At 73.4% G+C, this 57,671-nt stretch carries 48 protein-coding genes (1 of these 48 running past the window's edge); 36 read left to right on the forward strand and 12 right to left on the reverse strand.

The window, feature by feature from the left end; genetic code table 11:
- Positions 1–56 precede the first annotated feature (56 nt).
- Positions 57–950 (forward strand): AAC(3) family N-acetyltransferase, encoded by an 894-nt coding sequence (locus tag ABZY91_RS15785; protein ID WP_355402804.1) that lies wholly within the window; start codon positions 57–59, stop codon positions 948–950.
- A 183-nt stretch (positions 951–1,133) separates the two neighbouring features.
- Here the strand turns inward: ABZY91_RS15785 and aspS are convergent, their stop codons facing one another.
- Positions 1,134–2,411, reverse strand: coding sequence for an aspartate--tRNA(Asn) ligase (aspS, locus tag ABZY91_RS15790; RefSeq protein WP_355402805.1), 1,278 nt, complete (start codon positions 2,409–2,411; stop codon positions 1,134–1,136).
- Positions 2,412–3,042: 631 nt separating this feature from the next.
- Here aspS and ABZY91_RS15795 point away from each other — a divergent pair.
- The 3 genes from ABZY91_RS15795 to ABZY91_RS15805 all read left to right on the forward strand — a co-directional run bounded on the left by ABZY91_RS15795 (position 3,043) and on the right by ABZY91_RS15805 (position 9,531).
- Positions 3,043–4,434 carry a TIR-like protein FxsC gene (locus ABZY91_RS15795; protein ID WP_329952951.1) on the forward strand — a complete coding sequence of 464 codons (1,392 nt, stop codon included), beginning with the start codon at positions 3,043–3,045 and terminating at the stop codon, positions 4,432–4,434.
- Between the two features lie 134 nt (positions 4,435–4,568).
- Entirely contained in the window at positions 4,569–8,423 is a 3,855-nt protein-coding gene (gene fxsT, locus ABZY91_RS15800; protein WP_329953013.1) for an FxSxx-COOH system tetratricopeptide repeat protein, read from the forward strand.
- 133 nt (positions 8,424–8,556) lie between these two features.
- A complete protein-coding gene (locus ABZY91_RS15805) occupies positions 8,557–9,531 on the forward strand; it encodes a D-glycerate dehydrogenase (protein WP_355402807.1) in 975 nt (324 codons plus the stop codon).
- Positions 9,532–9,537: 6 nt separating this feature from the next.
- Here ABZY91_RS15805 and ABZY91_RS15810 read toward each other — a convergent pair whose 3' ends face one another.
- The 3 genes from ABZY91_RS15810 to ABZY91_RS15820 all read right to left on the reverse strand — a co-directional run bounded on the left by ABZY91_RS15810 (position 9,538) and on the right by ABZY91_RS15820 (position 12,500).
- On the reverse strand, positions 9,538–10,407 hold the full coding sequence (locus tag ABZY91_RS15810; RefSeq protein WP_355402852.1) for an alpha/beta hydrolase: 870 nt from the start codon (positions 10,405–10,407) through the stop codon (positions 9,538–9,540).
- A gap of 148 nt (positions 10,408–10,555) precedes the next feature.
- Positions 10,556–11,500 (reverse strand): DUF4231 domain-containing protein, encoded by a 945-nt coding sequence (locus ABZY91_RS15815; RefSeq protein WP_329883265.1) that lies wholly within the window; start codon positions 11,498–11,500, stop codon positions 10,556–10,558.
- 235 nt (positions 11,501–11,735) lie between these two features.
- Positions 11,736–12,500 carry an SIS domain-containing protein gene (locus ABZY91_RS15820; RefSeq protein WP_329952954.1) on the reverse strand — a complete coding sequence of 255 codons (765 nt, stop codon included), beginning with the start codon at positions 12,498–12,500 and terminating at the stop codon, positions 11,736–11,738.
- 220 nt (positions 12,501–12,720) lie between these two features.
- On the opposite strand from ABZY91_RS15820, the gene ABZY91_RS15825 reads away from it, so the two are divergent.
- Positions 12,721–13,413 carry a metal-dependent transcriptional regulator gene (locus ABZY91_RS15825; protein ID WP_329883267.1) on the forward strand — a complete coding sequence of 231 codons (693 nt, stop codon included), beginning with the start codon at positions 12,721–12,723 and terminating at the stop codon, positions 13,411–13,413.
- A gap of 499 nt (positions 13,414–13,912) precedes the next feature.
- Here the strand turns inward: ABZY91_RS15825 and ABZY91_RS15830 are convergent, their stop codons facing one another.
- Positions 13,913–14,620: a bifunctional DNA primase/polymerase gene (locus tag ABZY91_RS15830; protein ID WP_329883268.1), complete on the reverse strand. Its 708-nt coding sequence runs from the start codon at positions 14,618–14,620 to the stop codon at positions 13,913–13,915.
- 317 nt (positions 14,621–14,937) lie between these two features.
- Here ABZY91_RS15830 and ABZY91_RS15835 point away from each other — a divergent pair, with 317 nt between their 5' ends.
- Positions 14,938–16,314 (forward strand): transcriptional regulator, encoded by a 1,377-nt coding sequence (locus ABZY91_RS15835; RefSeq protein ID WP_329952955.1) that lies wholly within the window; start codon positions 14,938–14,940, stop codon positions 16,312–16,314.
- 174 nt (positions 16,315–16,488) lie between these two features.
- Complete coding sequence (locus ABZY91_RS15840; protein WP_355402810.1) at positions 16,489–17,667, forward strand: hypothetical protein; 1,179 nt, start codon at positions 16,489–16,491, stop codon at positions 17,665–17,667.
- 101 nt (positions 17,668–17,768) lie between these two features.
- Here ABZY91_RS15840 and ABZY91_RS15845 read toward each other — a convergent pair whose 3' ends face one another.
- Positions 17,769–19,070, reverse strand: a complete 1,302-nt coding sequence (locus ABZY91_RS15845; RefSeq protein WP_355402812.1) for an ABC transporter substrate-binding protein — start codon at positions 19,068–19,070, stop codon at positions 17,769–17,771.
- Positions 19,071–19,243: 173 nt separating this feature from the next.
- On the opposite strand from ABZY91_RS15845, the gene ABZY91_RS15850 reads away from it, so the two are divergent.
- Together ABZY91_RS15850 and purU are read left to right on the forward strand one after the other, a co-directional pair.
- Positions 19,244–19,759 carry a hypothetical protein gene (locus ABZY91_RS15850; RefSeq protein WP_329883271.1) on the forward strand — a complete coding sequence of 172 codons (516 nt, stop codon included), beginning with the start codon at positions 19,244–19,246 and terminating at the stop codon, positions 19,757–19,759.
- A 157-nt stretch (positions 19,760–19,916) separates the two neighbouring features.
- Positions 19,917–20,783, forward strand: a complete 867-nt coding sequence (gene purU / locus ABZY91_RS15855) for a formyltetrahydrofolate deformylase (RefSeq protein WP_355402814.1) — start codon at positions 19,917–19,919, stop codon at positions 20,781–20,783.
- A gap of 52 nt (positions 20,784–20,835) precedes the next feature.
- Here purU and ABZY91_RS15860 read toward each other — a convergent pair whose 3' ends face one another.
- Positions 20,836–22,038, reverse strand: a complete 1,203-nt coding sequence (locus ABZY91_RS15860) for a zf-HC2 domain-containing protein (protein WP_355402816.1) — start codon at positions 22,036–22,038, stop codon at positions 20,836–20,838.
- On the reverse strand, positions 22,035–22,676 hold the full coding sequence (locus ABZY91_RS15865; RefSeq protein WP_329952959.1) for a sigma-70 family RNA polymerase sigma factor: 642 nt from the start codon (positions 22,674–22,676) through the stop codon (positions 22,035–22,037). The genes ABZY91_RS15860 and ABZY91_RS15865 overlap by 4 nt, the downstream gene beginning before the upstream one ends.
- A gap of 586 nt (positions 22,677–23,262) precedes the next feature.
- Here ABZY91_RS15865 and ABZY91_RS15870 point away from each other — a divergent pair.
- From ABZY91_RS15870 to ABZY91_RS15895, 6 genes are all read left to right on the forward strand, one after another.
- Positions 23,263–23,763 (forward strand): ATP-binding protein, encoded by a 501-nt coding sequence (locus ABZY91_RS15870; protein ID WP_355402818.1) that lies wholly within the window; start codon positions 23,263–23,265, stop codon positions 23,761–23,763.
- A gap of 674 nt (positions 23,764–24,437) precedes the next feature.
- The gene (locus tag ABZY91_RS15875; protein WP_355402854.1) at positions 24,438–25,712 is read left to right on the forward strand and encodes an MFS transporter; all 1,275 of its coding nucleotides are present in this window, start codon (positions 24,438–24,440) and stop codon (positions 25,710–25,712) included.
- Positions 25,713–25,861: 149 nt separating this feature from the next.
- A complete protein-coding gene (locus tag ABZY91_RS15880) occupies positions 25,862–26,389 on the forward strand; it encodes a GNAT family N-acetyltransferase (RefSeq protein ID WP_355402820.1) in 528 nt (175 codons plus the stop codon).
- Between the two features lie 119 nt (positions 26,390–26,508).
- Positions 26,509–26,874, forward strand: a complete 366-nt coding sequence (locus ABZY91_RS15885) for a DUF4229 domain-containing protein (RefSeq protein ID WP_329883277.1) — start codon at positions 26,509–26,511, stop codon at positions 26,872–26,874.
- 14 nt (positions 26,875–26,888) lie between these two features.
- A complete protein-coding gene (locus ABZY91_RS15890) occupies positions 26,889–28,064 on the forward strand; it encodes a LacI family DNA-binding transcriptional regulator (RefSeq protein WP_355402822.1) in 1,176 nt (391 codons plus the stop codon).
- Positions 28,065–28,177: 113 nt separating this feature from the next.
- Positions 28,178–31,543 (forward strand): SdrD B-like domain-containing protein, encoded by a 3,366-nt coding sequence (locus tag ABZY91_RS15895; protein WP_355402824.1) that lies wholly within the window; start codon positions 28,178–28,180, stop codon positions 31,541–31,543.
- Positions 31,544–31,623: 80 nt separating this feature from the next.
- Here the strand turns inward: ABZY91_RS15895 and ABZY91_RS15900 are convergent, their stop codons facing one another.
- Entirely contained in the window at positions 31,624–32,868 is a 1,245-nt protein-coding gene (locus ABZY91_RS15900; RefSeq protein ID WP_329952963.1) for an MFS transporter, read from the reverse strand.
- A 443-nt stretch (positions 32,869–33,311) separates the two neighbouring features.
- Between ABZY91_RS15900 and ABZY91_RS15905 the strand changes: the two genes are divergently transcribed.
- The gene (locus ABZY91_RS15905; RefSeq protein ID WP_329883281.1) at positions 33,312–34,658 is read left to right on the forward strand and encodes a dicarboxylate/amino acid:cation symporter; all 1,347 of its coding nucleotides are present in this window, start codon (positions 33,312–33,314) and stop codon (positions 34,656–34,658) included.
- 211 nt (positions 34,659–34,869) lie between these two features.
- Here ABZY91_RS15905 and ABZY91_RS15910 read toward each other — a convergent pair whose 3' ends face one another.
- Complete coding sequence (locus tag ABZY91_RS15910) at positions 34,870–35,073, reverse strand: cold-shock protein (protein WP_329883282.1); 204 nt, start codon at positions 35,071–35,073, stop codon at positions 34,870–34,872.
- A 447-nt stretch (positions 35,074–35,520) separates the two neighbouring features.
- On the opposite strand from ABZY91_RS15910, the gene ABZY91_RS15915 reads away from it, so the two are divergent.
- The 7 genes from ABZY91_RS15915 (at position 35,521) to ABZY91_RS15945 (ending at position 43,482) form a co-directional block, all read left to right on the forward strand.
- Positions 35,521–36,420: a menaquinone biosynthesis protein gene (locus ABZY91_RS15915; RefSeq protein WP_329883283.1), complete on the forward strand. Its 900-nt coding sequence runs from the start codon at positions 35,521–35,523 to the stop codon at positions 36,418–36,420.
- A 134-nt stretch (positions 36,421–36,554) separates the two neighbouring features.
- Positions 36,555–38,258, forward strand: coding sequence for a serine/threonine-protein kinase (locus tag ABZY91_RS15920; protein ID WP_355402827.1), 1,704 nt, complete (start codon positions 36,555–36,557; stop codon positions 38,256–38,258).
- A 162-nt stretch (positions 38,259–38,420) separates the two neighbouring features.
- The gene (gene mqnC / locus ABZY91_RS15925; RefSeq protein WP_355402829.1) at positions 38,421–39,644 is read left to right on the forward strand and encodes a cyclic dehypoxanthinyl futalosine synthase; all 1,224 of its coding nucleotides are present in this window, start codon (positions 38,421–38,423) and stop codon (positions 39,642–39,644) included.
- Between the two features lie 23 nt (positions 39,645–39,667).
- Positions 39,668–40,288 carry a hypothetical protein gene (locus tag ABZY91_RS15930; RefSeq protein ID WP_355402856.1) on the forward strand — a complete coding sequence of 207 codons (621 nt, stop codon included), beginning with the start codon at positions 39,668–39,670 and terminating at the stop codon, positions 40,286–40,288.
- 378 nt (positions 40,289–40,666) lie between these two features.
- Positions 40,667–41,188 (forward strand): hypothetical protein, encoded by a 522-nt coding sequence (locus ABZY91_RS15935; RefSeq protein ID WP_355402831.1) that lies wholly within the window; start codon positions 40,667–40,669, stop codon positions 41,186–41,188.
- Positions 41,189–41,345: 157 nt separating this feature from the next.
- Positions 41,346–42,038, forward strand: a complete 693-nt coding sequence (locus ABZY91_RS15940; RefSeq protein ID WP_329952967.1) for a demethylmenaquinone methyltransferase — start codon at positions 41,346–41,348, stop codon at positions 42,036–42,038.
- Between the two features lie 160 nt (positions 42,039–42,198).
- Positions 42,199–43,482 (forward strand): geranylgeranyl reductase family protein, encoded by a 1,284-nt coding sequence (locus tag ABZY91_RS15945; protein ID WP_355402858.1) that lies wholly within the window; start codon positions 42,199–42,201, stop codon positions 43,480–43,482.
- 110 nt (positions 43,483–43,592) lie between these two features.
- Here ABZY91_RS15945 and ABZY91_RS15950 read toward each other — a convergent pair whose 3' ends face one another.
- Together ABZY91_RS15950 and ABZY91_RS15955 are read right to left on the reverse strand one after the other, a co-directional pair.
- Positions 43,593–43,994, reverse strand: coding sequence for a MazG-like family protein (locus ABZY91_RS15950; RefSeq protein WP_329883288.1), 402 nt, complete (start codon positions 43,992–43,994; stop codon positions 43,593–43,595).
- A gap of 122 nt (positions 43,995–44,116) precedes the next feature.
- Positions 44,117–44,827: a peptidylprolyl isomerase gene (locus ABZY91_RS15955; protein ID WP_355402833.1), complete on the reverse strand. Its 711-nt coding sequence runs from the start codon at positions 44,825–44,827 to the stop codon at positions 44,117–44,119.
- Positions 44,828–45,042: 215 nt separating this feature from the next.
- Between ABZY91_RS15955 and ABZY91_RS15960 the strand changes: the two genes are divergently transcribed.
- The 13 genes from ABZY91_RS15960 to nuoL all read left to right on the forward strand — a co-directional run.
- Positions 45,043–46,044 carry a DMT family transporter gene (locus tag ABZY91_RS15960; RefSeq protein WP_355402835.1) on the forward strand — a complete coding sequence of 334 codons (1,002 nt, stop codon included), beginning with the start codon at positions 45,043–45,045 and terminating at the stop codon, positions 46,042–46,044.
- Positions 46,045–46,652: 608 nt separating this feature from the next.
- Entirely contained in the window at positions 46,653–47,012 is a 360-nt protein-coding gene (locus tag ABZY91_RS15965; protein WP_014137597.1) for an NADH-quinone oxidoreductase subunit A, read from the forward strand.
- A 108-nt stretch (positions 47,013–47,120) separates the two neighbouring features.
- The gene (locus tag ABZY91_RS15970) at positions 47,121–47,675 is read left to right on the forward strand and encodes an NADH-quinone oxidoreductase subunit B (RefSeq protein WP_266271098.1); all 555 of its coding nucleotides are present in this window, start codon (positions 47,121–47,123) and stop codon (positions 47,673–47,675) included.
- Positions 47,672–48,385, forward strand: coding sequence for an NADH-quinone oxidoreductase subunit C (locus tag ABZY91_RS15975; RefSeq protein ID WP_329952970.1), 714 nt, complete (start codon positions 47,672–47,674; stop codon positions 48,383–48,385). Before ABZY91_RS15970 ends, ABZY91_RS15975 begins: the two co-directional genes overlap by 4 nt.
- Positions 48,385–49,737 (forward strand): NADH-quinone oxidoreductase subunit D, encoded by a 1,353-nt coding sequence (locus ABZY91_RS15980; protein ID WP_355402838.1) that lies wholly within the window; start codon positions 48,385–48,387, stop codon positions 49,735–49,737. Before ABZY91_RS15975 ends, ABZY91_RS15980 begins: the two co-directional genes overlap by 1 nt.
- Positions 49,734–50,474 carry an NADH-quinone oxidoreductase subunit NuoE gene (gene nuoE, locus ABZY91_RS15985; RefSeq protein ID WP_329883293.1) on the forward strand — a complete coding sequence of 247 codons (741 nt, stop codon included), beginning with the start codon at positions 49,734–49,736 and terminating at the stop codon, positions 50,472–50,474. Before ABZY91_RS15980 ends, nuoE begins: the two co-directional genes overlap by 4 nt.
- A complete protein-coding gene (nuoF, locus tag ABZY91_RS15990; protein WP_329883294.1) occupies positions 50,474–51,835 on the forward strand; it encodes an NADH-quinone oxidoreductase subunit NuoF in 1,362 nt (453 codons plus the stop codon). The genes nuoE and nuoF overlap by 1 nt, the downstream gene beginning before the upstream one ends.
- Positions 51,832–54,309 carry an NADH-quinone oxidoreductase subunit G gene (locus ABZY91_RS15995; RefSeq protein WP_355402841.1) on the forward strand — a complete coding sequence of 826 codons (2,478 nt, stop codon included), beginning with the start codon at positions 51,832–51,834 and terminating at the stop codon, positions 54,307–54,309. The genes nuoF and ABZY91_RS15995 overlap by 4 nt, the downstream gene beginning before the upstream one ends.
- A complete protein-coding gene (nuoH, locus tag ABZY91_RS16000; RefSeq protein ID WP_329883296.1) occupies positions 54,306–55,724 on the forward strand; it encodes an NADH-quinone oxidoreductase subunit NuoH in 1,419 nt (472 codons plus the stop codon). The genes ABZY91_RS15995 and nuoH overlap by 4 nt, the downstream gene beginning before the upstream one ends.
- Positions 55,725–55,730: 6 nt before the next feature.
- Positions 55,731–56,342 carry an NADH-quinone oxidoreductase subunit NuoI gene (nuoI, locus tag ABZY91_RS16005; RefSeq protein WP_329883297.1) on the forward strand — a complete coding sequence of 204 codons (612 nt, stop codon included), beginning with the start codon at positions 55,731–55,733 and terminating at the stop codon, positions 56,340–56,342.
- On the forward strand, positions 56,339–57,277 hold the full coding sequence (locus tag ABZY91_RS16010; protein ID WP_329952973.1) for an NADH-quinone oxidoreductase subunit J: 939 nt from the start codon (positions 56,339–56,341) through the stop codon (positions 57,275–57,277). The genes nuoI and ABZY91_RS16010 overlap by 4 nt, the downstream gene beginning before the upstream one ends.
- Entirely contained in the window at positions 57,274–57,573 is a 300-nt protein-coding gene (gene nuoK / locus ABZY91_RS16015; RefSeq protein WP_329883299.1) for an NADH-quinone oxidoreductase subunit NuoK, read from the forward strand. The genes ABZY91_RS16010 and nuoK overlap by 4 nt, the downstream gene beginning before the upstream one ends.
- 14 nt (positions 57,574–57,587) lie before the next feature.
- Positions 57,588–57,671: the start of an NADH-quinone oxidoreductase subunit L gene (nuoL, locus tag ABZY91_RS16020; RefSeq protein WP_329883300.1), read on the forward strand. The gene runs 1,812 nt beyond the window's last position; the window shows 84 of its 1,896 coding nt (coding positions 1–84); the start codon lies at positions 57,588–57,590; its stop codon lies beyond the right edge, outside the window.

The following is a 57,671-nucleotide window of genomic DNA, read 5'->3' on the forward strand; positions in this document are numbered from 1 at the left end:
TTGTCCTCCACGACCTCACGCAACTTGGTCCGTGGCCGTCACCCCCGGGACATGCCATGACCACCGAGACCCGCGTCGCCGTCGCCCCCGCGACCGTGACCGCCCCCGCGACCGCCCCACCCCCGCACGCCGTGACCGCCGGTCGCGCGGCGCCGACCGACGCGCCGCCGCCGACCCGCGACCGGCTCGCCCGCCGGTTCGCCGCGCTCGGGGTCCGGCCGGGCGGCGTCCTGCTCGTACAGGCCTCGCTGCGGGCCCTCGGCCCGGTCGACGGCGGCGCCGCGACCGTCACCGACGCCCTGCTGGACGCCCTCGGCGGACCGTCGCACGGCACCCTCGTCGCCTACACCGCGACCCCGGAGAACTCCTCGACCTCCCGCCTGCACCTGGCCGCCGTGGCCGGACTCACCGAGGCCGAGGCCGCCGCGCACCGGGCCCGGATGCCGCGCTTCGACCCGGCCACCACGCCCTGCTCGCCGACCGTGGGCGCGCTCTCCGAGGAGATCCGGACCCGGCCGGGCGCCCGCCGCAGCGCCCACCCGCAGACCTCCTTCGCCGCGCTGGGCGCCCGGGCCGAGGAGATCGTCCGCCGCCACGACCTCACCTCCCACCTCGGGCCGGACTCCCCGCTCGGCCGGCTGTACGAGCTGGACGCCCGGGTGCTGATGATCGGTGTCCCGATGTCCCGCTTCACCGCCTTCCACCTGGCCGATCTGCGGATGCCCGGCGTCCGGCTGCGCGAGTACCGCTGTTCCGGCCCCGACGGCTGGGTCACCTTCACCGCGCCCGACCTGGACGACCTCCACTTCGCGGAGCTGGGGGCCGAAGTGCTCTCCCGTGCGACGGGGCTGACGGAGCGCCGGATCGGCGGGGCGGACTGCCGGCTGGTCCCGGTGCGCGAGGCCGTCGACCTCGCGGTCGAAGCGCTCCGGGAACTCCGCGGCCGGTAGGCGGGGTGGCACCCGCCGGGGATTCCCGGGCAGCCACCGAGCGCGCCACCGGAAGGCGCCACCGGGCGCGCTACCGGGCGCGCCACCGGAAAGGCCACCGACCGCGCCCGGAGCGCCCGGAGCCCGGAGCGCCCGGAGCCCGGAGCGCCCGGAGCGCCCGGGAGCGGACAGGCCGGCGAGGTGTCAGGGCGACAGGCGGTGCAGGTCGCGCGGGAAGAGGGTGCTGTACCGGATGTTGTCGGACCGGGTGAGCCGGGCGGTCCACCGTTCGAGGCCGAGGGCGAACCCCCCGTGCGGCGGCATCCCGTGGGCGAAGGCGCTGAGGTAGCCCGCGTACGGCTCCGGGGACTCGCCGCGCGCCGCGAGGGCGGCGAGGTAGTCCTCGTGCCGGTGCAGGCGCTGCCCGCCGGTGACGAGCTCCAGGCCCCGGAACACCAGGTCGAAGCTGTTGGAGTACGCGGGCCGTCCCGGCTCCGGGTGGGTGTAGAACGGGCGCTTGCGCATCGGGTAGCCCACCACGAACAGGAACTCGCTGCCGTGCTCGCGCAGCGCCCACGCGCCGAGCTCGCGCTCGTGGGCGGGGGAGAGGTCCGGCTCGTCGGCGCCCAGCATGCGCATGGCCTCCGCGAAGTGGATCTGCGGGATCTCCGCCGGGACCTCCGGGAGGTCCACCGCCAGTGCGCCGACCGCCCCGGCGGCACGCGAGGCCACGGCGGCGACCATCCCGGCGACGGCCTCGCGGACGACGGCCATCACCTCGCGGTGGTCGGCGATGAAGCCCAGCTCGGCGTCCAGGCTGGTGTACTGGGCCAGGTGGCGGGCGGTGTCGTGCGGTTCGGCCCGGAAGACGGGACCGGTCTCGTAGACCCGTTCGAAGACCCCGACCATGGTCTGTTTGAAGAACTGCGGGGACTGCGCGAGGTAGGCCCGCTCGCCGAACCAGTCCAGGGCGAAGACGTTCGCCCCGGACTCGGTGGCCGAGGCGACCACCTTCGGGGTCTGGATCTCGGTGAAGCCGAGGCCGTCCAGCGTCGACCGGAAGCCGGCCACCGAGGCGGCCGAGATCCGGTGGACGGCGCTGAGCCGCGGGTGCCGCAGGGCCACCGGCGCGTGGTCCAGGACGACCGGCAGCGTGGCCGGCACCGTCGGCCGGAACAGGCTGAACGGCGGGGGTTCGGCGAGGCCGGACAGGACCTCGATCTCCGGCGAGGTGAGTTCGACCCCGGCGGGCGCCTGGGAGTTGGCGGTGACCGTCCCCCGAATGCGCAGGACGGTCTCCTCCGGGTAGTCGGCGCCGTTCCCGGCGGTCACGACCTGGGCGAGACCGGAGCGGTCCCGGAGGACGAGGAAGGTGACGGACTTGAGTCCGCGGCGGCGGTGCAGCCAGCCGCTGACTTCGACGGATTCGCCTACGTGGCCGGGTAGTTCCGCAGCCAGGACGCGGGTCGTCGGGTGGATCATCGCAGCCCTCCAGGGGCGTTGCCGTGATCCCTTCGGAGTGCGGGCGAGAAGGGGCAACTCGCGGTGCCACCGCACTTTCGCCGGCACCCCGGAGGGCGCTGGCCTCGTTCTGGCCCGGTGACGGGGGCCGGCCGACGGGGCATTTCCTCCCCGCACTCAGGAGTGTCTTCCCTCCGGGGCGTGAGGCCGCCTTCCCAGCTGCCGGCGGCTCTCTCGGCCCACGGTGACCCGGGGGTACTCGTCTCCGTCCACGTGTTCCGTCGAGGGTAGGTCGGGTCGGCCGCCCCCGGCAACGCGTTTCCCCGGCACGGCGTTTCCCCGGCGCCGACGGCCTCCCGGGCACCGCGGCGCGCCTCCGGGCACCGCGGCGCGTCGCCGGGGTCGTAGGGGGTGGGCGGGGTCGCCGGGGTTCGCCGGAGGTGGTCGGGGGTTGTTCGGCGTCAACGGACGCCGCCGAAGTGCTCCGGCCGCCCGCGCGTGCGAGCGACCGTGCGCCCCCGGTCGTTTCGGTCATGTCAATCCGGGTGGCCCTTCGTGCTATTCCCATGCCCCCCGGGTCGTTCCTACACTGAAGCCCCGCGAACGGGGACGCGAGGGGGAGCGGTTGCCGGGGGGCCAGGGGGAGGCGCGTGTGAACGACCATGGCTGGGACGAGGACGCGGCCCGGCCGTACTTCTTCCTCAGTTACGCGCACACCCCGAAGGCGGGCGCGCGCGGCGCCGGCGACCCCAACCACTGGGTCCGCCAGCTCTACCGGGACCTCTGCGAGGCGGTGCTCCAGCTCACGGCCGTGCCCGCCGGCGTGCCGGTCGGCTTCATGGACGAGTCCATGCACCAGGGCGAGCTGTGGGCCGAACGGCTCTCCGAGGAGCTGGCCGCCTGCCGGGTGTTCGTGCCGCTCTACTCGCCGCGCTACTTCAACAGCATCCCGTGCGGCCAGGAGTGGCACTCCTTCACCCGCCGCCCGGTCTACCCGGCGACCATCGACGCCGAGCGGACCAGCGGCATCGTCCCGGTCCTCTGGGCTCCGATGAGCCGCTACAAGCTGCCCAAGGTGGCCGGCGAACTCCAGTTCAACCACGCCAGCTTCGGCCCCGACTACGCCACCGAGGGCCTGTACGCCCTGATGAAGCTCAGCTACTTCCGTTCCGCGTACGAGCTGGCCGTGCACCGGCTGGCCGCGCGGATCGTCGAGGTGGCGGAGGAGACGGTCATCCCGGTCGGGCGACCGCTCGACTTCAACGCCCAGCCAAGCGCCTTCGACGTCGCCGCGCCGACCAAACGCCTGCGGATCTCCGTCCTCTCGTACCACCGGAGCGAGGTGCCGGCCGACCGCAACCCGGACTACTACGGCACCCGCCGCACCGACTGGCACCCCTACCGGCCGGTCGCCAACCGCCCGCTCGCCGAGCACGCGGTGCGCCTGGCCCGGCAGCTGGGGTTCCAGCCGACCGTGCACGAGTTCGACGAGGAGGCCGAGGCACTGCTCGGGGGCGGCGAGCCCACCGCCCCCGGACTGCTGCTGCTCGACCGCTGGGCCCTCTGCGACGAGCAGCGCCGCGAGCTGGTCCGGCGGTTCGACCGGTCGGACTCGGCCTGGGTGAGCGTGCTGGAACCCTGGAACGCGGACGACCCCGACTGCGTCGAACACCACCGCGACATGGCGGACCTCGCCGACCAGGTCCTGCGGTTGACCCACCGGGCGGCGCGCCCCAGCTTCCTCGGCGTGCTCGGCGGTACTCCCGGGCTGGCCAGCCTGGAGGAGTTCGACGACGCGCTGCCCAGAGCCGCGATGAAGGCCAAGTACGCCTTCGAGGGCCGGACGAGGACCGAACCGGACGAGCCGCCTACCCCCCGCCCGAGCCTGCGCGGCGCGTTCCGGCCGCAGGGCGGACGGGCCGGCCCGGACCGGTACGGCGGGGACCCCTTCGGACCGGACGAGCCCTTCGGTGACGACGACCACCCAGCACGCCAGAGAGGCGACCGCCCGGACGACGGGACGCCCGGGGGAGGAACCACATGAGCGAGGACCGCACCAGGAACCTCCGCATCGGAGGGCTCACCGCCGAGGCGCTCGCCGCCCAGCGCGAGGCGGAGCGCGACCGGCACGGCCGGATCATCACGTTCTACTCGTACAAGGGCGGCACCGGCCGCACCATGGCGCTCGCCAACACCGCCTGGATCCTGGCCGCCAACGGCTTCCGCGTGCTCACCGTGGACTGGGACCTGGAGGCGCCGGGCCTGGCCAAGTTCTTCCACCCCTTCCTCGACCAGGCCGCCCTCGCCGGCACCACCGGGATGATGGACCTGATCGCCGAGTACCGGGAGGAGGCGCTGCGCCCCGTCGAGCACGCCGAGGGCTGGCACCTGGACTTCGCCCGGGTGCACCCGCACGCGCTCTCGCTCTCCTGGCCGCTCTTCCCGCCCGGCGGCAGCCTGGACTTCCTCTCCGCCGGCCAGTTCAACCGGGACTACTCCGAGGCCGTCACCCACCTCGACTGGGACATCTTCTACGACCGTTTCGACGGCGGGCAGTTCTTCGACGCCCTGCGCGCCGACATGAGCAAGCACTACGACTACGTGCTGATCGACTCCCGGACCGGCCTCTCCGACATCGCCGAGATCTGCACCGTCCAGATGCCCGACGACCTGGTGGTCTGCTTCACCCTCAGCGACCAGTCCATCGACGGCGCCTCGCGGATCGCCCAGCACATCCACGACCGCTACCGCGAGCGCGGCATCCGCATCCTGCCGGTGCCGATGCGGATCGACGAGGGCGAGAAGGAGAAGGCCGACGCCGGCCGGGCGCTCGCCCGGATCCGCTTCGACGGCCTCCCCGCCGGCCTCGACGGCGACGAACTCGCCCACTACTGGGGCTCGGTGGAGATCCCGTACCGGCCGTTCTACGCCTACGAGGAGATCCTCGCCACCTTCGGCGACCAGGGCGGCGCCCAGACCTCCATGCTGGCCGCCTGTGAGCGGCTCACCTCGGCGATCACCGAGAGCCGGGTCCGCTCGCTGCCGGCCGTCGACGAGGAGATCCGCCTCCGGTACGTGGACGCCTTCACCCGGCGCCGCCCGTCCGTCCCGGCCGACCTCTACCTCTCGTACGTCCCCGAGGACCGGATGTGGGCGGACTGGATCGAGTCGGTGCTCACCCGGGCCGGCTTCCGGGTGCTGCCCCGCGACCTCAGCGCCGGCGCCGAACCGCGCCAGGACACCGAGCGCGGCATCGACGCCGCCCACCGGACGGTCGCCGTCCTCTCGCCCGCCTACCTGCGCTCGCCGCAGGCCCGCGCGCTCTGGGAGTCGGTGGTCAGCTCCGACCCGTCCGGCACCCGCCGTCAGCTGGTCCCGGTCCGGGTCGGCGACGTCCGGCTCACCGCGCCGTTCTCCAACCGCAACCCCGTCGACCTCGTCGGGCGCGACGAGGCGCAGTCCGTACAGACCCTGCTCCGCGCGCTCGGCCGCGGCGACGTCGCCCTCGCCGAGGCCCCGGCCGGCGGCCCCCGGTTCCCCGGCAGCAAGCCCCAGGTCTGGGACGTCCCGCCCCGCAACCCCTCCTTCACCGGGCGCTCCGCCGTCCTGGAGCAGCTCCGCAACCAGCTGCGCGGCGGCATGGCGGCCGTCCTGCCCACCCCGCAGACCCTCTACGGGCTCGGCGGCGTCGGAAAGACCCAGGTCGCCCTGGAGTACGCACACCGCTTCATGTCCGACTACGACCTGGTCTGGTGGATCGACGCCGAACAGACCGAACTCGTCGCCCCCGCCCTCGCCGACCTCGCCCGCCGACTCGGCCTGCGCGTCGGCGACTCCGTCACCGAAGCCGCCGAAGCCGCCCGAGAGGCGCTGCGCCGCGGGGTGCCCACCTCGCGCTGGCTGCTGATCTTCGACAACGCCGACGAACCCACCGAGATCCGCCGCTTCTTCCCCGGCGGCTCCGGCCACATCCTGGTCACCTCCCGCAACCAGGCCTGGTCCGGCCACGCCGAGGCCCTGGAAGTGGACGTCTTCACCCGCGGCGAGAGCGTCGAACACCTCTGCCGCCGCGCCCGCGGCCTCTCCCGCCCCGACGCCGACCGCGTCGCCGAGGCGGTCGGCGACCTGCCGCTCGCCGTCGAGGTCGCCGCCGCCTGGCTCGACACCACCGGCACCCCGGTCGACACCTACGTCGCCCAGCTCCAGGCCGAAGCGGCCCGCGCCCTCGCCGGCACCCGCCCCGCCGACTACCCCACCCCCGTCGGCGCCACCTGGAACGTCTCCATCGCCCGGCTCCGCGAGCAGTCCCCGGCCGCCGTCCGGCTGCTCCAGCTCTGCGCGTTCTTCGCGCCCGAGCCGATCTCCATGAACCTCTTCTACAGCGACCAGATGATCCGTGCGCTCGTCCAGTACGACGCGGACCTGAGCGACAAGTTCATGCTCGGCAAGGTGATCCAGGCGATCGGCCGGTACGCGCTCGCCAAGGTCGACGCCGGCACCAACAGCTTCCAGGTGCACCGCCTCGTCCAGGCCGTCATCCGTGCCGAGATGACCGACGACGAGCAGGAGGTCGCCGTCCACGAGGTGCACCGCATCCTCACCGGCGCCCGGCCCTCCCTCGGCGACACCGACGACCCGGCCAACTGGCCCGCGTTCGACGAGATCTGGCCCCACCTGTCGCCCTCCAAGGCCCACAACTGCGACGAGGCCGACACCCGCCAGCTCCTCATCGACCGGGTCCGCTACCTGTGGAAGCGCGGCGAGCTCGACCGCGCCCGCGACCTCGGCCACGCCCTCGACGACGAGTGGACCCGCAAGCTCGGCGAGAACGACCGCCAGACCCTGCTGCTCCGCTTCCAGCTCGCCAACGTCCTGCGCTCGCAGGGCAACTACGCCGAGGCCCTCGCCCTGGACGAATCGACCCTGGAGCGCCAGCGGGCCCTGCTCGGCGAGCACCACCCCTACACCCTGATGACGGCGGGCTCCCTCGGCGCCGACCGCCGGGCCCTCGGCCGGTTCCAGGCCGCCCTCGACCTCGACCGCGAAATCCTGGACCAGTTCCGCGAGTTGTTCGGCGACGACAACCCGCGCACGCTCTCGATGGCGAACAACCTCGCCATCGACTACCGCCTCGTCGGCGACAGCGAAGCCGCCCGCGAACTCGACCAGGAGACCCTCGACCGGCGCACCGCGGTGCTCGGGCCGCGCCACCCGTACACCCTCTCCACCAAGTCCAACCTCGCCCGCGACCTGCGGGAACTCGGCGACTACCAGGGCTCGGTGGAACTCCTCCAGGAAGTCACCAACGACCTCGGCGGCGTCCTCGACCCGGACCTCCCGGAGAACCTGCGCAACGCCAAGTCCCTGGCCGTCTCCCTGCGCCGGATCGGGCAGCTGGCCGAGGCCCGCCGGATCACCAAGGAGACCTACGAGCGCTACCTGGAGCGGTACGGCGCCGACGCCCCGGACGCGCTGGCCTGCGCGCTCAACCTGGCCGCCGACCACAGCGCGTCCGGCGACAAGGAGACCGCCCGCGACCTGTGCGCCACCGTCTACGAGGGCCACCGCCGACTGTTCGGCGACGAGCACCCGTTCTCCCTGGCCTGCGCGAACAACCTCGGCATCTACCTGCGCGGCAGCGGCGACGTGCCCGGGGCGATCGCCCGCGGCCTGGCCACCGTGGACGGCCTCACCCGCTCGGTGGGGCCGGACCACCCGTACACCCTGATCGCGATGATCAACCTGGCCAACGCCCACGGCGACGACGGCCGGACCGACCTCGCCGAGGAGCTCGGCCGCGCCGCGTACGAGGGCCTCTGCCGCCGCTACTCGGCGCGCCACCCCGACGCGGTGGCCTGCGAGGCCAACCTGGCCGTCACCCTGCGGGTGGCCGGCCGGCACACCCCGGCCGCCGAACACCGGGCCCGGGCGATCGCCGAGCTGATCCGCCAGTTCGGCGAGGAGCACCCCAACACCGTCGCGGCCCGGGGCTGGAAGCGGATCAACCGCGACCTCGAACCGCAGCCGGTGTGACCGGCCCGGGCGGTGTGCGGGTCGGCCGCACACCGCCCGGGCGCACACCGCTCGGGCCGGCCCTCGCGGAGGCCGGTCGCCGGCGTCGGCCGTCCGCGGTGTGCTCCGGCCCGCCGCGTATGCTTCGGGCCTGATGAACGAGCAGCCTCCGGTCCTGGTCACCCGCCGTCTCGCCCCCGGCGTCGTCGAACGGCTCACCGCGCACCACGCGGCCACCGTGCACGACTCCGAACTACCGCTGCCGCGCGCCGAACTGCTGGCCGCCGTCCGCGGCCGGACGGCCGTGATCACCACCCTCGACGACGTGGTCGACGCCGAACTCCTCGACGCGGCCGGCCCCGGCCTCCGGGTGGTGGCCAACCACGCGGTCGGCCACCACAACATCGACCTCGCCGCCTGCGCCGACCGCGGGGTCCTGGTGACCAACACCCCCGGCGTGCTCACCGCCGCCACCGCCGACATGGCGTGGGCGCTGCTGCTGTCCGCCACCCGCCGGCTCGGCGAGGGCGAGCGCCTGCTGCGCTCCGGCCGGCCGTGGGCCTGGGCCCCCACCTTCATGCTCGGCCTGGAACTCGCCGGCACCCCGCTGGGCATCCTCGGCATGGGCCGGATCGGCCGGGCGGTGGCCCGCCGGGCCCGCGCGTTCGACATGCCCGTCAGCTACCACAACCGCCACCCGCTGCTGCCCGAGCAGGCCGAGGGCGCCGACTGGCTGCCGCTGGACGACCTGCTCGCCGCCTCCACCGTGCTGGTGGTCACCTGCCCGCTCGGCGACGCCACCCGGCACCTGCTGGACGCCCGCCGGCTCGCCCTGCTGCCGCCCGGCGCGGTGGTGGTGGCGATGACCGCCGGAGTCGTCGACGAGGAGGCGCTCGCCGCCGCCCTGGAGTCCGGCGCGCTGTTCGCCGCCGCCGTCGACAACTTCGAGAACGAGCCGGCCGTCCCCGCCGCGCTGCTCGCCCAGGACCGGGCCGTGCTCGCGCCGCACCTCGGCAGCGCCACCGTCCGCACCCGGCAGGCCATGGGCGGCCTCGCGGTCGACAACGTCCTCGCCGTCCTGGCCGGCGACCCTCCGGTGACGCCGGTCGCGCAGGCGACCCCCCGGTGACGCCGGTCACCCGCCGGGAGCCCGGCCCGCCGCCCAGTTGAGAGCCGTGGCCATCACCCGGAACGCGCCGAAGTGGGCGGCACCGGGTTCCAGGAACAGCTCGGAGCCGGGGATGTGGTCGGCCAGCCAGCGGGAGTGGTCGACGGGGGAGAACTGGTCGTCGGCGCCGTGCCAGAGCCAGGTCGGCACCCCGATGTCCCCGACCTGGAAGCCCCAGCCGGCGGTGAAGGCCAGCACGTCGTCGATCCAGCCGTCGGCGCCGTGCCGGAACGCCTCCCGGTAGTTGCTCTGCAGCATCCGCCGCAACCCGGTGTCGGCCACCACCTCCCGGTCGGTGGCCGGCAGTTCGGGCCGCAGCCCCTTGAGCAGGCTGACCGGGTCGGCCCGGATCTGCTGCGAGCGGAAGAGCATGCCGGCGGCGATCCGGTCGTGCCCGCGCTCGGCCTCCCGGTACGCCCGGACGTTGGACGGCGTCATCCCGCCGTACCAGTCCAGACCGGCGGCGTCGCGGGGGGCCAGGCCGACCAGGACGGCGGCCCGGGTGACCCGCTCCGGCAGCAGCGTCGCGCAGGCCAGCGCGTGCGGACCGCCGCCGGAACGGCCGAGCACCGCGAAGGCGTCGATACCGAGATCGTCGGCGATGGTCCGGACGTCCACGGCCGCGGCGGCCACCCGGCGGCCGGGCAGCCGGGTGGAGTCGCCGTACCCGGGCCGGTCGAAGGAGACCAGCCGGACGCCGAGCCGGTACAGCACGGTGCTGCGCGGGTGCGGGCCGACCCGGCTGCCGGGCATGCCGTGGAGCAGGAAGACCGGGCGACCGCGCGGGTCGCCGTGGGTCTCGACCGCGAGTGCGCGGCCGTCCGCCGCCTTGACCATCCGTAGCGCCACGCACGACCTCCTCGGCTCTCGGGGTCCGGCCGGTAGGCCGGCGGCCCCGGTCGGCGGGCCGGCCCGGATCAGGTGGGTTGATCCCCGGGCGGCCCCGGCGGGTCGATCCGGGCGCCGGGCCCGGTCGACCGCCCGTTCAGTGGTCCCGGTCGGTCGTGCCGCGGACCTCGCGGCGGGCCTGCCAGGTGGTGTGCTCGCGGGAGACGGCGTCCTCGGCGTCGCGGGCGAGCCGGGCCCAGAGCTCCTCGGCGTCGGCCGAACCCACGTCCAGCCGGGCGAGCTGGTTGCTGATCAGCTCCAGCTCGTGGGCGGCCAGGCCGTACGCGGCGGCCAGCGGCCGGTACTGGCGCAGCTGCGCCCAGGCGGCGACCGAGGCGGCGACGGCGGAGACGGTACCGAGCGCGTCGTAGGAGAACTCGCCCATCGCCCGCAGCGCCGCCAGCACCAGGCCGAGCAGCGGCAGCACCACACCGAGCACACCGGCCCAGAACCCGGCCCGGGCGCAGTACCGCGCCTTGGACCGGTACCAGTCGTGCTGGACCCGTATCCGCTCGCGCAGGTAGACGTCCCGGCGGACCGCCAGCGGCTGGTCCCGCAGCCCGCGCATCGCCTCGGTGATCTGGGTGTCGGCGGGCCGGGTGCCCAGGCCGGGGCCGACCGCGCGGCTGTCCCGGAAGGCGTTCAGCACCCGGCCCAGCTGGAAGCCGTAGAGGCCCTCGGCGTCCGGCAGGCTGCGCGGCGGCGGCTGGAAGGCGTCGGCCCGGACGGCGAACTTCCAGGCGAGGGTCTTCACCGACTCGGCGGCGGCCCGGCCCTCGTACCAGAGGCCCTGCGGGTTCTGCCGGCTGATCACCACGGCCAGGCAGATCGCCCCGAGGTAGGCCGCGGCCGCGAGCCAGGCCCAGAGGCCGCCGTCGGCGGAGCCGGCCGCGGCGGCGGCGACCAGCAGCACCAGTTCCCAGGCGGAGAGCCGGACGGCCCGCCGCTGCCCCTGCCGGGAGGCCGAGTCGGCGGCCCAGAACAGTTCGGGCAGCAACTCGCGCTCCTGCACCCGGGCCAGCGGCCCCGCACCCGACGCCATGCTCGGCCCCCACCAGTCGCTCCGGTCGCACGCTGTCCTGCCCCGGCGGCCGGGCCGGTACGCCTGCGCGGGTCCCGGCCCGTCCGCTTTGGCCGGGAAACCGCCGGAGTTTGTCCCGTATATCGGTGCTCCCGCGACCGCGCCGGCGCCCGGGAGCCGCATCTCCCGGGCCCGCGCCGGGCCCGCGCGCCGGCCGGGCCGGCGCCCCCGGGCCCGCGAGCGCCGGAGCCCCGACTCAGTAGGTGTAGAAGATCCGGTCCGTGTTGTCGGCCATCTGCTTGGCGTTCCACTCGGTCCCGCCGGGCACGTTGCCGGAGCGGAAGAGCGGCGGGGCGGCGCCGTCGCCGGCCGCCGCGGCGTCGGCCAGCCGGCCCACCGCCGAGGCGACCACGGCCTGCATCAGCGCGCTGGTGACGATGGTGGAGACCGGCCCGAAGGTGGCCTCGGCGCCCGGGTGGGTCAGCTCGCCGTCGCCCACCGCGATCTTGTTGTCCAGGACGACGTCGCAGTGGTCCTTCAGGTAGGTGCCCGACGGGTGCGCCGAGGGGACCTCGCCGGGGTAGGCGAGCGAGGTGAGCCCGATCACCCGCAGGCCCCGGCCGCGGGCGTGCTGCGCCAGCTCGACCGGCATCACCTGGCGGCCGGAGAGCGAGATCACGAAGAGCAGGTCGCCGGCGGTGGCGGGGGTCAGGTCCAGGGTGGTGGTGGCCAGTCCGGAGACCCGCTCCAGCGCGCTGGAGAGCGGTGCGGGCATCACCGTCACCCCGGCCATCCCGGGGACCTCCAGGAGGTTGATGGGAACCAGCCCGCCGGCCCGGTAGACCACGTCCTGGGCCGCCAGCGAGGAGTGGCCGGCGCCGAAGGTGAAGATTCTGCGTCCTTCGGAGATCGCCGCGGCCAGCAGGGCGGCAGCCGCCTCGATGGTGTCCGCCTCCTCCGTCCGGACCCGCTGGAGGTGGGCGATCGCGGCGTCGAAGTACCGGCCGACCAGCTCGCTCATCTGCTGCCTTCGCTCTCTGCCGGTGGGGGAGCCGGCCGGGTGGGGCGGCTCCGGAGGTCCGGGCCGCCGATGGAGAAAGCTACGGCGAGCACCGTGCTGCCTCACCGGGGCCGCTGTCAACAGCCACGAAACCCACGCCCGGGACCCTTGCGCGGGCCCGGTCGTCGGCCCGGTAGGTCAGAATTGGCGGTGAGGACACCGAGGAACGGAGCCAGCGGCGATGTCTGGGCTGATCGACACCACTGAGATGTACCTTCGCACCATCCTGGAACTGGAGGAGGAGGGCATCACCCCGATGCGCGCCCGGATCGCCGAGCGCCTGGAGCAGAGCGGCCCCACCGTGAGCCAGACGGTCGGCCGGATGGAGCGCGACGGACTGCTCCAGGTCGCGGGCGACCGCCACCTCGAACTCACCGAGGAGGGACGACGGCTCGCGGTGCGGGTGATGCGCAAGCACCGCATCGCCGAGTGCCTGCTGGTCGACGTGATCGGGCTGGAGTGGGAGCAGGTGCACGAGGAGGCCTGCCGCTGGGAGCACGTGATGAGCGAGACGGTCGAGCGCAAGGTGCTCGCCATGCTCGGCCACCCCACCCAGTCCCCGTACGGCAACCCGATCCCGGGTCTGGAGGAGCTGGGCGACGCCAAGGCCGAGGGCGAGGGCTTCGACGCCGGGCTCGTCCCGCTCGACTCGGTGAAGCCCGGGGACGACGGCGCCAGCGTGATCGTCCGCCGGATCGGCGAGCCGATCCAGATGGACGGCGACCTCATGCGCACGCTGCGCCGGGCCGGGGTCCGGCCGGGCTCCACGGTGCGGGTCACCGCCGGGGTCGGCGGGGTGCTCGTGGGCTCCGGGGAGAACGCCGCGGAGCTGGGCAAGGAGATCGCCGCGCACGTGTTCGTCGCGCAGCCCTGACGGGGCGCCCCGGCGGGGCGTGCGTCAGCCCGGGCCCTGTCGGCCCCGTCCCGGTTGGTCCGGGACGGCCGACAGGGCCCGGTGCTTTCCCCGAGCACCGGGCCCTGCTGGTCCCTCCCTCACCTGCCCTCCGTGCCACCGGCCTCCCCGAACCCGGCCGGTGACACGGCCCCCGCCTCCCTCCCGTCCCCTCCGTCCCTCCCGCTCCGCCTCGCCCGGCTTCCCCGTCCGAGCGCCCCGTCCTGCGGCCCCTCACAGGTGGATTCCTCCCCTCGGTCGATCATGGCAATCCTTGAGCGTTGTCACTCGTACGAGGGGCTTTCGCCTGTGACCAGCGGGTACACCGAAGCCTTATCCGGACATGCGTATGACGGGCCCCGTCTCCGGTGGGAGACAAGGCCCGTCACTCGCGCGCGGGGTCTCGCGCATCGCGCGCCCTCACCCGATAGGCGTAGGGCGGCCGTTCGGGGGCGACCGGCGGGCGGCTCGGCCGGTCGGCTCAGCGGACCGCCGCCGGCTGGGCCGAGCGGTCCGGGAGCGAGGGCGCCTCGCGGCCGCACGCGTACGCCAGCGGACTGATCAGCTCGGCGGCGTCCGGCAGCCAGCGGTTCAGCGCGGAGGGCGAGCGGGCCCACTGGGCGAACCCGGTCGGGCCGACCCGGGACGGCGGGGCGACCGTCCAGTCCCCCTCGCCGCGGGCCACCAGGTCCAGCCGGCCGGTCGGCCAGCCGAGCTTGCGGAGCATCTCCGGCAGCTTGGCCGCCACGCCCGGCAGGACCAGGAAGTGCAGCCGCCGACCGTACCGCCCCGACGAGGCCGGGGCGACGACCACCGGGCCGAGCTGGAGGCCCATCCGCTCCATCCGGGCCAGCGCCAGGCAGCCCGCCACCTCCGGCACGTCCAGCACGTCGAAGGACCGGCCGGTGGGCAGCAGGATCGACGCCTCCGGCCGCTCCGTCCACCAGCGCCGCACCGCGCCCGGCCCGGCGCTCGCCTTGCGCGCCCAGTCCGAGTCGATCGGGTGGGCGCCGGGCAGCGGGCAGCGCGGGTCCGCGCAGGAGCAGCGGGCCGGGCCGTCACCGTCGATCAGCCAGGCGCCCGGCGCGACCTCCCAGTGACGGTTCTCGGCGTAGCCGACGGCTTCGATGAGCAGCGGGGGCAGTCCGGCGTTGCCGCCCTGGTCGGGGGAGTCGGGGGTGTCTTCCACGGGCTGCTCAACTACCGTGCGTGAGGCTGGTTACGGTCCGGTGCGGGACGTTCCGCCGGGCGGGGGCAATTCACCCGAACCGGTGAGGCGAACCGTGTGGAAGAGCGCCGGGGGGAGGCGAGGTGGGCGCAGTGGGGGCGCACGGGAGCATATTCCCGGGCGCGTGGGGGGTGGGGATCGTCACCGTGGGTATCCCGCTGGCGTTGCTGATCGCTAACCTGATGTCAGATTCCTTTGACGGTCGGACAGTCGGCAACAGAGATCAGCAGAAAGCGTCGCCCGCCGGCCGGACCGGAGGGTGTGGGGAGGCGAAGCCAATGGCCGCGAGACCACTTGTCGCACGACAGCCCAACGAGCGTCTGCAGCAGCTGATCCAGGAGGCCAGCTGCTCCAACGCCGGTCTGGCACGGAGAGTCAACCTCTGCGGTGCCGAACACGGCCTGGACCTGCGCTACGACAAGACCTCCGTCGCGCGCTGGCTCCGCGGCCAGCAGCCGCGGGGGCAGGCACCGGCGGTGATCGCCGAGGCGCTCGGCCGCAAGCTGGGGCGGAGCGTGTCGGTCGAGGAGATCGGCATGGCCGACGGCAAGAACCTCAGCTCCGGGATCGGGTTGCAGTTCGCGCCGACGCTGGGTGCCGCACTGGAGCAGGTCTGCGAGCTGTGGCGCAGCGACGTCGGCCGCCGGGACTTCCTGACCGGGGCGACGGTGGCGGCCTCCGCCCTGGTCGAGCCCAGCCGGGACTGGCTGATCACCCCGCCCGACCCGGTGGTGGCGCGGACCGGCGGCACGCGGGTCGGCCCGACCGACGTCGCGGCCATCAAGGCGACCACCGCGATGCTGGTCGACCTGGACCACAGGTTCGGCAGCGGCCACGTCCGCCCGGTGGTGGTGCACTACCTCAACAGCGTGGTCTCCGGCCTGCTCGGCGGTGCCTACCGCGAGGAGACCGGACGCCAACTCTTCGCCGCGGTCGCGCGGTTGACGGAGCTGGCGGGCTACATGGCGGTGGACACCGGCCAGCCCGGCCTGGCCCAGCGCTACTACATCCAGGCGCTGCGGCTGGCGCAGGCCGCCGACGACCGCGGCTACGGCGGGTACGTGCTGGCGGCCTCGATGAGCCACCTGGCGGCGACCCTCGGCAACCCGCGGGAGATCGCCCAGCTCGCCCGCGCCGCGCAGGAGGGCGCCCGTTCGGTGGCCACTCCGACGGCGATGGCGATGTTCCTCGCGGCGGAGGCGCGCGGGCACGCCCTGCTCGGCGACGCCCGGGCCTGCGAGGCGGTGGCCGCCAAGGCGCTGGAGATGATGGAGAAGCGCCGCCCGGAGGACGACCCGGACTGGATCGTCCACTTCGACGACGCCTACCTCGCGGACGAGCTGGCCCACTGCCACCGCGACCTCGAACAGGCAGGCCAGGCCGAGCACTACGCCCGCCGGGCGCTCGACCTGCACCCGCCGACCCGGGTCCGGCGCCGCGCGGTGGACCTGGTCCTGCTGGCGACGGCGCAGCTGCAGCAGCGCGACGTCGAACGGGCCTGCGAGACCGGGGCCCAGGCGGTCCGGCTGCTGAGCGGGCTGCGGTCCAACCGGGGCGTGGAGTACCTGGACGAGTTCCGGCGCAGGCTGGAGCCGTTCCGGGAGCAGCGGGTGGTCCGCGAGTTCCAGGCCCGGGCCGAGGCGGAGGCCGCCTGAGCGGAAGGTCGGCGGGGCGCGTGCAGGGTCGGTGAGGGACGGACCGCCCACGTGGTCGGCCGGTTCGTCGAACCGGTAGCGTGGGCGCGACGTCCAAGGAACTGTGATGCTCCCAAGAACCGACGAGATGTGGTCCGCCGTCAGCGCGCGGTCCTGCACAGGTGAGGAATCGCGTTGAGCCAGCGCCGCTCGTACCCCAACTCGGGTGACTTCAACCTGGACGACCTGTTCCGCCCGGAGCCCGGCCAGCAGCAGGGGCAGCAACAGGGGCAGCAACAGGGCCAGCCGCAGGGCCAACCCCCGGTGCCCCCGGGCCAGCTCGCCGGCCCCCCGCAGGGCCACCCGCAGCCGGGCCGGCCCTCCGGGCAGCCCGAGTACCTCGGCGACAGCGCGTTGCCGACCCAGGCCATCCCCGCGCAGTCGGGCACCTGGGGCGGTGCGCCGCAGCCCGGTTACCCCGGCACGCCGCAGCCCGACCCGGCCCCGGCGACGCAGTACCTGCCGCCGTACCCGACCGGCGGCCCGCCGGCGCCGGGTGGCTACCCGGCCTCCGGGCCCGGCTACGCCCCGCCGGCGCAGGCGTACCCGCACCAGCCCGAGCCGGGCTACCAGGGCTACCCGCCGGCCGCGCAGGACTACCCGGGGCAGGAGTACCGGGAGCACCCGACCCAGGAGACCCCGGGGGACCCGGGCGGCGGCCGTGGCGGGCGTTCGTCCACCAAGCTGATCGTCGGCGCGGTGGTGGCCGGTTGCCTGGCGGCGGCCGTCCTGGTCGCCGTGCTGATGGACAAGGACGAGCCGACCGGCCAGGAGCCGAAGGCCACCCCCGTGGCCACCGGCGGCGCCGCCGCCGGCAGCGCGGGCACCACCCCGACCGCCGGTCCGTCGACGGCCACCGTCAGCCCCGAGGTCAAGGCCCAGGCGCAGGCGCTCTCCGACCTGCTGGGCACCGCCAACGACAGCCGCCAGGCGGTGGTGAGCGCGGTCGCTTCGGTGCAGAAGTGCGAGAAGCTGCCCGAGTCGCAGCAGGCGCTGACGGCCGCCGCCGGCCAGCGGCGGGAGCTGCAGACCAAGCTCGCCGCGCTGAAGACGGACAAGCTGCCCGGTGGTCAGCAGCTGGTCGAGCAGCTCAACGCGGCCTGGCAGGCCTCGGCGGGTGCCGACGACGAGTACGCGGCCTGGGCCGGGGACGCGCAGGGCGGCTGCGAGCCCAAGAAGACCGACAACCAGCACTACAAGAACGCCGTGCAGGCCAGTGGCACCGCCACCACCGCCAAGAAGCAGGCGGCCGGGCTCTGGAACACCGTCGCCGGTCAGACCGGCCTGCCGACCCGCACCGACGGCGACCTCTGAGCCGTCCGCGGCCGGACCGCCCCCGTCGGCCCGCCCCGCGGTGCCCGGGCACGCCGGAGGGCCCGGACCGGGCGGTCCGGGCCCTCCGGGACGGGTTGTGGTCAGGCCGGCGGCTTGCCCCCGGTGAGGACCCAGCGCACGTCCACGAAGCCGGGCCGCTGCAGGGTCATCTGGCCGCCCTTGACCACCTGGTAGGTGACCCAGGTGTTCACCAGCCGGGGGGACTCGGTGCTGGGCAGCATGTTGGTGGTGCCCCAGTTCAGCGGCGGGGTGAGCCCGACGTCGATCTGCTCGCCGCTGTCCAGCAGCGCGGAGACGGCCTTGCTGCCGATCGGCCGGCCGGCCGCGTTCAGCCGCTCGGCGATCTGCTTGAACACCTGGTAGGCGACCCAGGTGGTCTGCACCCCGGGGTCGGCGGCGTCGATGGTCCGGCCGTTGGCGGTGTCGGCCTGGATCACGGCGCGCAGGCCGTCCCAGACCTTGGCCGACTCCGGCGGGTACCAGCCGGTCACGAAGGCGCCGGACAGCGGGCCGGAGTCGCCGCCGGTGGAGTTGACCACCGACTGCTGCACGCTCCCGATCACCGAGGCGATCCGGGTGTTCTTCGGACCGACCCGGCGGTAGGCGTCGAGCAGGTTGCCGGTCGGCTCGGCGCCCAGCGCGCTGGTGACGCAGCTGCCCGGCTGGTCGGTGCCGATCGCCTTGCGAACGGTCGGGCTGTAGTCGTTGGACTTCTCCGGCGCCTTGACGTCCAGCAGCTTGATCCCGGCCGGCTTGAGCGCGTTGCCCAGGTACCCGAGCAGGTTGTCACCGGCCGGGGTGTCCGGACGGATCAGGGCGACCGCCTTGCAGCCGGCCTCCACCAGCTGGCGGCCGCTGCCGCCGATCAGGGCCGGCATGCCGCCGCCCACCGGGTAGGAGAGCGGGCTGCTGAACTCCGGCTGGGAGAGCCCGTAGCCGCCGATCAGCGGGATGCCGGCCCGCTCCAGGGCGGGCATGAAGTCGTCGCCGTACTGGCTGTAGGAGCCGATCACCGCGACCGCCTTGGCGTCCACCGCCTGCTGCGCGCAGGCCTTGGCGCCGTCGGAGGTGTTGTGCTCGTTGCAGGTGATCACACGGAGCCGGCGGCCGTGGAGGCCGCCCTTGAGGTTGATGTCCCGGCCGATCGCCTCGGCCAGGGCGGTCATCCCGGGGCGGTCGGCCGCGCCGGTGTCGGCCGGGGCCCACGTCATCACGGTGAGTTCGCCGCTGCCGGTGGCGGCGTCGGCCGGTCCGCCGCACGCGGAGGCCGAGAAGAGGGTTGGGAGCAGCGCCGCGGTGGTGGCGGCGGCAGCGATCGGGCGCCGGCGGCGCCGTCCCGCGTTCGGGTGCATGTCCTGGGACGAGCCTCGTCGGCCGGTCATCGGTCTTCCCTCCCTGGGCGCCGTACTGCGCACGGGGACCAGCCAAGCCTTGACGCCGCAAGCCGAGAGGGCCGAAAAGCGAACGGACGGGAAACGACAGCAGAACTCGGGGCACGGACGCGTGTAGAGCGGGAGTGGAGTACGAACGGTGGGGGAACGTACGATCGTCGTTCATGTCCGCCAGCACAGATTCTTCGTATCGGTCTGCCCGAAACCCTTCTCGTCCGGGCCACCGCTCCAGCACGATGGGCGGCATGTCGCTCAACGACCTGCCCTGGTGGCGCTGGCGGGCCCGCCTCCGCTCGGCGCTCCACATGCTTTCCGACCCCGGGTTCCAGCAGGACACCTGGCTGACCGGCCGGGAGGGGTACGGCGACGTGACCGACGCCGTCTACCGGCTGGTCGAGGACACCTGGCTGGACCGCTGGTCGGCCGAGAAGTACGTCGGAACGATCTTCCGGGACTCCGCCGAGGCCGCGCTGGTCGACGTGGCGGTGCTGCGGGTGGTGCAGATCCTGCACCAGGTCGGTGCGGACGCCCCGACCTCCGCGTACCTGGCGCACCAGGACTGGCCGGAGGCGGTCCGGGCGGCCCGCGAGGCGCACGTCAGGCTCGCGGCCGGCGACGGCGACGACCCGGACGCCCCGCCGCGTTCGCTGGACGTGCTGCGGATCCTGACCCAGGTCTGAGGCCCGTCCGGGGAGCGGTCCGCGCCCCGTCGGGCCGGGTCCGGGGCCCGTCGCGCAGGCCCGTCTTGGAGTGCGGGCAGCCGGACCGGGCCCGTCCCGGAGTGTGAAACGCTGGACCATTCACACTCGCACGAGCTCAGGACGGGACACCACCACCGTGGAACAGCAGCCGGCCAGCGCCCAGTACGTCCTCACGCTGTCCTGCCCCGACAAGCAGGGCATCGTCCACGCGGTCTCCAGTTACCTCTTCATGACCGGGTGCAACATCATCGACAGCCAGCAGTTCGGTGACGGGGACAGCGGTCTGTTCTTCATGCGGGTGCACTTCTCCGCCGTCGAGCCGGTGACGGCCGACAAGCTCCGGGCCAGTTTCGCCGCGATCGGGGCCTCGTTCGGGATGGACTGGCAGATCCACCCGAGCGAGGACAGGCTCCGGATCGTCCTGATGGTCAGCAAGTTCGGGCACTGCCTCAACGACCTGCTGTTCCGCACCCGGATCGGCGCGCTGCCGGTGGAGATCGCCGCGGTGGTCTCCAACCACACCGACTTCCAGGACCTGACCGAGGGCTACGGCATCCCGTTCCACCACATCCCGGTCACCCGGGACACCAAGGACGACGCCGAGCAGCAGCTGCTGGACCTGGTCGCCAAGGAGAACGTCGAACTGGTCGTGCTCGCCCGCTACATGCAGGTGCTCTCGGACCGCCTCTGCAGGGAGCTCTCCGGCAAGGTGATCAACATCCACCACTCCTTCCTGCCGAGCTTCAAGGGCGCCAAGCCGTACCACCAGGCGCACGCCCGGGGCGTGAAGCTGATCGGCGCCACGGCGCACTACGTGACCGCCGACCTCGACGAGGGCCCGATCATCGAGCAGGAGGTGGCCCGGGTGACCCACGACGTCACCCCGGACCAGCTGGTCGCGCTCGGCCGGGACGTCGAGTGCCAGGCGCTGGCCCGAGCGGTGAAGTGGCACAGCGAGCGCCGGGTGCTGCTGAACGGGACTCGCACCGTCGTCTTCACCTGATCCTCCGGGGTACCGGCCCCCGGCGGTCCGGTACCGCCGGGGCCGTTCGCGGTCAGGGCCGCGAGAGCAGCGGCGTCGCGCGCAGCACCTCACGGATCGCGGCCCGGTCGCCGTGCTCGCCGACCGGTACCCGGTCCGGGTCGCGGTGCGCGGCGGCCAGCTGGCAGAACTCCAGCCCGTCCAGCACCAGGGCGGCCACCGGCTCGCCCCCGGGCGGACCGGACTCCGGTCCGTCCAGCGGTATCAGCCACTCGCCGGCGGCCGGGCCGTCGATCACCAGCCTGACCCGTCGTCCGGTCCGCTCGTCGCCGGTCCGGCCCTCCGCCCGGCTCTCGGGCGCTCCCGCGGGCGCCCCGGCGTGCTCGGGGCGGGCCGTGCGCTGCCCGGCCAGGGCGAACGGCAGCATCCGGACGGCCAGGTCGATCATCTGCCGCAGGTGCTGCGGGGCCGGCGGGTCGTACGGGTAGGCGACCGCCCGGGCCACGTCCTCGCCGTGCACGTAGCACTCGAAGGCCCGGTCGACGAAGGCGTCCCGCAGCGGGACGGTCGCGAAGCCGAAGTCGACCGGGGTGTTGCCCTGCGGGGCGAGCGCGGCGGAGCGGACCAGCTCGTGGCAGTGCCGGCGCCACCTGGCGCGCACCCGCTGCGGCGGCTGCCCGGCCTGCTCGGCGGTCAGCCGGGCGGTCCGCTCGGTGATCCCGGCCCAGCGCGGGACGCCCTGCGGCGGCACCCGGGGGAGCGGCGGGACGGCCTCCTGCGGCGGCACCCGCCGGGCGACGGCCGGTGCGACGCCGCCCGGGACGGGGTCGGGCAGGCCGAGGGCGACGGCCAGGTAGCCGTCCACGGCGGCGAGGTGGCAGAGCACCTCGGCCGGCCGCAGGTACTCGGTGCCGCCGTGCCACGGGAGTTCGGCCACCTCCTGCCACTCCTCCGGGCCGAGGTCGCGGAGCAGCGCGTCGAGCTTGGCGGTCTCGGCCGTGTAGGGCGCGCCCCAGGCCGGGACGGGCAGGTCGGCCGGGCGGCGGGCGAGGCACCAGTCGAGCACCTGCTGGCGCAGCGGGCCGGGCTGGTCGAGGGGCTCCTCCACGCCGAGCCAGCCGGCCGCCTCGCGCAGCCGGGCCGCCTCCGCGGCGCACCCCGGGCAGGCCCGCAGGTGCTCTTCCAGTTCGGCGGCCTCGCGGTGCGGGACGGCGCCGAGGGCCCAGGCACCGAGCAGGGAGCGCAGGGCCTCGTGTCGGTCGTCGGCGATCGTCACGCCTCCCCGCCCTCCTTCCGCTGCCCGTTGCCGCAGTCCCGGCCGTCCGTGCCGCCATGGTCCCCCGGCGCCGGGGTGCGCCGGTGGCGGGAGCGTTCCTCTTCGAGTTCGGTGGCCAGGAGCTCCAGACCGAGCCGCATCCGCTGTTTGGCGGTCTGTTCGCTGATGCCGAGCCGGTGGGCGGTCTCCTGGTAGGTGCGGCCGTCGTAGTAGGACTCGGCGATGGTCTCACGCAGGGGCTGCGGCAGGGAGGCGACCACGTACTGGACGCGGGCGGCGGTGGCCACCGTCCGGATCTCCTCCTCGGCTGCGCCGTCCTCACCGGCTGCGGCCGGTCCGGCCTCGGCGGCGCGGCGGGCCCGCAGCCGGTCCACGGCGCGGCGGTGGGTGAGTGCGCCGAGCCAGGAGCGGAGCGAGCCGCGGGCCGGGTCGAAGGCCTCGGGGTGCTCCCAGACGTGGGCGAATATCTCCCGCGTGAGCTGGGCGGCGGCCGTCTGGTCGGCGAGTATCCGGCCGGCCAACCCGTGCACCATCGGCGCGAGTTGGTCGTACAGCTCGCCGAGTGCGGTCTCCTCGCCGCGGGCCAGCCGCCGCTGGAGCTGTTCGTCCCAACGAGGGGCGCCGTCGGTGGTGGCCATCGGTCACCACCCCTCCTGCCGTGCGGACCGTTGACGTGCCCCACGGTATCCCGCGCCGTTCGGGCGGTGGAGGGATTCGGTGAAGAACGGAGGAGCCGGTTTCGGATGGTCGGATCGTGGGATCTGCCGTCGATCCGGCTGTCGCGCCGGGCCTGTTCGAAGGTGGCTGGACATATGTTGCACGGGTGGTTCGCGAGTGGCGGGAGCGGCGGCGGGGGCGGGCGGCGGTAGGTTCACCACTGCATCCTCGGCCGGTCGGCCCGGGCCGGGCGATCGCCGGTCCGAGGCTCGCCAGAGTGAGCGGGACAGTATGCCCTGCCCTGTCCCCCGATCGCTGGAATATGCCCGAAGCGCTTGCTGCGGCCGGTCCGCCGAATCATCCTGAGGCGTGTTCGTGTCGCGGCCGGTGCGCGACGGACGAGGTGACGCGGGTGCGTCGTACCGGGTGTGACGTGCGGCGGCCCGACGGGCGGCGGCCGACCCGGGGGACGGCGACCCGATGGGCGGCCCGGTGTGTGCCCGGGCAGGCCGGGTGATCAGGCCAGGCCGGGACGATGGCCGAACTGCGAGTGCAGGTGGTGGAGCAGTGCAGGTTCTACAGGTACAGCTGGCGGTGCAGGCGGACCCCGCCGAGGTCGGCCGGGCCCGCCGGTGGGTGCGCTCACGGCTGCTCAACCACGGTGTGGACCCGGACGCGCCCATCGCCGAGACGGTCGTGCTGGTGGTCTCCGAGCTGGTGACCAACGCGGTGGTGCACACCGGCTGCCCGGCCGTGCTGAGACTCTGCTTCCCGATCGGCGAGGGCCCGGCCGAGGCCGCACCGGCCGCCGGGGTGCGTGAGACGGCGACGGTCGGCCCGCTGCGGGTCGAGGTCGCCGACGCCAGCCAGGCCGCCCCCGCCCCCCGGCACGCCGGGCCGGACGTGGACGCCACCAACGGCCGCGGCCTGGAGCTGGTCGAGCTGCTCTGCGACCGCTGGGGCTGGTACCCGGACGGGGCCGGCAAGCGGGTCTGGTGCGAGATCAGCCCGGACGCCCGGCCGACGGACCCGCTGGCCGTCGTGGACTGGGCCGCCCTGGTCCAGTAGTGACGGGTGCTCACCCGGCACCCGGCACCCGGCACCCGGCACCCGGCACCCGGCACCCGGCGCCGTGCACGGCTGCCGAGCCCCGGCGGAGGGGCCGAACCGCGCCGGCGCACGGCCGAGGCGTGCCCGACGGAGCGTCCGAACGGGGCGTGCGGCGGCCCGGTGATCGTCGGGCCGAAAGCTGACGCAACCATTCCGAATTTCGGACAACCCATTGACGTGACGTATCCGACTGATCACGCTTGGGTGCAGCTCTTCGTTGCGAGGGGACGCCGAGGGAACACCCGAACGCCGCTGCGGTGCTGCTGTCCAGGGGGATCACGTCAGCAGGGGGGCCGCGGTCTGTCGTCGTGTGCTGGCTCCTTGGCGAGTGCGGAGGGTGCGGCGCGGGTTCAGGGCCCGTGCGTCGAGGTTGGATGGCGGCCGGCCGTGCCGTGCTCGGGGTGCGTGCGGCCCGCCGTCATCCGATCTGCCCGTGGGGGCGGTTGTTTTCGGCCACCGGGGTCGCCGGCCGAACGACCGGTTCCGGTCGGCCGGTTCCTGCCCCTCACTGGCCCGATTCCGACGAAATTCGGCAGTCCCGCCCCTCGTCGCCCGCCGGCCCCTTCGGGAGACTCTGGCGGGTGAACGAACCGCACGCCCCCGCCCGCCCCACCGCCCCCGGTTCCGCCCGGGTGCTCCCCGCCGCCCGTGCGCCCCGGGTGCACTACGCCTGGGTGGTGGCCGCCGTCTCGCTGGTGGTGCTGCTCGGCTCGGCCGGATTCCGCTCCACGCCCAGCCTGATGATGGATGCGCTGCACCACGAGTTCGGCTGGTCGACGGGCACGATATCCAGCGCCACCTCGGTCAACCTCACCCTCTACGGACTCACCGCCCCCTTCGCCGCCGCGCTGATGGACCGGTTCGGCGTGCGGTTGGTGGTGGTCTGCGCGCTGCTGACCATCTCGGTCGGCGCCGGTCTGACCATGCTGATGCGCGAGCCCTGGCAACTGGTGCTCTGCTGGGGAGTGCTGGTGGGTCTCGGCAGCGGCTCGATGGCCGGCGCGTTCGCCACCACGATCACCGGCCGCTGGTTCCAGGCCCGGCAGGGGCTGGTCACCGGGGTGCTGACGGCCGCCGGAGCGGCGGGCAACCTGGTCTTCCTGCCGGTCGGCGCCTGGCTGGTCGAGCAGCACGGCTGGCGTTCGGCCGTCGTGGTGGTCTCGCTGGCGGCGACCGCCGTCGCCGTCCCGGTGCTGCTCCTGATGCGTGAGCGGCCCGCCGACCTGGGCCTGCTCCCGTACGGCGCGACCGAGGAGCCCCCCGCCCCGGCGGCCGACGGGCGGGCGCTGGCCCGTTCGCTGAGGGTGCTCCGCACGGCGTCCCGGAGCCGGGCGTTCTGGCTGCTGGCCTCCTCCTTCGCGATCTGCGGCGCGACCACCGCCGGCCTGGTCGGCACCCACTTCATCCCGGCCGCCCACGACCACGGGCTGCCGGTCACCACGGCGGCGAGCCTGCTGGCGCTGATCGGCGTCTTCGACGTGGTCGGCACCGTCGCCAGCGGCTGGTTCACCGACCGCTTCGACGCCGGCCGGCTGCTGGTCGTCTACTACGCGCTGCGCGGGCTCTCGCTGCTCCTGCTGCCGCAGCTGTTCGCGGGTACGCCGGAGCCGCCGATCCTGGCCTTCGTGATCTTCTACGGGCTGGACTGGGTGGCCACCGTGCCGCCGACCGTCGCGCTCTGCCGTCACCACTTCGGCGCCGACGCACCGATCGTGTTCGGCTGGGTGCTGGCCTGCCACCAGATCGGCGCGGCCGTGGTCGCCGGGCTGGCCGGGCTCTCCAGGGACGCGTTCGGCGACTACGACCTCGCCTGGTACGCGGCCGGGGGACTCTGCGCGATCGCCGTCGTCCTCTGCCTGGCGCTCCGGGAGGCCCGGCCGGAGCGGATCGACCCGGCGCTGTCGTGAGGGGCCCTTCGTGAGCACGGCCCACCCTGAGAGCGGCCCCCCGTGAGGGCGGACTGCCGGGGGTTGCCGGGGGCTGCCGGGGTGTCCTCCCGGAGGGTGGCGGCCTGTCGCCGGGGTCATGTCGTAAGGGGCGACTAGGCTTCGCACCCATGACGCTCATCTTCACCCTCGACCCCGACCTCGACCCCGGTCTGCGCGGCGAGATCACCCGGCTGTGGACCGAGGCCAGCAACGCCGGCGGCGCGGTGGGCTTCGTGCCCCCGGTCACCGAGGACGAGGTCTGGGTCACCGCCGAGAAGCAGTTCGCCGGAATCGCGCCGGCCGGGCCGGACCGGCTGCTGGTGGCCCGGGAGGCCGGGACGGGACGGCTGGCCGGTCTGCTGGTCTTCGAGTCGATGCGCTTCGAACTGATGGAGCACTGGCGGGTGCTCTCCCGGGTGATGGTGCACCCCGAGCTCCAGGGGCGCGGCTACGGCGCGGTGCTGATGGCCGAGGCCGAACGGATCGCCCGGGAGTGGGGCCTGGCAGGTCTGCGGCTCCACCTGCGCGGCGGGCTCGGCCTGGAGTCGTTCTACGGGCGCAGCGGCTACACCGAGGCCGGCCGGGTCCCGGGTGCCGTCCGGATCGCGCCCGGTGACGACCGCGACGAGGTCACCATGTGGCTCGACCTGCGCTGACCGCACCCCCGGCGGAGCGCCGTCCGCCCGGGGACGGCGGACCCGTTCCCCGGCGGGCCGCCCGGGCATGCTTCACTGGGAGACCGGCCAGCCCCCGCGCAGAGAAGGACGTGTCCCCGGTGAGCAGCACTGTGAGCAAGAAGTCGCACGCCACACTCCGCTACACCTCCATGCGGGTCTCCATCTTCCTCGGCTGCCTGCTGGTCGCCCTGCTGCTGGGGCACTTCCAGGTGATCCCGGTCAAGGGCCAGTCCGGCACGGTCTTCCTGTTCCTGCTGGCCGCCCTCGTCTCGGCGCCGCTCAGCTACGTGCTGCTGCACAGGCAGCGCGACGACATGTCGGCCGAGATCTCCGGCCGGGTGGACGGCATCCGGACGCGGACGGCGCAGAAGATCGCCGCCCAGAACGCCGAGGAGGACGCGGCCGACGACGCCGCCCGCTCGGCGGCGGCCACGTCCGCCCGGACCGCCGCCGCGCCGAACTGACCAGCGCCGCCGACGTGCCCCGCTCCGGTCCCGCCACGCCCGGCGCCGTCCCCGACGACGCCGGGCCCGGTGACGTCGTACCGCCGGGGACGCCGGCCGGTGCGACGGGTCCGCCCGGTGCCGCCGGTGCCGGGTCCCCGGAGCACGCGGTCGAGGGCGACGGGCCCGCGGCCGGTACCTGGCCGGCCCCCGTCCGGCGGCCCACCGGCCGGGACGTGGCCCGGCTCGCCGGGGTCTCCCAGGCCACCGTCTCGCTGGTGTTCTCCGGCTCGGAGGCGGGCCGCCGGGTCTCCGACGCCACCCGGGAACGGGTCCGCGAGGCCGCGCGCGGGCTCGGCTACCGCCCGCAGGCGGCCGGCCGGCAGCTGCGCCTCGGCCGCAGCGGCATGATCCTGCTGGCCGTGCCGAACATCCTCGGCCCGTTCTTCGGCCGGGTGCTGGAGGGCGTCCACGAGGAGGCGGGCAAGCACGGCCTGGCCGTCGTGGTCAGCTCCGGCTGGGGGAGCGCGACCCTCGCCGAGGCCGCCACCACCAGCCGGTTCGACGGCCTGCTGATCTGCTCCCCGGACGACAGCCAGCTCGGCGAACTGCCCGCCGACACCCCCGCGGTCTTCCTGGACGCCGACCCGGGCACCGACCGCGCCCGCCCGACGGTCGAGCTGGACGTGGCCGGCGGCATGCGCGCCGCCGTCGAGCACCTGGCGGCACTGGGCCACCGCCGGATCGGCCGGCTCCGCTCCACCCACTCCGCCTACACCTTCCGGGTCCGCCAGGCCGCCTTCGAGGAGGCCGTCCGGTCGCTCGGCCTGGACGTGCTCGAACTGGGCGTCAGCCTGAACGAGGGTCAGTCCGCCGCGCGCGTCGCCGCCCACCGGCTGCTGGAGCACCCGGCCCGCCCGCGGGCGGTGATCTGCGACGACGACGTGGTCGCCTCGGGCGTCTACCAGGCCGCCGCCGAACTCGGCCTGCGGGTGCCCGCCGACCTCTCGGTGGTCGGTATCGACAACGTCCCGGTGGCCGCGCTGCTCGCCCCGCCGCTCACCACCGTCGACCTGCCGGGCGAGGAACTGGGCCGGGCCGGTGTCGCGGCGCTCGCCCGGCTGCTCCGCGGCGAGCCGGTGGCGCCGGTGGCGCCGCTCGCCACCTCGCTGGTGCTGCGGTCCTCCACCGCTCCGGGGCGGACGGACTGACCGTCCGTTCCGGTCGGTGGACCGCTCGGCCGGGCTGGGCCCGACGGGTGAAATATCGTCATACCGACTCGCGCCGACGCCGTGGCCGGATGGGCGGGCGATGAGATTCCGATATGTGGACGTTTCGACCTAAACCCTCACGCCTGCCACTCCTGGCCGCATCCCTGGGCCTGATCGGTGGCACCCTGCTGACCGGCACCCTGACCGCCCCGCCCGCCGAGGCCGCCGTCACCTTCACGAAGTCGGTGGACAAGCCCAACCCGGTACCCGGCGAGAACGTCACCTACACACTGCGCTACACCTGCTCGGTCAGCGACTGCGTCAACGGGCAGATCGTCGACACGCTCCCGGCCGGGATGGAGTTCGTCGGCTGGACCCCGGACGCCTCCACCGTCGACGTCCCCAACTCCACCGTCCCGGCGCCCGGCGCCGTGGGCGGCACCCTCACGGCCAGACTGCAGGACCTCACCCCGGGGACCACCGCCACCATCAACGTGGTCCTGAGGTACCCCAACTTCACCACCGCCAACGGCACCCAGAGCACCAACTCGGCCACCCTCACCGCCGACGGGGAGCAGCCGCAGACCGGTACGGCCGGCACCACCGCCGTGGTCCAGCCCAGCTACACCACCACCAAGGGTGTCCAGGGCAGCAGCCAGGACGGTCGCTCGGTCACCTACCAGTTCAGCGCCTGCTCGACCGCCAACGTGCCCAACGTCGACCTGGACGGCAGCCGGCTGGTCGACACCCTGCCGCCCGGTGCGGTGGTGGACACCGGCCGCTCCCCGGGCTGGGTCAACGACCCGGCGGGCTCCACCACCTGGGTGTACGACATCGGCGCCTTCCGGGCCGGCAACGGCCAGGCCGGCTGCCGCATCCCCGGCGTCCTGGTGGTCAACTACCCCGACCCGACGTTCCCCAGCGGCACCACCTCCACCAACACCGTGACGCTCCAGGGCGACCCGCTCGGCCCCGAACCGCAGCGGGACCTCTCCACCGCCACCGCCGACACCCCGGTCTTCCAACCGCCCGTCACCGGCATCCAGGTCGGCGCCTCCAAGGTGTGGCAGGCGACCTCCGTCTCCGGCGACCTCACCTCCTTCAGCCTGCGCCCCAGCAACGTCGCCGGTCCGATCACCGGCCTGGTGGTGACCGACCCGGGCACCGGCACCACCGCCAACCTGTACAACTGGCTGATCCCGCAGTCCATCCAGCTGGAGGCGTGGAACCCCACCTCGATCGGTCTCGCCCTGGAGTACCGGCTGGACGGCGACCCCGCCTGGCAGACCTTCACCCCGGGCACCCCGCTGAACGGGTCCGGCACCCGCCGGATCACCTTCGCCACGGGCGCCGGCGACCCGGCCAACGACGTGCTCGGCATCCCGGCCGGCCGCTACCTCGACGGCCTGCGGTTCACCTGGACCGGCCCGATCCCGACCGGCTGGAGCCCCGGCAACTCCGTCCAGCTGCTCGCCCAGACCATCACCCCCGGCCACGACGGGCGCCCCGCGCCCGTCCCGCTGCGCAACTGCGTCGACGTGGTCGGCACCGACGCGGCCGGCGACACCTCGGCCGCCAACGCCTGCGCCGACTCCACCGTCACCGCCGCCACCAACCTGGGTGCCGCCAAGACCACCGTGGCCGGCGCCGTGCTCTCCCCCGGCGGGGTGGCCACCTTCCAGATCACCCCGTACAACCGGACCGGCCGCACCCTCGACCGTCCGCTCGTCCTCTACGACCTGCTGCCGCCCGGCATGGTCTACGTCGAGGGCAGCGCGCGCCCTGACCCCGCCTACGCGGAGTCGGTCCCCCCGGAGTCCGTCGCGGTGCTGCCCGGCCCCGACGGGCGGCAGCTGCTCAAGCTGACCTGGCCGGCCGGAAGCCCCGACATGATGTACCTGAACGACCACCGGGCCTACCGGACCCTGATCGACGTCCAGGTGGCCGGCAGCGCCCGCCCCGGCACCCTGACCAACGACGTGTACGTCACCACCGAGGGCAGCGGCCCCCCGGTCGCCTGCTTCTACTTCGGCAGTGACAGCGGGGTGCCGGATGCCCAGGACCTCGACAAGGACGGCGACGCCACCGAGACCCTGTGCCACGCCTCCTCGCAGGTCGAGGTGCAGGTACCGGCCGTGCTGCGGTCCTACAAGGAGGTCAGGGGCGACCTCGACCCCGACTACACCACCACCGGAACCACCCGGCCCGGCGGCGGCATCTCCTACCGGCTGACCGTCCGCAACGACTCCGCCGACCCGGTCACCGAGTTCGTCGCGTACGACAAGCTGCCCACCCCCGGCGACGGGTACGTGCTGCGGCCGGACACCCCGCGCAGCTCGGCCTGGACGCCCTCCCTGGTGGAGCCGCTGACCTCCAGCGACCCGACCGTGGTGATCGAGTACACCACCTCGCCCGACCCCTGCCTGCCCGCCGACTTCGCGGTGCCCGGCCCGTGCGACGCCGGCGCGCAGTGGAGCACGGCCTTCCCCGGCCCCGGCACCGCCACCTGGTTCCGGGTGGCCCGCCCCGGCACGCTCGCCCCCGGCGCACTGTTCACCCTGACCTGGCCCATGGTCGCCTCGTTCGACGCGGGTGCGGACGAGTTCGCCTGGAACAGCTTCGCCTACTCCGCCACCGACGCCTCCGGCCGTCCGTTCCTGCCCGCCGAACCGGCCAAGGTCGGGGTCGGCGTCGAGCAGGCCGTCCCGCCGGCCAACGCGCTCGGCGACTTCGTCTGGAACGACCTCAACGGCGACGGCATCCAGCAGCCCGGTGAACCCGGCGTCCCCGGCGTCCGGGTCGAGCTGCTGGACGGCGAGGGCCGGGCGGTCCGGGACAAGAGCGGCCGGCCGGTCGCGGCGGTCACGGACGCGAGCGGGCACTACCTGTTCGAGCAGTTGCCGGACGGGGTGTACGCGGCGCGGTTCGACCTGACCACGCTGCCCGAGGGGGCCACGGTGACCCGGCGGGCCGCCGGGGCGGACCGGGAGCTGGACTCGGACGCGGACCCGACGACCGGAGTGACCCAGACGGTCACGCTGGCCGGCGGGACGCGGGACCTCGGCCTGGACCTGGGACTGGTGCTTCCCACACCGTCGCCCTCGCCCTCGCCCTCGCCGTCCCCGTCCCCGACCGTCTCGCCGTCGCCGACCGCCTCCCCGTCTCCGACGGTCTCCCCGTCCCCGACGGTCTCCCCGTCCCCGACGGTGTCGCCCACCTCGTCGACGTCCACGGCCGTTCCCTCGCCGTCGCCGACGGTCGAGCCCTCGTCGCCGACGCACTCGCCGACGCACCGGCCCACGACCCACCACCCCACGACCCACCACCCGAAGCCGACGCACTCGTCCGGCCACGGCGGTGAGCTGCCCGACACCGGCGGCGGACCGGGCACCCTGATCGGCATCCTCGCGGCCGCCGTGCTCGGTACCGGCCTGCTGCTCGCCCTGATCGTCTGGGGAGGCCGAGGCCGCCACAGCTGAGGTACCGGCCAGGAGAAAGTGACTGCGCCCGTCGGCCAGACCACCGGCCCGACGGGCGCAGCCACGTCTTCGGGGCGGGCTCAGCCCACCGGCACCGGCACCGGTCCGGCGTCGGCGGGCGCGCCGGAGCCCGCCGGGCCGGCGGCGGGGACGACCCGGAACCAGCGGCGGGCGCCGAACAGCAGCAGCCCGCCCAGGCCGATGCCGCCCGCCGCGCAGAGCGCCACCGAGCGCAGCGATCCCTCGGCGAGGTGGCCCGAGACCGCGTAGCCGAGCGAGTTGCCGGTCGCGAAGAGCGTGACCAGCCAGGCGAAGGCCTCGGTCACGGTGCCGACCGGGGCAAGCTCGGCGACCAGGACGAACGCCGCCGCCAGCAGCGGGGCGAGGGCGATCCCGGAGACGAACGCCAGTCCGGCCATCGCGGCCGGTCCCGGAACCAGGAGCAGCGGCAGGTAGGAGGCGGCCATGCCGAGCGCCATCAGCCCGGTGCGGGTGGCGGTGGAGCTGCGCCACTTCACGGCGCCGTAGGCGAGCGCCCCGAGCAGCCCGCCGAGCGCGGCCAGCGCCAGCAGGGTGCCCGCGCCGCCCGGGAGCCCGTCCGTCCGCTCGTGGGCCTCCGCGTAGGCGATGAACAGCACGTTCTGCGCACCGACCGCCCAGCCGGCGCCGGCCAGGCCGACCAGCAGCAGCACCAGTCCGGGGGAGCGGAGCGGTCCGAGCAGGCCCGCCGAGTGCTCGCGCGGCGGCGCCTGCCAGGCCCGGGCCGGTGCGGTGGTGGCCACGATCAGGGCCCCGGCCAGCCCCAGCCCGGCCGCCACCCAGAGTGCCGCGACCGGGCTGACCGCACCGGCGATCCCGGCCACCGCGAGCGGACCGGCGACGTAGAGGATCTGCTGGGCGGCGGAGTCGAACGCGTAAGCGGTGTCGAGCTGTTCGTCCTCGACGACGTCCGGCCAGAGCGAGCGGAGGCAGGGTTCGAGCGGCGGCATGGCCAGGCCGGCGATCGCGGCGCCGACCGGCGCGGCCAGGGCCGATCCGGGAGCCAGCGCGAGCAGGGTGTACCCGCCGCCGGCGACCACGGCGGAGAGGAGCAGGACGCGGGGCTGCCCCGTCCGGTCCACGATCCGGCCGAGCACCGGTCCGCCGACCGCCGCCGCGATCGCGTACGCGGCGGTGGCCAGGCCGATCCGGCTGTACGGCGCGCCGGCCTCGCGCAGGGCGAGCGCGATCACCAGGGCGGTCATGCCGGCCGGGAGGCGGCCGAGCAGGGTGCCGAGGAGCAGGCGGCCGACGTGCGGGGCGCGGAGCAGGGCGAGGTAGCCCATGGGCGGGGTTCTCCGGTCTGGGCGGTGGGCGTGGAGGGGGCGCCATCCAAGTTATACGTATAACCGGCAGGCGGTCAATCGGGGCGGGCGGTCGATCTGATGGGGCGTCAGCTTCGTTCGTGTCCGGACTCCGACCGGGCTGCGAGTGGGCGCATGTCCGGAACTCAAACAACTACTTTGAACATCTCAAACCTTTACTGCTAACGTATCGGCCATGACCACCTCAGACGCACTCCGGATGCACGGCCTGGGCTCGCAGCCCGGCGCCGCCCGCGGGTGCCGTCTGCCCGGTGCTGTGGACAGCCCGCGCCGTTGTCGCGCGATGAGCTGTATTCCGGCGGCACGCCCCTGACCGGGGCCGGTCCTCCTCCCCCGGCCCCCGCCGTGTCGCCTTCCCCGCCCCGCCTCACCGTCAGCAACGCCTCCCCCGGAGCCGCACCGTCATGTCCACAGCGCCCGAGGCGACCTCGTCGCCGTCCGTGCTCGCCAGAATCCGCAAGACCCCCTTCTGGGTCCAGATCGTCGCCGGCCTCGTGCTCGGCATCGGGCTCGGTTACCTGGCCCGCGCGGCCGACATCTCCTGGCTGGCCACCACCCTGGAGACGATCGGCAAGATCTTCGTCCAGCTGCTGAAGCTCGCCGTCCCCCCGCTGGTCTTCACCGCGATCCTGGTGAGCGTCGCCAACCTGCGCAACGTGACCAACGCGGCCCGCCTGGCCGTCCGCACGCTGCTCTGGTTCCTGATCACCTCGCTGATCGCGGTGGCCATCGGCCTCGGCCTCGGCCTGCTGACCAACCCGGGCGAGGGCACCGACCTCAAGACCGAGGGCCTCAAGGCGCCGAAGTCCACCGGCAGCTGGATCGACTTCCTGACCGGGATCTTCCCGACCAACATCGTCACCGCGTTCACCGAGGTCGAGGTCCTGCAGATCGTCTTCCTGGCGGTCGTGGCCGGCGCGGCGATCCTCAAGCTCGGCGCGAAGGCCGAGCCGGTCCTCAAGCTCAGCGAGTCCGTCCTGGAGCTGATCCAGACCGCCCTGTGGTGGGTCATCCGGCTCTCGCCGCTCGGCACCCTCGGCCTCATCGGCAAGTCCGTCGCCAAGTACGGCTGGGACCTGCTGAAGCCCTTCACCGTCCTGACCGTCGACATCTACGTCGGTTGCGCGCTGGTGCTGTTCGTCGTCTACTCCCTGCTGCTGAAGTTCGCCGCCGGCCTCAACCCGCTGAACTTCTTCAAGGGTGCCTGGCCCGCCATCCAGCTGGCCTTCGTCTCCCGCTCCTCGGTCGGCACCCTGCCGGTCACCCGTCGCGTCACCGAGCGCCTCGGCGTGCCGAGCGAGTACGCCTCGTTCGCGGTGCCGTTCGGTGCCACCACGAAGATGGACGGCTGCGCCGCGATCTACCCGTCGCTGGCCGCGATCTTCGTCGCCCAGGTCTACGGCATCGACCTCGGCATCAAGGACTACCTGCTGATCGCCTTCGTCTCGGTCATCGGCTCGGCCGCCACGGCCGGTCTCACCGGCGCGATCGTGATGCTGACCCTGACCCTCTCCACCCTGGGCCTGCCCCTGGAGGGCGTCGGCCTGCTGCTGGCGATCGACCCGATCCTCGACATGATCCGCACCGCGACCAACGTCGCCGGCCAGGCTCTCGTGCCGATCGTGGTCGCCGCCCGGGAGAAGACCCTCGACCTGGTGGCCTACAACAACCCCACCGGCGACCTCTACGCGGACGCCCCGGCGGCCGTCGTCCCGGCGCAGTCCGGCCCGAAGGCCGCGGCCACGGCCTGACCGGTTCCACGCAGGGCCCCCTCCCCGCGGGGGAGGGGGCCCTGCGCATGCCCGCGGAGGGGGTGCGGCACAGCCCCCGGCGCCGGAAAAGGCAGGGGGCCCACCGAAAACGGCGGGCCCCCTTGGGTGTTGCTCTCTTGTGCTCTGGTGACGGCCGGCGGCCGTCGGCGGACCCGAGGGGTCCCGAGCGATCAGAACATCGTGAGGATGGTCAGATAAGGGTGACGTTCTCCGCCTGCGGGCCCTTCGGGCCCTGAGTGACGTCGAAGCTGACCGCCTGGTTCTCCTCCAGCGAGCGGAAACCGCTCGCGTTGATGGCGGAGTAGTGGACGAAGACGTCGGGGCCGCCGCCCTCCTGGGCGATGAAGCCGAAGCCCTTCTCAGCGTTGAACCACTTGACGGTTCCCTGAGCCATGCCGTTCTCCTTGCGAGGGACGTGTCGGGGACCACACCGTGTGGCACCCGGTCCGCTGCGCTGATCGCCCTGCCTCCGGACGGGTCCGGAGTTTTTCGATATTGCTGAAAAACTACAAAAAGCCTGCGGTTACATGCTCCGCAGGCTTCAAGTACTGCAAGGGGAATCAAACTGCAACTGAGGGCAACGCTAGCATGCGGCTGCTGTGACGACCAGGGGTGACTTGCAGGCCGGACCGCACGTGTCGAAAGCCCGGATCAGCGGTGTCCGCCGGGCTGTTGGGCCCGTCGCGCACGGCCCGTCGGGCCCGGTGGACGCGGCCCGTCGCGGCAGCGGACGCGGAGCGGGCCGGCACGCCGTGCGCGCGTGTCGGAAGGCCGGTGCCGGGCTTCCGGAACCTCGGGCATACCCTGCGGGGAGGCGCACGAACAGCAAGGGAGCGGCGCAGTGGCACCACCGGATGCGGAAACACGGGATCCCGAGGGGCACCCCCCGGTCCGGCCTCGGGTCGGGCACATCCAGTTCCTGAACTGCGTACCCCTCTACTGGGGACTGGCCAGGACCGGGAACCTGCTCGACCTCGACCTCACCAAGGACACCCCGGAGAAGCTCAGCGACCAACTGGTCCGCGGTTCGCTCGACATCGGGCCGATCACCTGCGTGGAGTACCTCCGGCACGCGGACGAACTGCTGGTGATGCCCGACATCGCGGTCGGCAGCGACGGCCCCGTGATGTCCTGCGTGATCGTCAGCAAGGTGCCGCTGGCCGACCTGGACGGCCGGCGGGTCGCCCTCGGCTCCACCAGCCGGACCTCGGTACGGCTCGCCCGGCTGCTGCTGGAGGAGCGCGAGGGCGTGCGCCCGGAGTACTTCAGCTGCCCGCCCGACCTGGACGCCATGCTCGCCGAGGCCGACGCGGCCGTCCTGATCGGCGACCCGGCGCTGCGCGCCTACCTCGGTCAGGCGGCCGCGCAGGGCCTGGCCGTGCACGACCTCGGCGAGATGTGGAAGGAGTGGACCGGACTGCCGTTCGTCTTCGCGGTCTGGGCCGCCCGCCGCGACTTCGCGGAGCGCCGGCCCGAGCTGACCGCGGCGGTGCACCGGGCCTTCCTGGAGTCCCGGGACCTCTCCCTGGTGGAGGCCCGCGAGGTCGCCGCGCACGCGGCCCGCTGGGAGACGTTCGACGCCGGTGTGCTGGAGCGGTACTTCAGCGAGGCGCTGGACTTCTCGCTCGGCGAGCGGCAGCTGGCCGGACTGGCCGAGTTCGCCCGCCGGGTCGCGTCCGACAGCGGTTTCGCGCCGGACGTGGCGGTCCGGCTGCTGGAACCGGCGCCCGTCGTGGCCTGACCGCCGGTCTCCTCGCCCGCGCCCCGGATCGTGGCCCGGGTTGTGGCCCTCCACTGCCCCGCCGCCCGGTAGCGTCTGCACCCGGTATCCGTGTCCCGGAGGCGGGGCCATGCGGCGAGGGGAGCGTGCGGGGGATGCAGGCACTGGGATCGGACGATCCGCGCCGGGTGGGCGCCTACCGGCTGCTGCGCCGGCTCGGTGCGGGCGGCATGGGCCGGGTCTACCTCGGCCGGACCGCGGGCGGCCGCACGGTGGCGGTCAAGGTGGTCCGCGGCGAACTGGCCGAGGACGCCGAGTTCCGCGCCCGGTTCCGGCAGGAGGTGGACGCCGCCCGACGGGTCGGCGGCTCCTGGACGGCACCGGTCCTGGACGCGGACACCGAGGGCGAACGCCCCTGGGTGGCCACCGGCTACATCGCCGGCCCCGCGCTCGGCGCCGCCGTCACGGAGCACGGGCCGCTGCCCGAGCCGGCGGTCCGGACCCTCGGGGCCGGCCTCGCCGAGGCGCTCGACCACGTCCACGGCCTCGGGCTGGTCCACCGCGACGTCAAACCGTCCAACGTGCTGCTGACCCTGGACGGTCCGCGGCTGATCGACTTCGGCATCGCCCGCGCGCTGGACGCCGCCAGCGGGCTCACCCAGTCCGGCTACGTGGTCGGCTCACCCGGCTTCATGTCCCCCGAGCAGGCGAACGGGCAGCTCGCCGGACCGCCCAGCGACGTCTTCTCGCTGGGCGCCGTGCTCGGCTACGCCGCGACCGGGGTGCACCCCTTCGGCGAGGGCGTGAGCGCCGCCGTCCTCCTCTACCGGGTGGTGCACGAGGAACCGGACCTCTCCGGGCTGACCGACGGTTCGTTGCGCTCGGCCGTGCTCGCCTGCCTGGCCAAGGACCCGGCGGCCCGCCCGACCCCGCGCGAGCTGCGCGCCTGGCTGGACCCGGACGGCTCGGCCGCCGCCCGGCTGGGGCGGGGCGGCTGGCTGCCGGCGGCGCTGGCGGCGGCGGTCGGGCGGAGCGCGGTGCAACTGCTGGACCTGGAGGCCGAGGTCTCCTCGGTGGGAGCGGGCCCGCCGTTTCCGGGGGCGCCGGGAGCGGACCGGACGCCGACCTACGTCCCCGGCGCGGGGGCAGACGTGCGCGGCGGGCCGGGTACGGGGGGGACCCCGGCGGTCGGGGCCGCCTCCCGGCGCCGGTACGGGCCCTGGCTCCTGGCGGGTGCGCTGCTGCTGGCGGCGGGGGCCGGCTACGGCGCCTACCGGGTGTGGGGGCCGGAGGACCCGCCCGCCGTGGCCACCGCGACGGGGACGGGCTCGCCGAGCGCCCCGGCCACCGGGGGCGCCACCCGGCCGCCGCCGTCGACCGCGACCGGCGGGCCGTCCGGCGGGTCGTCGCCGTCGGGAGGGCCCTCGGGCGGGACGGCGACCGGGGGGACGCCGTCCGGTGGGGCCTCCGGGACCGGCGCCCCGACGACCGGGCCGAGCGTCGTCCCGGAACGCTTCCTCGGCACCTGGCGCGGGGAGATGAACACCCAGAAGGGGGTGCCCGCCGGCACCACCACCCTGGTCGTCGGAAAGGCGGCGCTCGGTCAGGAGGCCACCACCAGCCGCAACGAGCTCAGCGGGCTGCTCTCGGTGAGCTGCGAGGGCGCCTGGACGCTCACCTCGGCCGAACCGGAGAAGCTGGTGTTCACCTCCCGGCTGGTCCGCTCCTCACTGCCCGGGGCCTGCACCGGCGGCTCGTACTCCGAGACGCTCACCCTGCAGAAGGACGGCGCGATCCTCTTCACCTCGGCCGACCCGAAGGCCGGGAACCCGTCCGGGACGCTACGGCGGGCGGGCTGACGCGGGGCGGCGGAGGCGCTGGCGTAGGCTGAACCGGATGCGGCCCGGGGGTCCGACCTGGCGGTTCGATCCGCCGGCACGACCCCGGGGCGCAACCCGGAACCGTGCCCGTCCGGCAGGGCCCGCCAGACCAGCAGTACCCGAGAGAGAGAAGGCCGTCAGGTGTCCGAGCTCGCAGCGACCACCCTCGATGCGCCCAGCACCGACCTGCAGGCCGTGCTCGACCGGGCGGCCGGCGGCGGCCGGATCAGCCCGGAGGAGGCGCTGGAGCTCTACCGCTCGGCCCCGCTGCACGCGCTCGGCTCGGCGGCCGACGCGGTGCGCCGCCGGCGCTACGCCGGTACCGAGCACATCGCGACGTACATCATCGAGCGCAACATCAACTACACCAACGTCTGCGTGACGGCGTGCAAGTTCTGCGCCTTCTACGTGGCGCCGAAGAGCACCAAGGGCTGGTCCCGCGACCTCGACGAGATCCTGCGCCGCTGCGCGGAGACGGTCGAGCTGGGCGGCACCCAGATCATGTTCCAGGGCGGCCACCACCCGGACTACGGCGTGGAGTACTACGAGCGCGCCTTCTCGGCGATCAAGGCGGACTTCCCGCAGCTGGTGATCCACTCGCTGGGCGCGTCCGAGGTCGAGCACATGGCCCGGATCTCGGGCGTCTCGATCGAGGAGGCCATCACCCGGATCCACAAGGCGGGCCTCGACTCCTTCGCCGGTGCCGGCGCCGAGCTGCTGCCGGAGCGTCCGCGCAAGGCGATCGCCCCGCTCAAGGAGTCCGGCGAGCGCTGGCTGGAGATCATGGAGACCGCCCACGGCCTGGGCGTCGAGTCCACCTCCACCATGCTGATGGGCACCGGCGAGACCAACGCCGAGCGGATCGAGCACCTGCGGATGATCCGCGAGGTGCAGGACCGCACCGGCGGGTTCCGCGCCTTCATCCCGTACACCTACCAGCCGCAGAACAACCACCTGAAGGGGTCGACCCAGGCGACCGTCTTCGAGTACCTGCGGATGATCGCCATCGCCCGCCTCTTCCTGGACAACATCGCCCACATCCAGGGCTCCTGGCTGACCACCGGCAAGGAGGCCGGCCAGCTGTCGCTCCACTACGGCGCGGACGACCTGGGTTCGGTGATGCTGGAGGAGAACGTCGTCTCGGCGGCCGGCGCCAAGCACCGCTCCAACCTCACCGAGCTGATCCACCTGATCCGGGCGGCGGACCGCGTCCCCGCGCAGCGCTCGACCACCTACGAGCACCTGCGGGTGCTGGACGACCCGGCCGACGACCCGGTCGACCCGCGGGTCGCCTCGCACATCGCCTCCACCGCGATCGAGGGCGGCACGGCGCACCCCGAGCTGAAGATCCTCGACAACGGCTGAGCGCCTCCACTGCCGTGCTGACCCTGCACCGGGCGGCCCGTGTGCTGCCCGACCCGGCCGATCCCACCGCCCCGTCCTACGCCGACGGGGCGGTGCTCGTGCGTGGCGAGCTGATCGCCGCCGTCGGCCCGTACGACGGACTGGCGGCGGAGCACCCGGCGGCCCGGGTGCGGGACTGGGGCGACGGACTGCTCACCCCCGGTCTCCGCAACCCGTACGGGCGCTGGCTGCTGGAGCGTGCGTACCATCCGGACCCGCGTGAGGGGATCGGGGACGAGCCGGTGCCCGGAGGGCCGGAGGGGCTCGGGGGACCGGCCGACGAGGCGCGGTGCGGCGCGAGCGCCCGGCGCGGGCTCCAGCGGATGCTCGGGTTCGGGGTGACCGCGGTGGCCGGGCCGTTCGAACGCGCCTCGGTGCGGACGGCGGTGGCCCGGTCGGGGCTGGGCGCGCCGGGCGGTGCGGGGGCCGAGGAGGGTCCGCTGGACCCGCTCGCGGTGCTCCCGTTCGTCGAGGCCGTGCACGGCCGCCTGGGGGTCGGGGGCCGGGCCGACTTCGCCGTGTTCGCACCCGGTGCGGACGGGCCGCGGGCCGGGGGCTGCCTGGCCACGGTGCTGGCCGGTCGACTGGTGTTCCGCCGGCGGTGAGCTGTCCGCCGCGACCCGGCTCCGGGGACCGGCACGGGGTGGACGCCCGGATGCTACTCGTTGGTAGTCATACCGTCATACTGCTGTTTTCCGCTTCCCGGTGATCCCCCCTTGTGTCGCAGGGGAGTTGCTTCGTGTGCCGTCGAACTGCACCCCCGGCGAGGGTGTCTGATTCCCCCTTCGCCGTGACCTGAGGGCCCGCCAGCGGATAGCATCCCGCTCAGCTCAGTCCGTACCCTCACCACACTCCGCCCGTGCCCTCGGGCGGCGGGGCCCCGTCCCAGGCCCCGAACGCAAGCCAGGACAGGAACCATGCGATCCGCGACCGTCCCCCCGCCGCGCACCCCGCGGTTGGGCCGTGTTTGGTACCTCACCGCCGTGCTCAGCGCCGTACTGGCCGTCGGCATGTGCCTGCTGGGCTGGCGTCAGGCCGAGCAGGCCGACCGGATCGGCGCGCACCCGGTGACGGTCGAGGGCACGGTCACCCAGCTCCCCGCCGGCGGCGGCTCCTACAGCACCGTCAGCTACCGGGCCGTCGGCCAGCAGCACACCGCGGCGGCGCTGCCGCTCGCCGACGGCGTGAAGGTCGGTGACACGGTCTGCCTGGAGCACGCGGCCGACGACGCGGGCGCGGTCCGGGTCTGCGGCGACACCTACCCGCAACCGGTCGGCGTCGGGCTGGCCCGGTTCAGCGTGCCGGTGGCGGTGGTGCTCTTCGCCGTCTGCATGCTGAGGATCCGCAGGCACCGGCGCGACCTCGCCGTCCGGAGCGGGCAGAACCGGATCGCCACCACGGTGGCCATGGCGACCGGCGCGCTGGCCGAGGGGATGCCGGCGATAACCCACGGCAAGCGCTCGCGCCGCAAGCGCCGCTCCGGCGGGCGGCGCGGCCTGCACTGACGCTCCGCCCGCGCCGGGGTGAGGGCGTGTCGGGCGAGGACCGTGCCGGACCGCGACGACGCAGGCCCCGTCCGGCCGCGGCCCGGCCGCACCGTCCGGATCGCGCCGGACGTGCCCCGTTGCCCGGATCGTCCGGGCCAGGGTGAACAATGGGGTCGTGACCCGAGCCTCTCTGGACAAGCAGCCGCACGAAGTCGCCGCCATGTTCGACGACGTCGCGGCCAAGTACGACCGCACCAACGACGTGCTCTCCCTCGGCCAGGCCCGCGCCTGGCGCCGGGCGGTGGCCGAGGCCGTGGACGCCGGGCCGGGGGACCTCGTCCTCGACCTCGGGGCCGGCACCGGCACCTCCTCGCTGCCGTTCCGGGAGGCCGGGGCCGAGGTCGTCCCCTGCGACTTCTCGGTCGGCATGCTGACCGAGGGCAAGCGCCGCCACCCCGAGCTGGCGCTGACGGCCGGGGACGCCACCCGGCTGCCGTTCGCCGACGGCACCTTCGACTCGGTGACGATCTCCTTCGCGCTGCGCAACGTCCACGAGACCGAGGCGGCGCTGCGCGAGATGCACCGGGTCACCAAGCCCGGCGGCAAGCTGGTGATCTGCGAGTTCTCCACGCCGACCTGGACGCCGTTCCGGACGGTGTACACCGAGTACCTGATGCGCGCGCTGCCGCCGGTCGCCACCGCGGTCAGCAGCAACCCGGACGCCTACGTCTACCTCGCCGAGTCCATCCGGGCCTGGCCCGACCAGCCCGCTCTGGCGGGGCTGCTCCAGGAGGCCGGCTGGTCCAAGGTGGCCTGGCGCAACCTGACCGGCGGGATCGTCGCCCTGCACCGGGCGTACAAGGTCTGATCCCCGGGTCGGGCCGCCCCGGACCCGCCGGAGCCGACCGCGGTTCCGGCCGGGGCCCGGTCCGCAGCTCGTAGACTCGTCCAAGCCCAGCCGCGCCGGCCCCCGACGGCCGGCCGACCCCAGCAGGAGTGTGCCCACCGTGTCCGAGACCGCCGTCGACCTGAACGCAGGCGTTGTGGAGAGCACCGCGGACGTCATCGTGGTCGGCGCGGGCCCGGCCGGCTCCGCCACGGCGTACTACCTGGCCCAGGCGGGCCTGGACGTGCTGCTGCTGGAGAAGACCTCCTTCCCCCGGGAGAAGGTCTGCGGCGACGGACTCACCCCGCGCGCCACCAAGCAGCTCGTCGACATGGGCATCGACGTGTCGACCGCGAACGGCTGGCTGCACAACAAGGGGCTGCGGATCATCGGCGGCGGCGTCCGGCTGGAGCTGGACTGGCCCGAGCTGTCGGCGTTCCCCGACTACGGACTGGTCCGCAAGCGGGCCGACTTCGACGAGCTGCTCGCCCGTCAGGCCGAGAAGGCGGGCGCCCGGCTCCACGAGCGCTGCAACGTCAGCGGCCCGGTGCTGGACGAGCGGACCGGCCGGATCATCGGCGTCACCGCCCGGCTCGGCGAGGAGAAGCGGCCGGTGACCTTCCGGGCCCCGCTGGTGGTGGCCGCCGACGGCAACTCCACCCGGCTCTCGCTGGCCATGGGCCTGCACCGCCGCGAGGACCGGCCGATGGGCGTCGCCTACCGGACCTACTTCACCTCCCCGCGACACGACGACGACTACCTGGAGTCGTGGCTGGAACTGTGGGACACCCGCGGCACCGAGCGGAAGCTGCTGCCCGGCTACGGCTGGGTCTTCGGCATGGGCGACGGCACCTCCAACGTCGGCCTCGGCATCCTCAACTCCTCGCCCGCCTTCGGCGAGCTGGACTGGCGCGAGGTCCTCAAGGCCTGGTGCGCCAGCATGCCGGAGGAGTGGGGCTACACCCCCGAGAACATGACCGACCCGATCCGCGGTGCCGCGCTCCCGATGGCCTTCAACCGGCAGCCGCACTACACCCGCGGCCTGCTGCTGGTCGGCGACGCCGGAGGCATGGTCAACCCGTTCAACGGCGAGGGCATCGCCTATGCGATGGAATCCGGCCAGATCGCCGCCGGAGTCATCGTGCAGGCCCACGCCCGGCTGACCGACGCCGGCCGCGAGCGCGCCCTCCAGGCCTACCCGCGCATCCTCAAGGACGTCTACGGCGGCTACTACACGCTCGGCCGCGCCTTCGTGAAGCTCATCGGCAACCCGAAGGTCATGCAGCTCGCCACCCAGCGGGGCCTGACCCACCCCGTCCTGATGAAGTTCGTCCTGAAGATGCTGGCCAACCTCACCGACCCCCAGGGCGGCGACGCGATGGACCGCATCATCAACGGCCTCGCCAAGGCCGCCCCCAACGCCTGACCCACGGGCCGGCGGCCCCGTACCCCGGCGGCCCTTGACCCCGGCGGTACCGGATCCGGGCCCCGGCGGCCGGGAGCCCGAAGACTCCGGCGCCGTGGGCCACCCCGGGGTCAGCGCCGATCGGCCTCGGGCCGGTCCGCGTCCGGTCGAGCCGTCTCCGGTCGGCCGGTCGCGGGCTGACCTGTCGCGGGCCGCCGGCCGGCGGCGGAGCGGCGTTCGACGTAGGCGAGGCGTTCGGCGAAGACCCGGGCCGCGTCGGGGGTGAGCGTCCGGAGGGCGACCAGGGCCGAGAAGACGACGTCGCAGAGCTCGTGCTGGACGTCGTCCCAGGTGTGGGTGACGCCCTTGCGCGGGTTCTGACCGGTGGCGCCGATCACGGCGGCGCTCACCTCACCGACCTCCTCGGAGAGTTTGAGGATCCGGGCCAGCCGTTCCTCCTGCGGAGGGAGCGGGCTCTCCTCGTCGAGCCAGGTGACGAGGTGGTCGACGCTCTCCCAGATCCTGCTGTCCATGCGGTGCTGCTCCCGTACGGTGTCGATGGCGTGGTCCACCGTACGGGAGCGGTGGCGTGCGGCGGCCGACCGCGGTGGGGGCCGGGCGGGGCCGGGGCTGCGGACGGGGCCCCGGCGGGAGGTCAGCGCTTGGCGATCCGGACGTCGCGGATCTTGACGAAGAGGTTCGGGTAGCCGTCGCCGGGGTTGTTCTGGTCGTCCTCGCCCGCGGCGGCGATCTTCTGGAGGACGTCCAGCCCCGCGGTGATCCGGCCGAAGGGCGTGTAGGCGGGGGAGAGCTTGGTGTCCTTCCAGACGAAGAAGAACTGGCTGCCGTTGGTGTTCGGCCCGGCGTTGGCCATGGCGACGGTTCCGGCGGGGTAGGTGGCGCCCTCCAGGTTCTCGTCGGGGAACGAGTAGCCCGGGCCTCCGCTGCCGGTGCCGGTCGGGTCGCCGCACTGCAGGACGAAGATCCGCTGGGTGGTGAGCCGGTGGCAGTGGCTGCGGTCGTAGTAGTCGTGCTCGGCGAGGAACCGGAACGAGAACGTGGTGCAGGGGGCCTTGTCGGTCAGCGCCTGGAAGGTGATCGCCCCCTGGGAGGTCCTCAGCGTCGCGCTGTAGGGCTTGGCGGCCTTCTTGGCGTCGAAGACCGGGATGCCCTTGAAGTTGTCGGCCGGGACCGCCGGGGTGTAGGTGCAGGCGGCGCCGGCGGCGGTGCCGGTCGACGGGGTCTCCGCGACGGCGGTGCCGGTGCTCACGGCGAGCGGCAGGACGGTGGCGGCGGCGATCAACGCCCAGTGTTTCCGCTTCACTTGACGGGCCTTCCGGTGGATGGGGGACGGCTGCGTTGTCATGGCGACATCATCCATGGCGGGGTGGGGATCCGGTAGGGGTGGAATGCCGTTGATCGTCCGGCCTCCGGTGCGCGAGGATGGCGGACCCCTGCTCCGCCCCGACCGGACCCCGTGCCCGGTCGCCTGCTCGGCTCGTTGCTCAGCCCCGGGATCCGTCCGACGTCGTGCGGGACTCTCGTGTGCCGGTTCCCGTTCGCTCCGAAGAGGTCCTGCCCATGCGTGTTTCGTCGTCCGTTCTCCGAGATGTGCCGGTCCTGCTGGTGGCGGTGGTGTGGGGGTCGAGCTTCCTGGCGGTGCAGCGGGTGGCCGAGCCGGGGACGGTGGTGGCCATGCTGGTGCTGCGGTTCGGCCTCGTCCTGCCGTTGCTCGGGGTGTTCGCCTGGCGGGGGCTGCGGCGGATGGGGCGGGCGGAGTGGGCGGGCGGGGCGTCCCTGGGCCTCGTGCTCGGCGCGATCTTCCTCCTGGAGACCTTCGGCGCGGTCCACACCTCGGCGACCAACGCCGGCCTGATCATCAGCCTCACGATCGTGTTCACCCCGCTCGCGGAGAGCGTGCTCACCCGGACACCGCTGCCGCGCCCGTTCGTCGCGGCGGCCGGACTGGCGGTGGTGGGCATCGCCCTGCTCACCGGGGACGGCGGGCTGCGGGCGCCGGCGTCGGGTGACCTCCTGGTGCTCGGCGCGGCCGTGGTGCGGACGGTCAACGTCCTGGCCACCTCCCGGGTCCGGGCGATCCGGGACACCGACACGCTGGCCGTCACCTGGGTGCAACTCGCCACCGCGACCCTGGTGTTCGCCGTCGTCGCGCCCTTCACCGGGCCGCTGCCCTGGACGGTCGCCGCCGCGTACGGGCCGGCCGAGTGGGGCTGGCTGCTGCATCTCGCGCTGCTCTGCACGCTGTTCGCGTTCTTCGTGCAGATGTGGGCGGTCCGCACCACCTCGCCCTCGCGGGTCAGCCTGCTGCTCGGTACCGAACCGCTCTGGGCGGCGGTCTTCGGGATCACGCTCGCCGGCAACCACCTCGGCCCGCTCGCCCTGGCGGGCGGCGCCCTCGTCCTGGTCGCCACCGAGTGGGGGCGCCGGACCGCGGTGGCACCGCTCCGGGAGGGCGCGCCCGCAGGACGCGCGGGGGAGCCGGGTGCGGGGGAGTCGGACGCCGGGGGGTCGGGTGCGGCGGGGCCGGACGTGGAGACGGCGCCGGAGCGGGCCTCGGCCTGACCGACGGGCGCGGCCGCGGACGTCCGGCCGCCGCCGTACACCGCCGTACACCGCCGTACACCGCCGTACACCGCCGTACACCGCCGTACACCGTGCGGGCGGGCGCCTTCCGGTGCCCGCCCGCACGTCTCCGTGCCCGCCCGCCGGTACCGTCCGCGCCCCAACTCGGCTTCCCGTTCGCGCGCTTGTGAACGAAGGGTCAAGCGGGCGTTCGGGAGGCCGCCACCCCTGCGGGTGAGCCGACATAACACGTCAACCCGACGCTCTGAAATTTGCCCCGGACCGCGCATAGTTGATATAGGAGCGCGGCTCTGACCTGCCGCTTCGCAGATAAATGCGACGGGTTGTGATCGTTTGACTTCTTTGTGTCGACAACTCTCGCCATGTTCACTTTCGCCACCATTCGAGAGGTGGCGGAGATCACAAAGATCGTCTTGAACTGCGTGTCGCAGATCACAAGCTGACGGGCATAGGATGCGCTCGTTCCAGGCTTTGTGAACTGCCTCACATGAGGTGGATCACGGGAACTGGAACACCGGGTTCACCGCAGTGTGACCCGTCGGTTCCGATCTGCAGTCAAGGACGACTGGACGGAGGGAGCGGGGGCTATGAATGCCTACGCGCCGATCCTCGTACTCGGTGCCATCGCGGCGGCGTTCGCGGTCGGCTCCGTCGTGATGGCCTCACTGACCGGGCCCAAGCGGTACAACCGGGCCAAGTTGGAGGCGTACGAGTGCGGCATCGAACCGACCCCGCAGCCCGTGGGCGGCGGTCGGTTCCCGATCAAGTACTACCTGACGGCGATGCTCTTCATCGTCTTCGACATCGAGATCGTCTTTCTCTATCCGTGGGCGGTGAGCTTCGACGCCCTGGGGATCTTCGGACTGGTCGAGATGCTCCTGTTCATCGCCACTGTCTTCGTTGCGTACGCCTACGTCTGGCGGCGCGGCGGTCTGGAGTGGGACTGAGCCTGGAGCGGGACCGGGTGCCGGGCGGCCGCCGGAGCTTGTGAACGGGCGGACAAAGCCTGAACGGGCGGATGAACCACAGGACTTGAGGGCATTGAGAGGGATCTGATGGGAATCGAGGAGAAGCTGCCGAGCGGCTTTCTGCTCACGAGCGTGGAGACGGCCGCCGGCTGGGTGCGCAAGGCGTCGCTCTTCCCGGCCACCTTCGGGCTCGCCTGCTGCGCGATCGAGATGATGACCACGGGCGCGGGCCGCTACGACCTGGCCCGGTTCGGCATGGAGGTCTTCCGGGGCTCGCCCCGGCAGGCCGATCTCATGATCGTGGCAGGTCGCGTGAGCCAGAAGATGGCCCCGGTGTTGCGCCAGGTGTACGACCAGATGGCCAACCCGAAGTGGGTCATCTCGATGGGCGTCTGCGCCTCGTCGGGGGGGATGTTCAACAACTACGCGATCGTGCAGGGCGTCGACCACATCGTCCCGGTCGACATCTACCTGCCGGGCTGTCCGCCCCGCCCGGAGATGCTGATGGACGCGATCCTGAAGCTGCACGACAAGATCCAGCACGAGCCGCTCGGCGCGAACAAGCGCCGTGCCGAGGAGTTGGGCGAGGCGCTCGCGCTGCAGGCCACCCCGGTGAGCGAGATGCGGGGGCTGCTGCGATGAGCGACCAGGTACCCGAGACCCGGCGCGAGGAGCCGCGCCGCGAGATCCCGGTCGAGGTGGTCGGGCGCCGGCAGGGCATGTTCGGCGCCCAGGGCAGTGGTGACACCTCCGGCTTCGGCGGGCTGGTCGCCCCGATCGCGCTGCCGCCGGCCAGCGGACGCCCGTACGGCGGCTGGTTCGACGAGGTGGCCGACGAGCTGGAGGGCGCACTGGAGGAGCAGGGGCTCGACCCGGCCGACGTGATCGAGAAGACCGTCGTCGACCGTGCCGAGCTCACCTTCCACATCGCCCGCGAGCACCTGCTCCGCACCGCCCGCACCCTGCGCGACGACCCGGCCCTCCGCTTCGAGCTCTGTCTCGGTGTGAGCGGCGTGCACTACCCGGGCGACTCCGGGCGCGAGTTGCACGCGGTCTACCACCTGCGCTCGATCACCCACGGCCGGCTGATCCGGCTGGAGGTCACCGCACCGGACGCCGACCCGCGCGTCCCGTCCGTGGTGAGCGTCTACCCGACCAACGACTGGCACGAGCGCGAGGCCTACGACTTCTTCGGGCTGGTCTTCGAGGACCACCCGGCGCTCACCCGGATCATGATGCCGGACGACTGGCTGGGCCACCCGCAGCGCAAGGACTACCCGCTCGGCGGCATCCCCGTCGAGTACAAGGGCGCCCAGATCCCGGCGCCCGACCAGCGGAGGTCGTACAGCTGATGAGCACCCAGCACTACGAAGAGGCGCACCAGGAGGCGGCGGAGGCCGCAGCCCGGGAGACCACCGAGGGCCGGGTCTTCACGGTCACCGGCGGTGACTGGGGCGAGGTGGTCGAGGCCGTCGGCCGGGCCGACGACGAACGCATCATCGTCAACATGGGTCCCCAACACCCGTCCACCCACGGCGTGTTGCGACTCATCCTGGAGATCGACGGCGAGACGGTGACCGAGGCCCGCTGCGGCATCGGCTACCTCCACACCGGCATCGAGAAGAACATGGAGTTCCGCAGCTGGGTCCAGGGCACCACCTTCGTGACCCGCATGGACTACCTGACTCCGCTGTTCAACGAGACCGCCTACTGCCTGGCGGTCGAGAAGCTGCTCGGCATCACCGACGACGTCCCGGACCGGGCCAGCGTCATCCGCGTCCTGATGATGGAGCTCAACCGGATCTCCTCCCACCTGGTCTGCCTGGCCACCGGCGGCATGGAGATCGGCTCCACCACGCTGATGATCTACGGCTTCCGGGACCGCGAACTGATCCTGGACGTCTTCGAGCTGGTCACCGGCCTGCGGATGAACCACGCGTACGTCCGCCCCGGGGGCCTCGCCCAGGACCTCCCGCCCGGCGCGGTGGACCAGATCCGCGAGGCCGTGAAGACCATCCGCTCCCGGATGCACGAGTACGACAAGCTCGCCACCGGCAACCCGGTCTTCAAGGCCCGCCTGGTCGACGTCGGCTTCCTCGACCTGCCCGGCTGCCTCGCGCTCGGCGCCACCGGTCCGATCCTGCGCGCCACCGGCCTGCCCCACGACCTGCGCAAGACCGACCCGTACTGCGGCTACGAGAACTACGACTTCGAGGTCGCGGTCGCCGACGGCGCCGACTCCTACGGCCGCTTCCTGATCCGCCTGGAGGAGATGAAGGAGTCGCTGCGGATCGTCGAGCAGTGCCTGGACCGGCTCCGCCCCGGCCCGGTCATGGTGGCCGACAAGAAGATCGCCTGGCCGGCCCAGCTCGCCGTCGGCCCGGACGGGATGGGCAACTCGCTCGACCACATCCGGAAGATCATGGGCACCTCGATGGAGGCCCTGATCCACCACTTCAAGCTGGTCACCGAGGGCTTCCGGGTCCCGGCCGGCCAGGCGTACGCGGCCGTCGAGTCACCCAAGGGCGAGCTCGGCGTGCACGTGGTCAGCGACGGCGGGACGAGGCCGTACCGGGTCCACTTCCGGGACCCGTCGTTCACCAATCTGCAGACGATGGCGGCGATGTGCGAGGGCGGCCAAGTGGCCGACGTGATCGTCGCGGTGGCCGGGATCGACCCGGTGATGGGAGGCGTGGACCGGTGACAGACGTCCAGTTGGGGATGCCGGCGCTGCCGGCCGGGCCGTACCCCGAGGAGGTGCACGCCAGGCTCGCGGCCGACGCGAAGGAGCTGATCGGGCGCTACCCGGTGGCCCGGTCCGCGCTGCTGCCGCTGCTGCACCTGGTGCAGTCCGAGGAGGGCTTCGTCAGCCCGACCGGCATCCGGTTCTGCGCCGAGCAGTTGGACCTCACCACCGCCGAGGTCACCGCCGTCGCCACCTTCTACACCATGTACCGGCGCCGGCCCGCGGGCGAGTACCACGTCGGGGTCTGCACCAACACGCTCTGCGCGGTGCTCGGCGGAGACCAGATCTTCGAGGAGCTCCAGCAGCACCTCGACGTCACGAACAACGAGACCACCGAGGACGGCCGGATCTCGATCGAGCACATCGAGTGCAACGCGGCCTGCGACTACGCGCCCGTGGTGATGGTCAACTGGGAGTTCTTCGACAACCAGACCCCGGAGAGCGCCAAGCAGCTGGTCGACGACCTGCGGGCGGGCCGGGAGGCCCGGCCCACCCGGGGTGCCAAGCTCTGCTCCTTCAAGGAGACCGCCCGCATCCTGGCCGGCTTCCCGGACGAGCGCACCGGGGCCGTCGACGAGTCCGGCGCCGGCGGCGCCCCCTCGCTGGCCGGCCTGCGGCTGGCCCGCGGTGAGGCCCTGCCCGGCACCGGCGGTACCCGCGTCGTCTCGCCCCGTCACGAAGGGACCGAAGCGTGATGACCTCCGCCGAGCCGGCCGAGAAGCTGCTCACCCCGGTGCTCTCCGCCTCCTGGGACGACACCAGGCCCTGGACCCTCGCCACCTACCGCCGCCACGCCGGGTACGAGGGGCTGAAGGCCGCCCTCGCGATGGCCCCGGACGAGGTGATCGCGCTGGTCAAGGACGCCGGCCTGCGCGGTCGCGGCGGCGCCGGTTTCCCCACCGGCATGAAGTGGCAGTTCATCCCCCAGAACGACGGCAAGCCGCACTACCTGGTGGTCAACGCGGACGAGTCGGAGCCGGGGACCTGCAAGGACATCCCACTGCTCTTCGCCAACCCGCACTCGCTGATCGAGGGCATGATCATCGCGTCCTACGCGATCCGCTGCGACCACGCCTTCATCTACCTGCGCGGCGAGGTCGTCCCGGTGCTGCGCCGGCTGCAGGCCGCCGTCGCCGAGGCGTACGAGGCCGGGCTGCTCGGCAAGGACGCCCTCGGACCCGGCCTGGACCTGGACATCACCGTCCACGCCGGCGCCGGCGCGTACATCTGCGGCGAGGAGACGGCCCTGCTCGACTCGCTGGAGGGGCGCCGCGGCCAGCCGAGGCTGCGCCCGCCGTTCCCGGCCATCGCCGGTCTCTACGCCTGCCCGACGGTGGTCAACAACGTCGAGTCGATCGCGTCGGTGCCGCCGATCCTGGCCAAGGGCAAGGAGTGGTTCAAGGGCCTGGGCACCGAGAAGTCCCCCGGCTTCACGCTCTACTCGCTCTCCGGCCACGTCACCAACCCCGGCCAGTACGAGGCCCCGCTGGGCATCACCCTGCGCCAGCTGCTCGACATCAGCGGCGGCATCCGGTCCGGCCACCGGCTCAAGTTCTGGACCCCGGGCGGTTCCTCCACCCCGATGTTCACCGACGAGCACCTCGACGTCCCGCTCGACTACGAGGGGGTCGGCGCGGCCGGCTCGATGCTGGGCACCAAGGCGCTGCAGATCTTCGACGAGACCACCTGCGTGGTCCGTGCGGTCACCCGCTGGACGGAGTTCTACGCCCACGAGTCCTGCGGCAAGTGCACCCCCTGCCGCGAGGGCACCTACTGGCTGGTCCAGCTGCTCCGGCGGATCGAGGCCGGCGAAGGCGTCGCGGGGGACCTCGACAAGCTCCTCGACATCGCCGACAACATCAACGGCAAGTCCTTCTGCGCGCTGGGGGACGGTGCGGCCAGCCCGATCGTCTCCTCGCTCCAGCACTTCCGGGCCGAGTACGAGCAGCACCTCGCGGAGCGCCGCTGCCCCTTCGACCCGACCGCCTCCACCGTCTGGGCCGACGGCCCCCGCCCCGGCCACCAGTCCGCCACCGAAAGGGAGGTGCACGCGTGACGATCACAGAGCCAGCCACCTCCAAGGCCGCGGTCGAACTGGTCACGCTCACCATCGACGGCGTCGAAGTGCAGGTCCCCAAGGGGACGTTGGTGATCCGGGCCGCCGAGCAGGTGGGCACCCAGATCCCGCGCTTCTGCGACCACCCGCTGCTCGACCCGGCCGGCGCCTGCCGCCAGTGCATCGTCGAGATCGAGGGCCAGCGCAAGCCGGTCGCCTCGTGCACCATCCCGGTGGCCGAGGGCATGGTGGTCCGGACGCAGGTCAGCTCGCCGGTCGCCGAGAAGGCGCAGCGCGGCGTGATGGAACTGCTGCTGATCAACCACCCGCTGGACTGCCCGGTCTGCGACAAGGGCGGTGAGTGCCCGCTGCAGAACCAGGCGATGTCGACCGGTGACACCGACTCCCGTTTCGAGGGGATGAAGCGCACCTACGAGAAGCCGGTCCCGATCAGCACCCAGGTGCTGCTGGACCGCGAGCGGTGCGTGCTCTGCGCCCGCTGCACCCGCTTCTCCCAGCAGATCGCCGGCGACCCGTTCATCGACCTGGTCGAGCGCGGCGCGCTCCAGCAGGTCGGTACCGGTGAGGGTGACGACTTCGCGTCGTACTTCTCCGGCAACACCATCCAGATCTGTCCGGTCGGCGCCCTCACCTCGGCGGCTTATCGTTTCCGCTCCCGCCCGTTCGACCTGGTCTCGTCGCCGAGCGTCTGCGAGCACTGCTCGGCGGGCTGCGCCCAGCGCACCGACCACCGGCGCGGCAAGGTGCTCCGCCGGCTGGCCGGCGAGGACCCGGCGGTCAACGAGGAGTGGAACTGCGACAAGGGCCGGTTCGCCTTCCGCTACGCCCAGCAGCGTGACCGGATCACCACCCCGCTGGTCCGCAAGGACGGCGAACTGGTCACCGCCTCCTGGCCGGAGGCGCTGGCGAGGGCGGCCGAGGGACTGCGCGGCGCCCGGGCCGGCGTGCTGACCGGCGGCCGGGTCACCGTCGAGGACGCCTACGCGTACGCGAAGTTCGCCCGCGTGGTGCTCGGCACCAACGACGTGGACTTCCGGTCCCGCCCGCACAGCGGTGAGGAGGCGGACTTCCTGGCCGCCGCCGTCGCCGGCCGCGGCGTCGACGTGGACGGCACCGGCGTCTCCTACGACGAGCTGGAGGCGGCGCCGGGCGTGCTGCTCGCCGGCCTGGAGCCGGAGGAGGAGTCGCCGATCGTCTTCCTGCGGCTGCGCAAGGCGAGCCTCGCCCGCGGACTGCGGGTCTTCTCGATCGCCACGCACGCGTCCCGGGGCCTGGCCAAGCTGCGCGGTGCGCTGCTGCCGGCGGCCCCCGGCACCGAGGCCGAGTGGCTGGCGGCGCTCGCCGCCGACGAGCCGCTCAACGACGACGCGGGCCGGGCCGCCGAACTGCTCCGCACCCCGGGCTCGGTCATCCTGGTCGGTGAGCGGCTGTCCGCCGCCCCCGGCGCGCTCACCGCGGTGCTCCGGCTGGCGCACGCCACCGGTGCCCGGATCGCCTGGGTCCCGCGTCGGGCCGGCGAGCGCGGTGCGGTCGAGGCGGGTGCGCTGCCCGGTCTGCTGCCGGGCGGCCGTCCGGTCGCCGCCCCGGCGGCCCGGGCCGAGGCCGCCGCCGCCTGGGGAGTGGCCGAACTCCCCTCCCGGCTGGGCCGGGACACCGAGCAGATCCTCGCGGCCGCCGCCCACGGCGAGCTGGACGCGCTGCTGGTCGGCGGCGTCGACCCGGACGACCTGCCCGACCCGGCGCTGGCCGAGGAGGCGCTGGCCGCCGCACGGTTCGTGGTGTCGCTGGAGCTGCGGCCGTCCGCCGTCACCGCGCACGCGGACGTGGTGCTGCCGGTCGCCGCCGTCGCCGAGAAGGCCGGCACCTTCCTGGACTGGGAGGGCCGGGTGCGGATGTTCGAGGCCGCGCTCAAGCCGGACCAGCAGATGGGCCGGCACCTGCACCCGGACCTGCGGGTGCTGACCATGCTCGCCGACGCGCTGGGCCACCGGCTGGGGCTGCCCGACGTCCGGGCCGTCCGGTCGGAGCTGGACCGGTTCGCGCCCTGGACCGGTGACCGTCCGGCCGCCCCGGCGGCCCACCCGGGTCTGCTGCCGAGGCCGGCCGCCGGCCAGGCGGTCCTGGCCGGATGGCGGCTGCTGCTCGACCGCGGCACCCTCCAGCAGGGTGACCCGCACCTGGCCGGCACCCGGCACCCGGCGGTCGCCCGGATCTCGCCGACCACCGCAGAGGAGCTCGGCGCCGACGGCCCGCCCGTCGCGCTGCGGCTGACCGGCCCGGCGGGCTCGCTCGTCCTGCCGCTGGAGATCACCAAGGAGATGCCGGACCGCACGGTCTGGATCCCGCTCAACTCCACCCCGGGCGGCGCCTACCGCGCGCTCGGCACCACCATCGGCCACCTGGTCACCATCGCCGCGGCGGAGGCCATCGAGCCCGACGAGGAGGAGAAGTGAGTCTCGCCGCACTCGACGTCTCGGCGTTCGACGCCGCCGCGTCCCTGCTCGCGTCCCACGACGTCACCGCGTCCGCGGCGGCGGCCCAGGAGGTCGCCGCGTACGGGACGCTCGGCTTCTTCGGGCGCGACCCCTGGTGGCTGGTGCTGCTCAAGGCGGTCTTCTGCTTCGCCTTCCTGGTCGGCACGGTGCTCGTGGCGATCGTCTGGGAGCGCAAGGTGGTGGCCTGGATGCAGCTGCGCATCGGGCCCAACCGGCACGGCCCGTGGGGCCTGCTGCAGTCGCTCGCCGACGGGGTGAAGCTGGCGCTCAAGGAAGACCTGGTGGTCAAGAACGCCGACAAGGCGGTCTACATCCTGGCCCCGATCGTCTGCGCCATCCCCGCCTTCATGGCCTTCGCGGTGATCCCGTTCGGTCCGGCCGGTGACGAGGTGTCGATCTTCGGCACCCGGACGCCGCTCCAGCTGACCGACTTCCCGGTGGCGCTGCTCTACATCCTGGCCACCGCCTCGGTCGGTATCTACGGCATCGTGCTGGCGGGCTGGTCCTCCGGCTCGACGTACCCGCTGCTCGGCGGGATCCGCTCCTCGGCCCAGATGATCAGCTACGAGATCGCGATGGGCCTGTCCTTCGCGGCGGTGTTCATCTACTCGGGCTCGATGTCCACGTCGGAGATCGTCTCCTCGCAACAGCCGACCTGGTTCGCGGTGCTGCTCCCGGTGTCGTTCATCGTCTACATCATCGCGATGGTCGGGGAGACCAACCGGGCGCCGTTCGACCTCCCGGAGGCCGAGGGCGAGCTGGTCGGCGGCTTCAACACCGAGTACTCCTCGCTGAAGTTCGCGATGTTCATGCTCGCCGAGTACGTGAACATGGTGACCGTGTCGGCCGTCGCCTCCACGCTGTTCCTGGGTGGCTGGCGGGCTCCCTGGCCGGTCTCCACCTTCTGGGAGGGCGCCAACCACGGCTGGTGGCCGATGCTCTGGATCATCCTCAAGATCCAGCTGCTGCTCTTCTTCTTCATCTGGCTGCGCGGCACCCTGCCCCGGCTCCGCTACGACCAGTTCATGAAGCTGGGCTGGAAGGTGCTGATCCCGGTCTCGCTGGTCTGGCTGGTGATGGTGGCCAGTGTCCGGGCCCTGCGCAACGAGGGCTACGAGTTCGGCCAGGTGGTGCTCTACGTCGGAGCCCCGGTCGGCGTCCTCCTGCTGCTCGGCCTGCTCCGGGACGTCGTGCAGCGCAAGCCCGAACCCGAACAGGCCGCCCCGGAACCCGTGTTCGACCCGATGGCGGGTGGGTACCCGGTGCCGCCGCTGCCCGGTCAGCAGCTTCCGCCGGTCCCGCGCCGGCGCAGCCGCGCCCCGAAGCAACTCCAGGACGCCCTCAACGGGGCCGACCATTCCGAAGGGAGCTGAACCGAGATGTCGTCCGACCAGAACGCCCGGGCCGACCGGCCCGAACCGACCGAGAAGCCGTCCGTCCTCGGGCCGGCCGCCGGCTTCGGCGTGACCTTCAAGGCCATGTTCAAGAAGCGGCTCACCGAGCAGTACCCGGAGCAGAAGAAGCCCACCGCTCCGCGCTTCCACGGCCGCCACCAGCTGAACCGGCACCCGGACGGTCTGGAGAAGTGCGTCGGCTGCGAGCTCTGCGCGTGGGCCTGCCCGGCCGACGCGATCTACGTCGAGGGCGCCGACAACCGGGACGACGAGCGCTACTCGCCCGGTGAGCGGTACGGCGCGGTCTACCAGATCAACTACGCGCGCTGCATCCTCTGCGGTCTCTGCATCGAGGCCTGTCCGACCCGCGCGCTCACCATGACCAACGAGTACGAGCTGGCGGACTCCTCCCGCGCCGACCTCATCTTCACCAAGGAACAGCTGCTGGTCGGCCTCTCCGAGGGCATGGTCGACAGCCCGCACTCGATCTTCCCGGGCACCGACGAGGGTGCGTACTACCGGGGCGAGATCACCGCGGCGGCGCCCGGGACGGTCCAGCAGGAGCGCACCGACCGGGAGAGGGAGGAGCTGTCGTGACCACCGCCCCCGCCACTCTCGCCGCCGTCACGGGCGCGACCTCCACCGGTGAGGCCGTGCAGTTCTGGGTCCTCGCGGTGATCGCCGTCGGCGGCGCGCTCGGCATGCTGCTGATGAAGAAGGCCGTGCACAGCGCGCTCTGCCTGGCCGCCACCATGCTCGCCCTGGCGGTCTGCTACATGGCCCAGGGCGCGGTCTTCCTGGGCGTGGTGCAGATCGTCGTCTACACCGGCGCGATCATGATGCTCTTCCTCTTCGTGGTGATGCTGGTCGGCGTGACCAGCGCGGACTCGCTGAAGGAACAGCTGAAGGGCCAGCGGTTCGCCGCCGTGTTCTGCGGCCTGGGCTTCGGGGTGCTGCTGCTCGCCGGGGTCGCCAACGCCAAGCTGGACACCTTCGTCGGCCTCGGCGAGGCCAACGCCGAGGGCAACGTCCAGGGCCTGGCCCGGCTGATCTTCACCAAGTACGTCTGGGCCTTCGAGGTCACCGGCGCACTGCTGATCACCGCCGCGATCGGCGCCATGGTGCTGACCCACCGCGAGCACGTGAAGCCGCCGAAGACCCAGCGCGAGCTGGCCGACCAGCGGGTCAGGGACAACCTCCAGCTCCCGCCGAAGCCGGCGCCCGGCGTCTACGCCCGGCACAACGCGGTCGACATCCCGGCCCTGCTGCCGGACGGTTCCATCGCCGAGGACTCGGTGATGGCGACCCTCCGCGAGCGCGGCCAGATCCGCGACGTCAGCCACGAGATGCTGGCGCGGATGGCCGAGCTGGAGTCCGCCACCGCCGACTGGCTGGGCCGCCCGCCGTCCGAGCGCCCGCCGGTGACCGGCCCGCGCAAGGCGCTGGAGCAGCCGGAGAACCGGCGCAGGACCCTTGAGCCGGTCCCGAACAACCACCCGGCACCCGACCACGACGAGGAGGGGGCGGAGTGAATCCGGTCAACTACCTCTATCTCTCCGCCCTGTTGTTCACCATCGGCGCCTCCGGTGTACTGCTCCGGCGGAACGCGATCGTCCTGTTCATGTGCGTCGAGCTGATGCTCAACGCCTCCAACCTGGCGCTGGTCACGTTCTCCCGCCTGCACGGCAACCTGGACGGCCAGATCATCGCGTTCTTCACCATGGTGGTCGCGGCGGCCGAGGTCGTCGTCGGCCTCGCCATCATCGTCTCCATCTTCCGGACCAGGCACTCCGCTTCGGTCGATGACAGCAACCTCATGAAGCTGTAGGCGGAGGGCCTTCGGTGAACTCACTCATTCCGCTGCTGGTCGCGGCTCCGCTGGCCGGCGCCGCCCTGCTCCTGCTCGGCGGCCGGGTATTCGACCGG

This window comes from Kitasatospora sp. NPDC002965 (assembly GCF_040611255.1).
Taxonomy (GTDB): Bacteria; Actinomycetota; Actinomycetes; order Streptomycetales; family Streptomycetaceae; genus Kitasatospora.

What these genes read in the sequence shown, in the direction of transcription:
- nuoF (WP_329883294.1), top strand. Translation starts at nt 50,474, where the DNA reads ATGACCTCCGCCGAGCCGGCCGAGAAGCTGCTCACCCCGGTGCTCTCC.
- ABZY91_RS15805 (WP_355402807.1), top strand. Translation starts at nt 8,557, where the DNA reads ATGAACGAGCAGCCTCCGGTCCTGGTCACCCGCCGTCTCGCCCCCGGC.
- ABZY91_RS15905 (WP_329883281.1), top strand. Translation starts at nt 33,312, where the DNA reads ATGTCCACAGCGCCCGAGGCGACCTCGTCGCCGTCCGTGCTCGCCAGA.
- ABZY91_RS15970 (WP_266271098.1), top strand. Translation starts at nt 47,121, where the DNA reads ATGGGAATCGAGGAGAAGCTGCCGAGCGGCTTTCTGCTCACGAGCGTG.
- ABZY91_RS15820 (WP_329952954.1), bottom strand. Translation starts at nt 12,500, where the DNA reads ATGAGCGAGCTGGTCGGCCGGTACTTCGACGCCGCGATCGCCCACCTC.
- ABZY91_RS15810 (WP_355402852.1), bottom strand. Translation starts at nt 10,407, where the DNA reads ATGGTCAAGGCGGCGGACGGCCGCGCACTCGCGGTCGAGACCCACGGC.
- ABZY91_RS15920 (WP_355402827.1), top strand. Translation starts at nt 36,555, where the DNA reads ATGCAGGCACTGGGATCGGACGATCCGCGCCGGGTGGGCGCCTACCGG.
- nuoI (WP_329883297.1), top strand. Translation starts at nt 55,731, where the DNA reads ATGTCGTCCGACCAGAACGCCCGGGCCGACCGGCCCGAACCGACCGAG.
- ABZY91_RS15880 (WP_355402820.1), top strand. Translation starts at nt 25,862, where the DNA reads ATGACGCTCATCTTCACCCTCGACCCCGACCTCGACCCCGGTCTGCGC.
- ABZY91_RS15975 (WP_329952970.1), top strand. Translation starts at nt 47,672, where the DNA reads ATGAGCGACCAGGTACCCGAGACCCGGCGCGAGGAGCCGCGCCGCGAG.
- ABZY91_RS15785 (WP_355402804.1), top strand. Translation starts at nt 57, where the DNA reads ATGACCACCGAGACCCGCGTCGCCGTCGCCCCCGCGACCGTGACCGCC.
- ABZY91_RS15980 (WP_355402838.1), top strand. Translation starts at nt 48,385, where the DNA reads ATGAGCACCCAGCACTACGAAGAGGCGCACCAGGAGGCGGCGGAGGCC.
- ABZY91_RS15910 (WP_329883282.1), bottom strand. Translation starts at nt 35,073, where the DNA reads ATGGCTCAGGGAACCGTCAAGTGGTTCAACGCTGAGAAGGGCTTCGGC.
- ABZY91_RS15955 (WP_355402833.1), bottom strand. Translation starts at nt 44,827, where the DNA reads ATGACAACGCAGCCGTCCCCCATCCACCGGAAGGCCCGTCAAGTGAAG.
- ABZY91_RS15815 (WP_329883265.1), bottom strand. Translation starts at nt 11,500, where the DNA reads ATGGCGTCGGGTGCGGGGCCGCTGGCCCGGGTGCAGGAGCGCGAGTTG.
- ABZY91_RS15865 (WP_329952959.1), bottom strand. Translation starts at nt 22,676, where the DNA reads ATGGCCACCACCGACGGCGCCCCTCGTTGGGACGAACAGCTCCAGCGG.
- fxsT (WP_329953013.1), top strand. Translation starts at nt 4,569, where the DNA reads ATGGCGCTCGCCAACACCGCCTGGATCCTGGCCGCCAACGGCTTCCGC.
- ABZY91_RS15900 (WP_329952963.1), bottom strand. Translation starts at nt 32,868, where the DNA reads ATGGGCTACCTCGCCCTGCTCCGCGCCCCGCACGTCGGCCGCCTGCTC.
- ABZY91_RS15825 (WP_329883267.1), top strand. Translation starts at nt 12,721, where the DNA reads ATGTCTGGGCTGATCGACACCACTGAGATGTACCTTCGCACCATCCTG.
- ABZY91_RS15950 (WP_329883288.1), bottom strand. Translation starts at nt 43,994, where the DNA reads ATGGACAGCAGGATCTGGGAGAGCGTCGACCACCTCGTCACCTGGCTC.
- ABZY91_RS15850 (WP_329883271.1), top strand. Translation starts at nt 19,244, where the DNA reads ATGTCCGCCAGCACAGATTCTTCGTATCGGTCTGCCCGAAACCCTTCT.
- aspS (WP_355402805.1), bottom strand. Translation starts at nt 2,411, where the DNA reads ATGATCCACCCGACGACCCGCGTCCTGGCTGCGGAACTACCCGGCCAC.
- ABZY91_RS15965 (WP_014137597.1), top strand. Translation starts at nt 46,653, where the DNA reads ATGAATGCCTACGCGCCGATCCTCGTACTCGGTGCCATCGCGGCGGCG.
- ABZY91_RS15895 (WP_355402824.1), top strand. Translation starts at nt 28,178, where the DNA reads ATGTGGACGTTTCGACCTAAACCCTCACGCCTGCCACTCCTGGCCGCA.
- ABZY91_RS15835 (WP_329952955.1), top strand. Translation starts at nt 14,938, where the DNA reads ATGGCCGCGAGACCACTTGTCGCACGACAGCCCAACGAGCGTCTGCAG.
- ABZY91_RS15845 (WP_355402812.1), bottom strand. Translation starts at nt 19,070, where the DNA reads ATGACCGGCCGACGAGGCTCGTCCCAGGACATGCACCCGAACGCGGGA.
- ABZY91_RS15960 (WP_355402835.1), top strand. Translation starts at nt 45,043, where the DNA reads ATGCGTGTTTCGTCGTCCGTTCTCCGAGATGTGCCGGTCCTGCTGGTG.